The 45,371-nt window shown below is 43.8% G+C and carries 30 protein-coding genes and 1 tRNA gene; 20 read left to right on the top strand and 11 right to left on the bottom strand.

The annotated features are described in order from the left end of the window. From KAH81_06405 to KAH81_06385, 5 genes are all read right to left on the bottom strand, one after another. Positions 1-256 (bottom strand): ribonuclease (locus KAH81_06405; GenBank protein MCK5833286.1); only part of this gene is annotated, 256 nt, incomplete at its 3' end. Positions 257-571: 315 nt separating this feature from the next. Further along, positions 572-1,441, bottom strand: a complete 870-nt coding sequence (locus KAH81_06400; GenBank protein ID MCK5833285.1) for a hypothetical protein — start codon at positions 1,439-1,441, stop codon at positions 572-574. Positions 1,442-1,457: 16 nt separating this feature from the next. Next, complete coding sequence (locus KAH81_06395; GenBank protein ID MCK5833284.1) at positions 1,458-2,957, bottom strand: hypothetical protein; 1,500 nt, start codon at positions 2,955-2,957, stop codon at positions 1,458-1,460. Then, a complete protein-coding gene (gene kdsB / locus KAH81_06390) occupies positions 2,950-3,705 on the bottom strand; it encodes a 3-deoxy-manno-octulosonate cytidylyltransferase (GenBank protein MCK5833283.1) in 756 nt (251 codons plus the stop codon). The genes KAH81_06395 and kdsB overlap by 8 nt, the downstream gene beginning before the upstream one ends. A gap of 124 nt (positions 3,706-3,829) precedes the next feature. Further along, positions 3,830-4,396: a hypothetical protein gene (locus tag KAH81_06385; GenBank protein MCK5833282.1), complete on the bottom strand. Its 567-nt coding sequence runs from the start codon at positions 4,394-4,396 to the stop codon at positions 3,830-3,832. Positions 4,397-4,456: 60 nt separating this feature from the next. Between KAH81_06385 and ispE the strand changes: the two genes are divergently transcribed. The 16 genes from ispE to KAH81_06305 all read left to right on the top strand — a co-directional run bounded on the left by ispE (position 4,457) and on the right by KAH81_06305 (position 34,670). Then, positions 4,457-5,308, top strand: coding sequence for a 4-(cytidine 5'-diphospho)-2-C-methyl-D-erythritol kinase (gene ispE / locus KAH81_06380; GenBank protein MCK5833281.1), 852 nt, complete (start codon positions 4,457-4,459; stop codon positions 5,306-5,308). Positions 5,309-5,314: 6 nt separating this feature from the next. Beyond that, positions 5,315-5,386: transfer RNA gene (locus KAH81_06375), tRNA-Gln, on the top strand. Between the two features lie 26 nt (positions 5,387-5,412). Then, on the top strand, positions 5,413-6,402 hold the full coding sequence (locus tag KAH81_06370) for a ribose-phosphate diphosphokinase (GenBank protein MCK5833280.1): 990 nt from the start codon (positions 5,413-5,415) through the stop codon (positions 6,400-6,402). An 11-nt stretch (positions 6,403-6,413) separates the two neighbouring features. Then, positions 6,414-7,049 (top strand): 50S ribosomal protein L25, encoded by a 636-nt coding sequence (locus KAH81_06365; protein ID MCK5833279.1) that lies wholly within the window; start codon positions 6,414-6,416, stop codon positions 7,047-7,049. A gap of 14 nt (positions 7,050-7,063) precedes the next feature. Further along, on the top strand, positions 7,064-9,436 hold the full coding sequence (locus KAH81_06360; protein MCK5833278.1) for an SLBB domain-containing protein: 2,373 nt from the start codon (positions 7,064-7,066) through the stop codon (positions 9,434-9,436). A gap of 1 nt (position 9,437) precedes the next feature. Then, positions 9,438-10,472: a hypothetical protein gene (locus KAH81_06355; protein MCK5833277.1), complete on the top strand. Its 1,035-nt coding sequence runs from the start codon at positions 9,438-9,440 to the stop codon at positions 10,470-10,472. Next, on the top strand, positions 10,469-11,908 hold the full coding sequence (locus KAH81_06350) for an O-antigen ligase family protein (protein MCK5833276.1): 1,440 nt from the start codon (positions 10,469-10,471) through the stop codon (positions 11,906-11,908). The genes KAH81_06355 and KAH81_06350 overlap by 4 nt, the downstream gene beginning before the upstream one ends. After that, positions 11,898-13,430, top strand: a complete 1,533-nt coding sequence (locus tag KAH81_06345; protein ID MCK5833275.1) for an oligosaccharide flippase family protein — start codon at positions 11,898-11,900, stop codon at positions 13,428-13,430. Before KAH81_06350 ends, KAH81_06345 begins: the two co-directional genes overlap by 11 nt. A 257-nt stretch (positions 13,431-13,687) precedes the next feature. Then, a complete protein-coding gene (locus KAH81_06340) occupies positions 13,688-14,617 on the top strand; it encodes a glycosyltransferase family 4 protein (protein ID MCK5833274.1) in 930 nt (309 codons plus the stop codon). Continuing rightward, positions 14,607-15,470: a dTDP-4-dehydrorhamnose reductase gene (gene rfbD / locus KAH81_06335; protein MCK5833273.1), complete on the top strand. Its 864-nt coding sequence runs from the start codon at positions 14,607-14,609 to the stop codon at positions 15,468-15,470. The genes KAH81_06340 and rfbD overlap by 11 nt, the downstream gene beginning before the upstream one ends. Next, a complete protein-coding gene (locus KAH81_06330; protein MCK5833272.1) occupies positions 15,467-16,648 on the top strand; it encodes a glycosyltransferase in 1,182 nt (393 codons plus the stop codon). Before rfbD ends, KAH81_06330 begins: the two co-directional genes overlap by 4 nt. 94 nt (positions 16,649-16,742) lie before the next feature. Then, positions 16,743-18,260, top strand: a complete 1,518-nt coding sequence (locus tag KAH81_06325) for a hypothetical protein (protein ID MCK5833271.1) — start codon at positions 16,743-16,745, stop codon at positions 18,258-18,260. Positions 18,261-18,718: 458 nt separating this feature from the next. After that, positions 18,719-28,024, top strand: a complete 9,306-nt coding sequence (locus KAH81_06320; GenBank protein ID MCK5833270.1) for a T9SS type A sorting domain-containing protein — start codon at positions 18,719-18,721, stop codon at positions 28,022-28,024. Positions 28,025-28,159: 135 nt separating this feature from the next. After that, complete coding sequence (locus KAH81_06315) at positions 28,160-32,893, top strand: T9SS type A sorting domain-containing protein (GenBank protein MCK5833269.1); 4,734 nt, start codon at positions 28,160-28,162, stop codon at positions 32,891-32,893. A gap of 215 nt (positions 32,894-33,108) precedes the next feature. Continuing rightward, the gene (locus KAH81_06310; protein MCK5833268.1) at positions 33,109-34,281 is read left to right on the top strand and encodes a DUF4388 domain-containing protein; all 1,173 of its coding nucleotides are present in this window, start codon (positions 33,109-33,111) and stop codon (positions 34,279-34,281) included. A gap of 8 nt (positions 34,282-34,289) precedes the next feature. Next, positions 34,290-34,670, top strand: coding sequence for a hypothetical protein (locus KAH81_06305; GenBank protein MCK5833267.1), 381 nt, complete (start codon positions 34,290-34,292; stop codon positions 34,668-34,670). Positions 34,671-34,719: 49 nt separating this feature from the next. Here KAH81_06305 and KAH81_06300 read toward each other — a convergent pair whose 3' ends face one another. The 6 genes from KAH81_06300 to KAH81_06275 are packed head-to-tail and all read right to left on the bottom strand — an operon-like array spanning position 34,720 to position 41,609. Continuing rightward, on the bottom strand, positions 34,720-36,567 hold the full coding sequence (locus KAH81_06300; protein ID MCK5833266.1) for a HAMP domain-containing histidine kinase: 1,848 nt from the start codon (positions 36,565-36,567) through the stop codon (positions 34,720-34,722). Positions 36,568-36,602: 35 nt separating this feature from the next. Continuing rightward, the gene (locus KAH81_06295) at positions 36,603-37,055 is read right to left on the bottom strand and encodes a universal stress protein (protein MCK5833265.1); all 453 of its coding nucleotides are present in this window, start codon (positions 37,053-37,055) and stop codon (positions 36,603-36,605) included. A gap of 10 nt (positions 37,056-37,065) precedes the next feature. Then, positions 37,066-38,037 carry a T9SS type A sorting domain-containing protein gene (locus KAH81_06290; protein ID MCK5833264.1) on the bottom strand — a complete coding sequence of 324 codons (972 nt, stop codon included), beginning with the start codon at positions 38,035-38,037 and terminating at the stop codon, positions 37,066-37,068. A gap of 26 nt (positions 38,038-38,063) precedes the next feature. Further along, entirely contained in the window at positions 38,064-39,947 is a 1,884-nt protein-coding gene (locus KAH81_06285; GenBank protein MCK5833263.1) for a hypothetical protein, read from the bottom strand. Positions 39,948-39,957: 10 nt separating this feature from the next. Next, the gene (locus tag KAH81_06280; protein ID MCK5833262.1) at positions 39,958-40,746 is read right to left on the bottom strand and encodes a 4-hydroxy-tetrahydrodipicolinate reductase; all 789 of its coding nucleotides are present in this window, start codon (positions 40,744-40,746) and stop codon (positions 39,958-39,960) included. Next, the gene (locus KAH81_06275) at positions 40,743-41,609 is read right to left on the bottom strand and encodes a 4-hydroxy-tetrahydrodipicolinate synthase (GenBank protein MCK5833261.1); all 867 of its coding nucleotides are present in this window, start codon (positions 41,607-41,609) and stop codon (positions 40,743-40,745) included. Before KAH81_06275 ends, KAH81_06280 begins: the two co-directional genes overlap by 4 nt. Positions 41,610-41,741: 132 nt before the next feature. On the opposite strand from KAH81_06275, the gene KAH81_06270 reads away from it, so the two are divergent. The 4 genes from KAH81_06270 to KAH81_06255 all read left to right on the top strand — a co-directional run. Then, entirely contained in the window at positions 41,742-43,361 is a 1,620-nt protein-coding gene (locus KAH81_06270; protein MCK5833260.1) for an AAA family ATPase, read from the top strand. After that, a complete protein-coding gene (locus tag KAH81_06265; GenBank protein MCK5833259.1) occupies positions 43,358-43,972 on the top strand; it encodes a CDP-alcohol phosphatidyltransferase family protein in 615 nt (204 codons plus the stop codon). The genes KAH81_06270 and KAH81_06265 overlap by 4 nt, the downstream gene beginning before the upstream one ends. Before the next feature lies 1 nt (position 43,973). Continuing rightward, positions 43,974-44,636 (top strand): TrkA family potassium uptake protein, encoded by a 663-nt coding sequence (locus KAH81_06260; protein ID MCK5833258.1) that lies wholly within the window; start codon positions 43,974-43,976, stop codon positions 44,634-44,636. A gap of 157 nt (positions 44,637-44,793) precedes the next feature. Continuing rightward, the coding region (locus KAH81_06255; GenBank protein MCK5833257.1) for a hypothetical protein at positions 44,794-45,371 on the top strand (578 nt) is incomplete at its 3' end.

The following is a 45,371-nucleotide window of genomic DNA, read 5'->3' as shown; positions in this document are numbered from 1 at the left end:
CGATAAAGAGCCTTCCTCTACCTTTACCAAGGGAGATACCCTTGGTAAAAAGCTTGTCGCCAGCTATTTTATCCAGCTTACGGACGAATTCGCGTGCCTCGAAATTAATTAAGTTATTGCCTTTTTTAAACTTATCGATTTCTTCGAGAACAACAATAGGAATAACTACATCGTGTTCTTGGAAATTATATATGGCCGTATGGTCGTATAAAATAACATTTGTATCGATTACAAATATCTTCTTTTTGCGCGGCATTGCCACCTTTCTAAGTAATAAATCCAGTCCACCGGCATGAAAAATCTAACGTGTTATGATGCTAAAGTCAATAACAGATTAAATTATTATTTAATTAGGAGGTATGCAATGCGGGAAAAGTGAATGTCGTAATTTTTAGTGTTCACCTATAATCATTCTAGAAATATCCCTCTAGTAAATCCATCTCCCAAAAAGCTTCTTTACCCTTAACAGTAATGTAGTTGAAATCATGAAGATTCTTCTATTCAATTGTCGGAGAGGGATTGTGCTTGTGCTGGGGGTGCGTGATCTGTCAACTAATGAACCTTAAGCGTATCAGCGTATTGTCCGGTGTTTTTTGGTATTAAAAGGCAGTTTGAATACTCTATCTGGATGTTTATGTGCTAAGGCAAGGGCTATAATAAAAGACGATGTTCCCAACATCTCGATGCCTTCTTCTGCGAGGCATTCTGCGGTTGGAATGTGAGAGCCTAGTATTAATTGCTCTAGGGAAACCGCAGTTAAATAGCATGCGATAGCTAAAATGATGAAAACACGGGATTTTTTGCCGAGTCTATAGGATATAAAGAAGAAATATAATGCTACAAATAATATGACAGGAGCCAATAATACAGTCCATGAAACGAGGCCGCAAATTTCATTCGAGGATTGCCCTAAAGATAGCCTACGCGGAATGGATTCATGAATAGATGTTAATTCATCTATCGCCATCGCCCAAAACAACCCTCCGAATACATACCACCTGAATGGTTTGTTCTTTGTTACCTGGCTTCTCGAAATAGCTAAAAAACCCACGAGAAAGAGTAGGAAGGCGTGAAAATATGTCCCAATAGCATCCTCGCGGTTGAGGTCGAATATCGAACCCTGTTTTGCGAAAAGCTCCATGGCCAACGTGAAAAGCCCTAAAAAAAGGAGAGAATACCAAAACGAATGGGCTAGATAAGTGCGAGAGAATAATTTATCGGTTATGTTTAATGTGTCCGACCTAAAATTCTTCGATAGAAAAGAAAGTATTGCAGCAAAAATAATTATCCCACCGAAGATTGGGTTTGGGCGTTGAAGAGAATACGATATTCCAAAAACCTCACCACGGCATCCACCTGTAAGCTGCACGATAAAGGCAAGAATAAGCAAAATTACAGATACCCCAAAAAATAAACTCGTAGCTTTTGAATATCTTCTCAATTTTTGCCCCAATCACTTATATAGGATTCTCCGAATCCAATTTGACTTTTTCGAAGATTTCGATTAATTCATACGAATCGTTAAAAACAAAATCCGCCAAGTCTTTACGAACACCTATCATTATTCCATTTATGTCGCCGAAATCATAGTTTTTATAAATAGATGAAATTTGCGCATAACTTTGACCCTTAAGTGGCCAGTATATTATTGCTTCAGGGCGCTCTTCCTTAATAAGATTGATCGGAAGCCTTTTATCCGAAAGCGGCCTAGTAAGACCGACCATGTCGAGGACTTTAATGGTTGGCTTGGCGTAGAATCTAATGGCGCCAATCTCGCCGGCACATATAGTCGAATTTTCAGGAAGTTTTTTATTTAACCAAAGTGTTATAGCGGAGTAGGTTTTCTCGCGAGTGGCATAGGTTGTTTCTAGATAATCATCCATCCTTGAATTAGCAAAAAACAAAGTTGCGGTGATCCATATTATGAGTCCCACAGATACTACAACCTTACGAATTAAGCCGTTGGAGATAAAATTGGATAAAGTAACTACTCCCATAGCGCACAATAAAAATATACCCAATAATGGTGGAATGAAATACCAAACGAATAGGGTGGCATATGTTTTACCAGTTATGGTCCAGATTAAAATATAAAATAAAGAGAAAATTATGATGGGGGTAAATTTCGGCCTGCTTTTACTGCTTAGAGAGTATATTCCCAATCCTGAAAGAGGAAGAACAATCCAATGCAGTGAATGTGATGTTATTAATGGGTCGGCTATTCCCACGGCGATTTTGAAAAACTGAACAGCGATAGCAGAAGCACCTAAAACCCAGCTGGCATTTGGAAAAGCAGCCTTTCTCAAGACGCTTATTGGTAACGGAGTTCCGAAATAAGCTTGCGCAAATACAAAGTAAGATAATAGGATAAAAAAAGGAGCGATTAGAAATTTCCATGAAAATTTCTCTCGTTTTTTAACAATAATCCAAAGGAAAATAAAAGCAAAAAGCAAAACATTATCGAATCTAACCCAGATGGAGATTGCCGAGATAACGAGCGCCATATTTGGTTTATCCTCTGTTAAGAAGAGAAAAGCCAAAGCAATAGTAATTAAGGAAAGAGCTATTTCCATACCTCCATAACTCGATACTATAAACGGGAGTGATGTAGTCAGTAGAATGGAAGTAAAGGCTCCTATCCAGGGATTATTGAAAATAATTTTCCCAAGGCGGATTAATATTATTGCTAAAAATATCTCCGAGAGAAACGATAGAATGAACAATGCGACTACAGAATCGATATTTAGAGCTCGGAGGCCGGCGTTCAAAAAGGTCCATAAAGCAGTGGTAGCAGTAAAAATCCGCTCATCAGTATTGTGAACCATGCCCATGCCGGAGGCAAGATTCCGGGCGATATGTGCTGTGATAAAAGCATCGTCGAGGATTGGAGCAGGGAGAATCGCCCTAAATAAAATCACAACCAAGATCGCAATGATATATGGCAGGTATTTATTCAATATTCCCTCTTAAAATCACTTTTTCAGCGCGTTTTAAATCCGACTCTGTGTCAACGCCAATGAGATTTGTTGCTTCCGTTATTTCTACACAAGATATTTTCCATCCGTTTTCAATAGCTCTAAGTTGTTCAAGTTTTTCGATAGTTTCGAGTTTTGAGGGCTTCATTTTGGAGAATTCTATTAAAGCTGGCGTTTGAAATGCGTAGATACCTATGTGTTTGTAATATATTACTCTTCCCATGCCATCTCGGTCGAACGGTATTCTTGCTCTGCTGAAATATAAAGCGTCATTGTTTGAGTCTGTAATAACCTTAACTGTAGCCGGATCTTCGATTTCATCCATCCTTGCTGGGGTGATGATTGTTCCCATCGGTTTTCCGCTTTCAATGAATTTGGGCACGAATTGCTCGAGTATTCCCGGGGTTAATAAAGGCTCGTCCCCTTGAATATTAAGCACGACGCTCGGCCTACTTGAAGGAAGAGTAGAGATAATAACCTCCGCAATTCTGTCTGTTCCTGAGGCATGTTCGGGATTTGTCATTGTGTAATCTGCGCCAAAGGACTCGGAAGTTTTGGCTATTCTCTCATCATCGGTAGCGATTATAACTTTATTGAATAGGCCTGAATTCGTCGCGGCGCGCCATGCCCACCAAATAAGTGGTTTACCGGCGATTTCACGAAGAGGTTTACCTGGAAGTCTCTTCGAGGCATATCGGGCTGGTATTATGGCCCAAATATTGTAATTCATAATAACTCCTATTTCGCCACCGGACCGTCATGGTTTTTGCGGTTCAACCCTCCCCCGACCTTTCCATTCACCCGTGCTGGCCCCGATTTTCTTTTCATCCATAGACCAATAAGATACTTTTTTGTTATTCTAGGAACTCGATATCCTTTGGGACATTAATATTTTGCCCTTTATCTTTGATGGAGATATTTTCAAAGGTTATTTCGGTTATATATCCAAAGAGGTCAATCCATGTTATTTTTTTGGGGATGAACTGCTCATCCAGAGAGGCCGAGAAGGAGACGATATTCCCAGTTCCGTTTATGCCCGTTAAATTATAACCGATATCGGTTTTGGCCAATTTAAGCATGAAATTCATCTCGAGTTCGCTTATTAAAAGAGAGACATCGGCATATGCGAAACTTTCCATAGTGGAAACCATGCCCACATCCGAGCCGGTTGTATATGTATAAAGCCTTCCAGATTTAAATATTATGAGCTCTGATTTGGTTTTAAAAATGGCATCGGGTTTGCGAATAGCTATATTGCCGGTTTCGATGAGTGTGTCTATCGGGGAGATAGAGTTTTGCGTTATATCTGCCGAGAAGAGATTTCGGTTTTTCCATGCTTTGACGATAGCGCTTGTTGGGATATCGCTGGCGAAAGCTGAGGCGAAGAGGATAAGAAACAGAATAAAAAATTTATTTTTCATAATTACAATATAGATTACATTGAATTTATTAACAACACAATTTGAAAATGGTTTGAGCTAATGGCGCAAATAATTTTAGCACACGCGAAAATAAACCTATTTTTAAAGATACTTGGCGACCGACCCGATAAATTCACTGAAATAGTTAGCCTTATTCAAACTATTTCGCTTGCGGATGTTATCCGGGTAGAGAAATCCGATAGCGGCCTTTCGCTTACTTCAAATAATCCAACGCTCCCACTCGATAGTAGCAACACTGTTGCCAAAGCATGGGCTATTCTTTGTGCGGCATCAGGAAGAGAGCTTGGTGTGAAAATCGATATAGGGAAGAATATCCCTATTGAAAGTGGTCTTGGTGGTGGAAGTTCCGATGCTGCTGCATCCATGATCGGTATAGCTCGAGAATGGGGTCTTAAAATTGATAGGGAGCAATTTTTCGCTCTTGGAGCTGCGGTTGGCAGCGATGTCCCATTTTTCTTTGGTTCGGGGTCGAGCCTTATCGAGGGCAGGGGCGAAAAGGTAACCGATTTGGAAATTCCAACCGATTATGCCATTCTTCTAATAAAACCGAATTTTGGGATGTCAACTAAATTAGCTTACGAGAAGGCTAAAAAAGGCTTGACAGAAGGCGATAAGAAAATTAGTATTCATCATTTACATTCATCGGCGAGTATTTTGGATTTTGCCGATAAGGGTAATGCTCTCGAAGTCCCCTTTTTCGAATTACATCCGGGAGCAAAGGAAATAAAGAAAAGGCTTATCCGTTCCGGTGCCGGGTATGCGGCATTGTCTGGTAGCGGGAGCTGTTTTTTTGGCATATTTAAGGATATCAAGGCAGCGGAAAGCGCCAAAGAGAAATTTAGGGAATTTTGGTGCGAAGTGGCCTTGCCAGCTAAAAATTCTTTTTTGTGATTATATTGGGGTGTAGGCAAGTGGCAAGCCAACGGGTTTTGGTCCCGTCATTCGGAGGTTCGAGTCCTCCCACCCCAGAAAATTTACAATAAACAGGCGAAAAAATGGACAACCTAAAGCTTATAATTGGAAGATCGAATCCAAAACTCGGACATGATATTGCGAGGCAGCTCGGAATTTTGCCCTGTGAAACGTTTATTGGGAATTTCGCCGATGGCGAGATTCGTTTTAAGATCGGCGAGGATATTCGCGGCAAGGACGTTTTCATTATCCAGTCAACATTTCCAAATGCGGATAATCTTCTCGAGCTTCTTATTATGATCGATGCTGCCAGGCGTTCGAGTGCATCGAGAGTGACTGCGGTCATTCCATATTTTGGTTATGCCCGCCAGGACCGTAAGGACGAGCCGCGCGTTCCAATAACTAGCAAGCTTGTCGCTAACTTAATAGTGGGCGCAGGTGCCGACAGGGTTCTCACAATGGACCTTCATGCGGCTCAGATTCAAGGGTTTTTCGATATTCCCACCGATCAGCTAGTTTCCGATAATCTTTTCAAACATCACATCGAAACAGATGTTTTTGGAAGATTCGATTGCAATCCCCGAGAGGATTTTGTTATTGTTAGCCCCGATATCGGTGGAGTCAAAAGAGTGGAAAATATCGCTTCGAGATTAGATCTGCCCATTGCTGTTATTTATAAGAAAAGGAAGAAGATAACCAGAGAAGCTCAAGCAATGAAGATTGTCGGTGAGGTTATGGATAAACACATCATAATTCTCGACGATATTATCGATACAGCAGGAACGATGAAACAAGCCTGCCTCAAGCTCAAGGGCGAGGGTTGCGGGAAGATTTTTATTTGCTCCACTCACCCGCTTCTATCCGGTCCAGCCATGGAAAGGCTGGACTCTGCTGAAATAGAGGGCCTTACTATCACGAACACAATACCACTTGAGGCATCCAAGAATCGCGATTATATTAATATAATCGAAACAGGGCGATTCTTTGCGATGGCTATACACCATATCCATTTTGAAAAATCAGTGTCCGTTCTCCTATATGAGGACAATACCCTGGACCTCTGGGAGAATTAAAGGGAGAAAATATGAAGATATTGACACTCAAAGCAGAGCAGAGAGAAGAAATTGGAAAGAAGGGATTGAAAAGTATCAGGAACTCCGGCTTTGTTCCGGGGATAGTCTATGGTTCTTCATCAGAACCATTATATCTTAAATTCAACGAACACGATTTAAGGGTTTTTCTGCAAAAAACTAGAGAACGCGGAATAATCGAGCTTCAGGTAGGTGATGTGCAATCAAAACTGACCGTGCTCGCCGAGGTTCAATATCATCCGGTCTCTGAAAGGATTTTGCATATCGACTTTAAGGAAGTACCCAGAGACAAACCGGTCGAAACTAAAGTCCCTATTGAATATTCGGGCGAATCCGTTGGAGTTCATTCGGGTGGTCTTTTTATGCCTAGGCTTTATGAGCTGGACATTAAGACTCTTCCCGATAATGTCCCAGATTCGATCCATGTGGATATAACTGATCTCGATTTCGAACATGCTATTCACGTTAAAGACCTTGTCATGCCAGAAGGAATAGAGATTGTAAATGATAATTCTCAAACAGTAGCGACAGTCATTAAACCTCGTGGTCTAGAGGTAGAAGAAGTAGAGGGTGAAGAGGCCGAGGAAGGCGCTGAAACCGAGGAAGAAGCGGAAACCTCTGAAGAATAATTATTAAGGAGCTTATGGGTTTTAAGATTAAAAACCTAATATTGTTTTCGATATTAGTATCGGTTTCATTGTTTTCTCAATTGAGTTCCGATACTCAATGGATGAGCCCTGAGATACAACAACAATATGAAAAGTATCTCAAAGAGCAGCAAGCTCCAATGCTTAGCCAGCAAGTTCCATCTTATGAGACACCTCCGATCTACGATGGTACAGATACGCTCCGTTTTGAGCAAAAAGAAATTCGCGAGGAAGTCGTCGCTGAGAAAATTCCCGAGGATTTCTTTTTCGATAGGATAATTGTTGATGGAGATACAGTCCAGAGTATTCGGAAGGCTACTCCGAAAGATTTAAAACTTTTCGGGTCAGTTTTTTTCGACAATTTAAAAACAGCTACTATTACTGCCTCTCCTGTATCGAATGATTATATTTTAGGGATAGGCGATAATATTATCGTTAGCCTTTGGGGCAATGTCGATTTCGAATATAATCTGACTGTTGATAGGGAAGGCAAAATCTTTATTCCCCGTTCCGGAACCATTTCAGTTGCAGGATTGAATATGGATTCCGCTCGCAATGTTATAATAAAAGCCTTGGATAAGATTTATAGCGATTTCGAATTGGATATTACCCTTTCCAAGATGAGTGGTTCAACTGTTTTTGTTGTGGGTGAAGCTCGGTCTCCCGGAACCTATTCACTTCCTGGAATGGCTCATGTTATCGAAGCTTTAATGATTTCCGGCGGCCCAAATGAATTTGGTTCGTATCGGAATATCAAGGTTTATCGTTCGGGACGCCTTATATCTGTTTTCGACATGTATGATTTTTTTATTGAGGGCAAAAGTAAGGGCGGAATCCAACTCGCAAATGGAGATATCGTCCTTATTCCAAGACTTGGCCCCATTGTTAAGGTTAGAGGACAGGTTTCCCATCCTGCTATTTACGAGATCGAAGATTCGACTTCGCTTGGTGAAGTTCTTGAATTAGCCGGAGGTCCTTTGCCCACGGCTAATATTTCTTCGGCAATGGTAGATAGGATTAAGGGTAGTAACTATGGCATAGTCACTGTCGATTTTAGCGATAGTGTATGGTGTTCAAAGCCAGCTCTAGATGGGGATGACATTTCAGTTTTCTCTATTGAGGTATATCGTTATGATATTGTAACCGTGCAAGGACAGGTAGTCCAGCCTGGTGCTTATGGCTATTTTGATTCCATGCGCGTCTCTGATCTTCTTGAAGAAGGACACCAGCTTCTTCCAGATGCTTATCGAAATCGAGCTGATTTAGTCAGAATTCTTCCAGATAGGTCTAAATCCATTATACCTTTGAATTTGAGACGTATAATTGATGATCCGAATTGCCAAGACAATATCTATCTCCAAAATGAGGACCTAGTAGTTGTTTATAGCATTTGGGATGTAACCGATAGGGAATTTGTGTCCATCTATGGCGCCGTTCGAAGACCGGGCGAATTTGAATTGTATAAAAATATGCATATTTCGGATATTATCTTTGAGTCCGGAGGATTTACGCCAAGCGCTTTTATAGAAAAGGCTGAATTGGCCAGGGTTCGTCCAGGTGAACCCACGAAGGTTACCGATATTAATCTTGTTAAGGCACTTGAAAATCCTAAGGGACCAGAAGATATACTTCTTAGGCCTTATGACGTTGTTTTTATTCGTGATGTTCCCGGGTGGAAACTTCAGGATATTGTTACTATAGTTGGAGAAGTCGAATTTCCGGGTAAATATGCGCTTAGAAGCCAAAACGAGCGTTTATCGGATCTCATTTATCGCACTGGAAGCTTTACTGATGAAGCATTTATTAGCGGTGCAGTTTTTATTCGTCCTAGGCTGGCTGACGAAATCGAAAATCGCAATTTGCGTTCTATTGTCCAACAAACTCAGGAGGCTGTTCTTGATTCTGAGGGTAATATAGTCACATCACCATTTTTATTTATATACACACCCGAACAAATAGCTCGGATTATACTCGATATGGATAGGGTCGTAGCCGGTAGGTTGGATGAGGATATTCTTCTCGAGGATGGAGATTCTATCTATATTCCCAAAACCCCAACAGGTGTTAATGTTATTGGGATGGTTGCTTCTAATGGAACTATTCGTTGGGTTCATGGGAAACGACTTAATTATTATATCGACCGCGCAGGCGGAATCACCCGTAACGCTGATGTCAGCGGAATTCGTGTTGTTAAAGCCAATGGTAAGGTTATCAAGGCCTCACTCAGAACCGGCAATATCGAACCCGGAGATGCTATTATAGTTCCCCAAAGAATTAAGAAAAAGACCGATTGGATAAGCACTCTCGGTGAAACGGTGTCAATAATTAGCAGTTTGGCTACAACAATATATATTCTTCTTAAGTTATAAAATGGCCATGCATCAGGAAATTGGATCTCGTTTTTCACAGTATTCTAGGCTTTTGCTTCGTAGAAGAAGATTATTTTATTTGGTGGTTGTTTTACCACTGATATTCACTATCGTTTTCACGGAAATAGCCACACCAACCTTTGAAGCTCAAGGAAAACTTCTTCCTTCCTCTGATTCTTCGAATATGGGTGTTATAGGAATCCTCACTGGTTTCTTTGGTTCGCAAGGGACTCAATCACAAGATGGCGCGCCAAGTTCATTTTTATACGTAGATATTCTTCGCTCCAGAGCCGTTATAGATAAAGTTATAGAAGAAGAAGTCCGCTTTCAGGATGGACATAATAAATGGCGAGAAGGAAAACTTCGAGAATTGCTTGGATATAAGCGGGGTTCACTCGGTGTTGAAGATTTTCTTAATTCAAGTAACGCGAAGTCAGATCTTGAAAATGGTATTATAACCTTAAGAGTTCAAGCTAAAGATCCTTATTTGGCTGCTTTACTACTTAATACTTGGATAGAAAAACTCGATGAATTCAACAAACATGTGAGGATTACTCAAGCGGGTGAGAGTATTAAGTATTTAGAAAAGAGGCTCGTAGAAAGCAATGCCACTCTCCAGGCCGCAAGCGACTCACTTATTAACTTTCTCGAAGATAATAGGGGTTATCCTAACGCTAGCACTCCAAAGGTTGAAGCTTCTGTGCGCCGTCTAACGAATGATCGAGATATAAAGGAACAAGTTAATTCATTGCTCATTCAAGAGTATGAAATGGCGAATCTAACTAAGCAGAAAACGACGCCTGTTGTCTCGGTTTTAGATTATGCCAAACCACCAGACGAAAAAGCAGGCCCTAAAAGAATTCCGGTCTTTATGGCGTCTTTGATTTTTGCTTTGCTAATCCTTTTCTTAGCCCTCTCTATCCTCGAGGCTAAAGATCCAACACCTTCAGATCAATTTGTTTATCGCGATGAAGTTAAAGCGGCAATTAAGATGGATTGGAGAGACCTCAAAGGCATTTTTCGGAGGAAATGTTGAGAGATGACGTCACCGACGGTTCCGTCGGGACACTCCGTTGGGCATATTTCGGTGTGTTTATTTGGTCTCTCATGGGGGCTTTTTTAGCTGTCTGGTTTAACCCTAGAATTGCGCTTCCCTTTTTCGCATTAACCGCTTCACTGCTTCTGATTATACCCTTCGATGCGGTTCTATTTGGGACTGTTGTTTTTGCTTTGATCCACAATCCCTCATTTCAGAATCCACTTGAAATATATATTGGCGGCCTCAATGTTTGGTTTCTTGAAATAGCGATGGTTTTTGTTTTTGCGTCGTTATTTATCGAGATTTTAACTCGCAAAAGAAGAATAGAGATTTCACCGATGTTTATTGTCATCGGTGTATATTTTATTTCGATAGTAGCACAGACTATACGCGGTTATACGATGGGTTACGATATCAGCGAAGTGCGAACCTCATTTAGGAATGCCCTTTACCCCATCATGATATTACCTATTGGATGCTATTTTGGATCTGGGGGTTCGACAAAAAGGTTTATCAAAATGCTTTTTATCGGATGGGTGCTTGCTCTTTTCTTTTATTTTTTGCAGTATTTTGGGATATTCCTTATAAGTCGAACCTCGCTAACAGGCAGACTTGCTTGGGCTCCATTATCGAACATCATGCTTTTTTTCCCGTTAATTATTGTTTTAATAAACGAAAAAAAAATTTCATTTGGGGAAAATGCTTTTTATTGGATTATTTTACTGATATCATTTGCAGTGTTAATAACTTCCCAAACGAGGCTTCTTTATGTGGCTATCGCTGGGGAATTATTGATTATCATACCTCTTTTAGCTGTATTTAAACCAAAAGGGAAAAGAGCTATATTCGTTCTAAAAATCCTTCTGGGGCTCACTGCTATTGGTGTTCTTAGTATAATGTTTCTGAAGTTTGCCAAGGGCGACAGCTTTGATATTTTTCTAAAAAGTGTTACAAATAGAGCGTTATCTTTATTCGAATGGAGAAAAGACCTCTCTATCGCCTCGCGAAGATACCAAATATACGAATCCCTGAAAATGATTCAAAAAAACTGGATTTTTGGAAGGGGTATTGGTGTCGAATGGTATTCATTACTGCGGTTTGGACAATCGAGAATTGATGGATTATACTTCATGTTGATGGTCCATCAGGGCTTGGTGGGAATAGGGTTGTTTTTTACGATTTTTATTTTGTGGTTTCAGAGAAGCCTATTTTTGTTATTCCATCGCAATTTAATAAAAGATACTCTTGAAAAAAATTTTATTCTTGCTCAACCCGCATTTATCATTGCTATATTAGTTCATGGAATAGGCTCATCGGCGGCATATGTTTTACCCACAAATACAATTCTTATTTTCAGCTGTGCGATGATCACCGAAAAGATTTACTCTGGTGTTAAGGAAGTATCCATAGGAGTAAAAAGTCTTGATTCGTGACAAAATAAGGAAAATTAATCCAAGCCATGATGCCGATATAAAAAAGGCAGCTATTAGAAGCGGCAAAGCTATGGTTTATGGTAAGATATTGAATCAAGCCATAAGCTTTGGAGTTGTGTGGATTCAGGCGCACTACCTTCCGGTTTGGGCCTATGGTGTGTTTGGGCTTTTTATTGGAACAGTGACTTATGTCAATACTCTGAGCAACGCAGGAACAGGCGAAATCGCTCGTAGATTTATTCCTGAATTCACAGAAAAAGGGGAAATCGAGGCAATAGGTCGCACAGTTAGGGGTCTCGTTTTAATACGATTCATTTTTTGCGCTTTATTTCTTGGTATAATAGTTCTATTATTCGATTACCTAGGCCCTTTACTTAAAATTGCGGATTATAAATCTCTTTTTATATTCTATTCTTTTGGGATTATATTTACCCTTGAATGCTTTTTGTTGTTTGGAGTGTATTGGGCACTTCTACGCCAACCATTCTATATGATAATTTTTACCGTTCACAATCTATTTAGATTAGTCGCATTTTATTATGTGCTCAGTAGAGGTGGTGGTTTGGTTGGAGCACTGGCAGTAGATGCTATTAGTTACTTTTTTCTATTTATTGCCCTTTATCTGCCGTTTATAAATGAATTCGATATTAAGTCGTTTAGCTTTTCAAATCTTCCAATAAAGAGAATGTTTCGCTATGGAATTTATATGTATTCAAGTAATCTCGGTTTTATCTTTTTCAGCACATCTACCGATTTATATGTGATATCCGCCTTGCTGGACAAACATGAACTTGGACTATACGCTTTTGCAGCAACCCTTGGGCAAGCTATTATGAAATGGATGCCAGACAGGTTGATAGGATCTATTATCGAGACGGCGATTTATAGGGAATTCGCTCGAAAAGGCGACACGGAAAAACTCCAACTTTATTTTTCTAAAGTTTTAACTCTTCAAACCTTTTTTGTTGTGCCTACCGCGATATTTGTTGTGATTTTTGCTTCACCAATAATCGAGAATGTTTTTGATTCGAAATTCCTCCCATCTTCAGCTATTTGTGGTGGGTTAGCTGTCGTATTTGCTATTGCGGCTTTTAAATATCCGCTCACGCTCGTAGCGACTTCATTGGAGAAAACTCGTCTTTTATTTTTCTCTCAAACGGTTTTTGCAGTGTATAATCTTATTGCTGACATAGTTCTTATCCCAATTCTTGGATTATGGGGAGCTGTAATTGCAACGGGTTCTTCTTTTCTATTTATGATTATATCGATCTGGATAACACTAGGACGCTTGGTGAGGTTACCTGTAGAGGGGATAGCTCTATTTAAAATACTGGTGAATTCATCAATAATGGGAGTCTATCTTTATTATCTTAGCGATAAAATTTCATCAATATTCGGGTTGATTGCTGCAATTATATCGGCCGGTGTTATATATTTATTAATATCATATTTCAACTGCCCGGTCGATAAAGAGTTGCGTAAGAAATTACTCTCTTCATTATTTAAAAAGGGAAGCTCATGATAGAGCGTATAGCCATATTTAAACACGCTTCTATGATAGATGAGGTAAAGTCGGCTTTAAATATTCAAGGCAAATCGAATGTCCCAATTTTCGATTCTGAGATCTCATATACTCGGGAATTTATAGACATCCTCGGCAATCGGAACGGCCTTTTCATAGGAATTACCGAAAATGCCTGTGGTGAAGCAATATTTAATAACATATCCGCTTTGACTGTTCCTTGCGGTTCTTTTGAACAAACAGCACTTCCAATTAGAATGATTAAAAGAGCCCTAGCGGAAAGGAAGATAGTTAAGGCCCTCGACAGTTTTAATCCTCAAATACTTATTGGTGTAGGGGGATATAACGAGCAAAAACTATTTCAAAAATGGACGAAAAAACAAGGCGCGCTCTATATCCCAATTATTGTTGCTAAATGGCCTGTTCCAGATAATCCGGTGAGGAAAATAATCTGGAAAAGAGGGATATCCGCGATTACCGATCCAGATATACCTGTTATTTTTGCCAGAGGCGAATTCCTAAAGCATTATCTTGCTGAGGAATATAATATCCCTCCCGATAGAATAAAAGTTTACTGGCCTAAATATCCTCAAGAATTATTCACAAGAACTTATACCAGTCCTTTCGAAGAAAATAAATTTAATATCCTTTTCGCTGGCCGTTTTAGCCGTGAAAAAGGGGTTATGCTATTACCAGATATACTAAAATTATTGATAAAAGATCTACCCAAGACTAAATTAACTTTAATCGGCGATGGACAATTAAAGAATGAACTTAGAAAAAAATTACGGGAAGTTTCAGAAGAGGGAAAATCATGGCGAATTGTCGGATTCCTTCCTCAGAAAGAAATTATCAGCTATTATAAAAACTGTGATGCGCTTATCGTGCCGTCTTTATGCGAAGGATTCGGGAAAGTTGTTTATGAAGGACTTATGTGTGGTGCTTGGCCAGTTGCAAGTGACGTGGATAATATTGGCTATTTAATCCGTGATGGCATTGATGGCTCTTTGGTTTCTCAAATCGAGCCCAATGAATTTGTAAAAAAATTGATCGAAAGAAATACACAAGGAAGAAAAAAAAATATTAATAATCAATATTTTAAAAAAATGCAGAATGAATATCCTTCATTAACCGAAGCTCTGGATGAATTTCTTCTACATATAGAAATGGGGCATAATGACAAATAAATTAAAAATTTTAGCTACTGGTGCTAAAGGAATGATGGGTTGCGATGTTATCCCGATTCTCTCTGAAAAATGTGATGTTTTATCCACCGATATAGAGGAATTAGATATTTGCGATAATGAACAGGTTCGGAAAGCCATAAAGCGTTTTCGTCCAAATTGGGTGCTACATATGGCAGCTATGACTGATCTCGACCGTTGCGAAATCGAGCCAAAACTTGCTGAAAATGTCAATTCTAAAGGAACTGAAAATCTCGCACAAGCCTGTTTTGATTTTAATGTATCGATGATATATATTTCTACTTCGGGCGTTTTTTCAGGATTAAAGAAAAGTCCTTATATTGAAGATGATATTCCGCGTCCACAAAATGTCTATGGGAAGACCAAATATTCTGGCGAAAAAGCTGTCCGTGAAATTCTCGCTCCAGATAGATGGTTGATTCTCAGAGCAGGTTGGCTATTTGGTGGCGGCGCACAGGATAAGAAGTTTGTAGGCAAAATATATAAAATAGCCAAGCAAGAGGGCATGTTGTCTGCTGTAGAAGATATTTATGGTTCCCCAAATTATACAGTGGACATTGGGAATTTAATATTGTATTTTGTAAATAATAGAATCAATGGATTGTTCCATGTGGCTAACGAAGGTTGTGCGAATCGATTTAAGATAGCTGAAGAAATCGTCAGAGTTGCAGGTATCGATTGCATCGTCAAACCTGTTTCGTCGGAGTTCTTCAAAAATAGCGCCCAGAGGCCACCTATGGAAGCAATCGAAAACGTGAGATTAAGAGAAATAGGTTATAAGATGAGGCCATGGGAGGAGGCACTTGCCGAATATGTTAAACGGCTGATTCAATGAAGATTGCTATACTCGGCATAAGAGGAATTCCGGCACATTACGGCGGTTTCGAGACCAATGTGCAAATTACAGCTCGGGAATTGGTCAATCGGGGGCATAGTGTTGTCGTCTATTGTCGAGGTGGTAGAAATGGGCGCCCCAAAATATGGGAGGGTGTGAGGCTGCGTTATCTACCTTCAATCGAATCAAGAAACCTATCGACGATCAGCCATACTGCGATTTCCGTTTTTTCATGTATTTTCCACCGTTGTGATGTTGTTCATCTATATAATGTAGGGAATTCCTTCCTGATTCCGTTTCTGAAGATATTCGGGAAAAAGGTTATCGTCTCTGTCGATGGCGTAGAATGGCGAAGAAAAAAATTCGGCGTTATCGGAAGTACCTGGATGCATCTTTCCGAAAAACTCGCCACTTGGTTCGCTCATGCAATAGTCGTCGATTCATTAAAAGTCGGCGAATATTACAGAAATCAGTATAACGCTGAGACCGTATATATTCCTTACGGAAGCTACATTTCTGAATGCGAATGTCCCTCTGGTATTCTAGAAAAATTCGGTCTCGAAAAGGGAAAATATCTTCTTTTTGTTGGAAGATTTATCCCGGAGAAGGGGATAGATAAACTCCTCAGTGCGTATTCAAATATCCGGACCGATATGCCTTTGGTGATAGTAGGAGATAATCCATACGACTTTGAATATGTGAATAGATTGAAATCTCAAGCCCCACCAGGGACAGTATTTACCGGAGCGATCTATGGCGAGTCTATGGCGGAACTTTACGCGAATTCATACTTGTTTGTCAGTCCTAGCGAACTCGAAGGAACCAGCCCAGCACTTTTAGAGGCTATGGGTGCAGGTACATGCGTGATAGTGAATGGCATTCCTGAACAATTGGAAACAATATCTGATGCCGGGATTTATTATAAGGTAAATGACTTACGAGACCTTACCCGGAAGATTCAGAACCTCATAGATCACCCCAAAATACGGAACGAATTCGCTAAAAAAGCCAAAAAACGCGTCGAAAAATATTATAGGTGGGAAAGTGTTCTCGACTATTACGAGAATCTCCTCGCGAATACTGCGGGAGTGAAATTACCCTCCAGGCGTAAATCGGATAAACTCTCTCCAAAGGATGCAGTCCGGCGGGAGAAAACCGCTACATCGGATGCCATTTAGATCATTTCTTCATGAGTTTTAATCACTACTATAGTAATGTATAACAAAATGCATATTTTCAATGCGAAAATGAATTTGAGAGAGATATGATAAATTGAAAAAAGCTTCTTCAAGATTAATTTTCATTTCACTTGTATTTATTGCTATTGAAGGCATGCTCCTTGCCGATAGCGGAAGGATGATGGCGGACCCATGGCCTGTGCTCGATAGTTACCGAGAACTTGAACTTCGTGGATATATTTCTCTTCAACCTAATGTGTGGCCTCTTCGCTCCGGAAGGATGCTCGATGCTCTTCCTGAAAAACCCGCGGACATTGCATCGAAATTATGGATCGAAGAACTTAAGCATTGCCTATCGGTCGCTTTAATAAAAAATGACACTATTGGTATTATCTTTGAACCGGGGATAGATGGAATTCTTAATAATCCGCGTGATCCCGACGATAGATTTTATCCTAAAATGAGGCTTGGGGGAGGGATGGCCAAGGACCCGGTAGAGGGTTTTGTATCCTATGAAGTCAATCTTAGGTGGGCCAGAGAGGAGAATTTTCGTGGGAGGCAATGGTCAGGTTTCGCGGGAAGACCGGATCAGGTTTATCTTAGAGTTGATGGCGACGATTGGGGTGTTCAGTTCGGAAGAGATTATCTTGTGTGGGGGGAAGGATTGATTCTTGGAAATGCTCACGCTCCTTTTGACCGAATAGATTATCAAATAGACATTGGGCGATTCCGCTTTTCTGGATTCTCTGGCTGGCTCGATCCAATATATTGCAGAAGGGACTTTGGGGATACGCTGATCTGGGAGTTGTCCCAGAGATACCTTTCTGGCCATAGAATGGAATACCTTTCAAAGCACTTCAGTATCGCTCTTCACGAAATAATCCTTTATGGAGGTTTTGGGCGATCTTTTGAGGGAATATATACTGTTCCCTTATATTGGTTCCACGCTCAACAACTTAACCTTGGCCTCGATGATAATACTTTCGTGGGGGGTGATGTCCAGCTTCTTTTCCCGCCTGTAAGACTATCTTGTGAGTTTTTGGTCGATGATATTCAAGTCGAAGCAAAGACTCAGGGCGATGAAGAACCACCAGAGATAGCCATCGCCGCTCAGGCCGACTACGGATTAACCGTGTTCGATAAATGGCTTACTCTAAGCGCTAGATACGAAGGTGTTACAAACTGGACATATAATCAGATAAGATATTGGAACAAATATATTTATTTAAACGATCCCCTGGGTTCTTATCTCGGCAACGATGCCGATATTGGCTCATTTAAGCTCAAATTTATGGCTAATCCAAAGCTAATAATCGATATCGAGGCTTTTTATCTTCGTAAAGGCGAAGGCCGAATCGAGGCGATATGGTCTGAACCATGGATGGATATAGAAGGGGAATACACCGAACCATTTCCGAGCGGAATAGTTGAGAAGACCAGCGGACTTAAACTATGTTATGAAGGCAATTTTCGGCCATTTTTATTTTGTAATGTGGGCTTTGAATATGGTTGGGTGCAAAATTATTTGCATGAGCCGGAAAAAAAATCAGACTATTGGAAATTTGAATTTGGGCTAAGCGGTTCGTTGTATAAGGATATAAAAATAAAGTAAAGTTATGTATATCAATAAGATAATAGACATTTAAAAATAATTTTATGCTACTAAAAGCTAAAACCCTTTTTATATTAATAGGTTAGAGCTAAATATTTTTTTACTTTTTTTGTTTGACTTTGAATTTTAGCGCTATATATTTACTTAAAGTAAATATTTCGGCACAAAAAGAATTATTTTTGTCCGAAAGAGAAGATATTTTTGTATTTGGGAGGGGAAAGCCTAGAGGATTAAGAAAGGCTTATTGAGTTTTGGGTTATTAACGATTGTGGGAGGATAAAAAAGGCCTTGACAGTAGATGGTTCGGTGCTTATTTTTCGCGAAACCTGCCGGAACGTTGGCGGGGAATTTGTATTTTTGTAGCGGGCAAAACACGTGCTTAATCTGTTAAACGGCACGGTGCCTTTGTTTAGATAATTAAAATTAGGAGCAATTTTTCTTCAAAGTTAGGAGGCTTAGTGGAAAATTTTTCCGCAAGGAAGATGAGTGTAATGAAAACGATAGAAAATCAAACAAAACGAAGAAAGGAGAAGGGCGTAATGACTAAGAACAGCATTTGTATAGCCCTGCTGCTTGGCCTTTTGCTCTCCATAGGTGCGGTGTTCGCGCAAGGAAGCGGAAGCGATTGGCAGTATTGTAATGCTTTCAATGTAGTGTCCCCCGAGGGCACTCCCGGTGGTCCTGTGTATGGAACGGAGCTTCCGTCCTACTATACGACAGACTACTCAACCGTCTCCAGTTTTACTCCAGTGAGTCCTTGGAGGCGCGGGGCCTATGAAATAGACCCCGTTACCGGTTTAGAATCTCCAGTTAGGATGGGTCACGACAATGTGGTTCTCCGTCTGGACATGCTTTCCGGAACAGATGATAAAGAGATTCGCGGTATTACCCTCAATATTTGGGGTTCTCGCGATTTTGACCCGAACGAAGATCTTACGCCGATTTTGCCGCCTGACGCGGCGACTCAATTCGGTGTCGATCCCACCGAAGCAGATACTCTAACCGGTGTTCAGTTTTACATCGACAAGGGTGCTTCTGCCGGTTCCGATATCGATATTCTCGATAGAATAGATATTATGGGTATCGCTGAGCAGATCTTAACCGACACGGACACTCTTTATCTCGACCATTTCGATCCTACTCGTATAGATGTTCTCACTCCCGAGGATATGTGGACTATGGTCGCTACTTCCGGCGGCCCCTATACCGGTTGGAAAAAGTGGCGAGCCACTATCTACTTCCAAGATGGTATTGCTATTCCTTATGAAGGAACCTTCAACAGCGAGCGCTATGGCCTCGAATTCTACCGCATCTGGATTGCTCTCCAGATGGCCGGTTGCCACGATTGCTGTGATGAAACTGGTATGGATAGGTATCCTGGAGATGGTGGTATTGAGGGGATTTCAAATTCTGACTCCTTCTTCATCGAGATTGAAGAGCGCAATGACATCATCGTGTACCGCCGTCTTGGCGCTATCTTTGATCGCGTCGATATGACAGCTACGCTCACCGATGTCATTTGGGATAATCCATTCCCCGATCCAGCTGATGCAACTCGTTGGGCCCGTAGTGAAATGATCAAGGGTTGGGACGAGATTACGCCTTACATCGCCGATCTTTATCCGCGCGATGAGGTTTCCACCAACGATTTCGCAACCGATATTCTTTGCGACGAAGAGAACGATTCGATCTTCACCGCCGATAGCGTTCAGCCTATCGCGGTTGTCGCCTGGGACAGAGGAACCTGTGTCGATTCGGCCTTTATGGAGATTCGTTACATTAACGATACCTATTATGGTCTTCCGACACCGACGAACTTCCCCGGTCGCATCGACTCGATCTCTTGGCACAGCCCACTTGAATACGCATACGATGAATTCAATGGTGGCATATCCACAGGTTGGGAATGGAACATAAAGCACAGCCACCGCGATCCAGGCTCCTGGAGCTGGACAACTAGTGGTTGGTCTGGAATGAGCGATTCATGGTCCGAGGTTTGGGCTAATGAAGTTTGCGGTTCCGGTGCTTTTTGCGGAAAAGATACTTTCTGGGTTATGATCGGTGAAGATCGTAATGGAGATTGGATGCCTCCGTTCATCGATGGTGCTTATGTTCAGGTCACTTACCGAGTGTTCAGTAGAACGAACAACTTCCGTTATGACCGTCCCGGCGTTTTCTCGCCCGGCGTCATGAACGATACACTCTGGACATTCAAGGTTGACCTTTCCGGTCCGAATGCCGAATTGACTTGTCCTTCTGCTGAAGGTCACGATGGCGAAACTAGAGAGTTCAGCTCCAACCGCCGTAGTTACACTATAGAGGGTAACACGGTTTATTGGGCCTGGCTTGCAGATAGCCTTCCGACACTTCACATCGACTTAACCGACGATTATCAGGAAGTTCACGATACCGATAACCACGGCATTACCCGTTGGTCTGGTGCTTTCGGAGGTGCTGGTATGAACTGGCGCGACTTCGAGATTACATTTGCTATCGAACATTGCGATGGCGAATGGGATACTATCGTGGTCAACGAGAGCCATCTCGGTTATGGTGTTTGGGTGGACGAAGCCGATAACGGTTACGACGCCGAAATGATCATTAATTTCGAGGAACTCGCTGGTTATTATTCCGGTCTAGTTCCGTTTGAATCTGGCGATTTCGTTTGGGTGCTCCTCACCGAGCTCGTTGACGATCCCGACTACGGTCAGGGCAGCCAGGGTGGCGGAGTTGCGGATATTTATCCTTCGGATAGCTGGGGAACCTCCGGCGGAGCCGATGGTAACTACGGAACGCAAAGCACCACTCTTTATGGAGACGACCATATTCCCGTTATGTGGGAAGTCGTCGGTGTTGCTCCGGGTTACGTTTCTTACGAAGTTGACACGCTTGGCGTGCTTCATTTCGACCTCGAAGGCCCGACCGCTCCGGACACTTTCTTCTATCCTCCCAAGGAATGGGTTACTTCGGATAGTTTCCAGATTATTACTCTCAACGCATACGACCAAATTGGTTGCTATGAATGGGATATGAATGTGGATCTTCCGCTTTCCGATTCTGCCAGCATCTATAATCGTGTTTCCGGTATTTACTCCGGTAGCATCGATGAGGAAGCCCGCATCTGCATGAACCTCAAGGTTCGCGGTTGCGATGGCAGTTGGCATCCTTACTATCATGATCCCGCCTATGGCGGCAGTGTTCCAGACGGCCGTAATTTCTGCGTTGGCGAACCCGATGCTATTGCACTCGATGTTACCAAAAAGCACAACGAGTGGGGCGTCAGGATAACCTATGATCCTTATCGCAGAATGCCGACACAGGCTCACTTCCGTCCGGGTGATGAGGTTTGCGTCACTGTTTACGCTTGGGATAACGCTATTACAGAGTGCCAGAGCGAAGATGGCGAAGCTGGCCCTGTTACCGGCTGGGATGATGATAACGATCCTTGGCTCGGAACCTATGACCTTCTCTGCTCCGATGCAACTATCGGCCACACTGTGGATTACGAAGTGCCGAGCAGAAACGAAGGCTATGATAGACTCGATCCTGATTATTTGTATTACACAGTCAGCCATATAGCGCGCTGGACTTTCTATGTTGATTGCCACGCGCCGATATTCACCGAAGCTGACATGGGTGGTTTCTGTAATGATACCATGTATTTCAAATTCAGGGATGTTTCCGCCAATGTTCACGATATGTATTGCGACAACTGGGTCGCTAAAATCGGCGAAATGCATGGCGAAATGGTCGAGGGTTGCGATATAGTCTTCACCTTCACCGACACAATGACTCCGGGTGGGCCTTACACCGATGAGATTATTTTCCAAGATCTCAAATACGGTGAAGTTCATGTGGCTTATCATGAAATTCCCGGACGTGATTATCAATATTATCATGCGCAGCTCATCCCCGATCCGGATGATTCTCGCGGCGCTATACTGAAGCTCTACGGCGACGGCAGCGACGCCACTTGCAACTTCTTCCAGCCCCACGATATTGTGGATTGGGAGCTTTATGCTGGTGACAGTCCGGATGTTCCGTGGTATCCAGCTTCCGAGGTTTGCGTTTCTGGCGGTTGCTATCGCTGGTGGCACACCAACGATCCGTATAGCTCACCGACCAGTTCCTTTATGTCCTGGCGCTATGGCCGCCAAGATTACACTGATCTCAATGTCGATACACTCGGACCGACACACTGGCTCGACATATCCGACATGCACGATTGGTATAATCCAAATTGGGACATGATTCAGGATGGTAACTTCGTTATACAGTCCGAAACATGGCTGAATAGCGTGATGTGGTTCAACGATGGTGCTTATGATGCATATCAGACCGCTGGGGATTATAATTATCCGCCAGATCTTACCGGTATGTATGAGACCATGTTTGCCGCCTGGTCTGGTTACTACATCGACATGGTCCTCGATCGCGAAGATGGTGACGCGGAAGCCTATTCCGTAATGGAAGAGACAGACCCGTATATCGACTTCTACGCTAAGGACCTTAATTTCATAGTCGCAGAGATCTACACCTGCACCGACTCCATCATATGGGAGTGCCTTGCCGGTTCCGATCCGGACGAAGATACACTCACAGGCCGTGTTCCGCATGTTGTTCTCGAGCTGAGAGATGCTGAGGATGAACTTGTTTGGACAATCGATGAGTGGTATGACTGCGACTGCATCCCATGCTTCCTCCATTACTATCCGGAACGCACCGGTTGTGTGGATTGGGGCAGACTCCATGTTGGTCCTATTGATCAGGATAGCGTTTGGCTATATACGATCCGTAGAATCGATACTTTAGAGACAGAGCCAGAGCTTGTTACCGATACAATTATTGGTTACCAGCACGGCGATGTTATTGATGTTACCCTTACATTCAATGTTCGCGAGCCTAATGATTTCGGCGATGGCGACAACTACACGAAGCATGTCTTCGGCTGGATGTATGAAATCGATATGCAGGCTCCTGTTGCCGATTTCCTCAATCCGGATGGAACGACAGGCTACGAAGAGGTTAATTGCCACCTCGTCCACGACGAGAACAATGAAATCAGACTCAGACTCGAAGACATTTACGATGCTAATGTCGGTTGTGCTCCTGGTCTTACCATAGCTCCCAACTGGACGACAATTTGGCCGATTCCGGCTGTCGATCCATCCACGGACTATGTGAGATACTTCTTCGGCACTGCTGATGATGAAGATGCCGGTATGGTTTACAATCCAGGAACCGAGCCTTATTACTATTGGACCAGCGATGGTTACGAGATTCATAACTGTGCTCGTGAGACCATTGTTGCCCGTTCGATGGATATGGGCTTTACCGCTCAGATCTATCACGGTCTCGATCGTTCTGGCGCTGTGCCGACTCCGGTTACGTCATCTCTCACCAGAGACACGATCTTCATCGCCGATAGCATCTATGCTGAAGCCGTCATTCAGGACCGCCTCGGCAACTGCCAGCTCGTTACCAGTAAAAAGATGGGTCTCGATAACACGACTCCGAAGGTCAAGGGCTTTGCGCTTGCGACAATGGATGTTCCTGTTATTGGAACAGACTCTCTTGGAACGCCAATTTACGGCGATCCTACAGTCGAAAACTGGGACAGCGATCTCTTTAAGCTTCCTTGGGAAGTTCCAGATCAAGATAGTTTGGTTGGTATCTATAACTTCTCGGATGTCTGCACGGTTATCGTTCGCCTTTGGTTCAACGATAATATGGACATGCGCGAGGCAGATCACCTTTATGGCCACATCGTTCGCTTCCAGCCTCAGGGATGGACTCACTGGTTCCCAGTGCTTCCGTTTGAGACAGTTGCAGCCGGTGGTTCTGGCCTCCACTATCCGTTAGCTCAGTATTATGTTGATTATAGCGATGTCTCTGTAGATTATCCGTTCTCGCGTCCGGCCCCAGATGGCGATGAAGCCCCGATGATTCCGGGTTCTTCTGCAGCCTACGATGATGGTTGGAACAGCGATAGAGAGTGGATTGGCTATATGGTCCTTGCGGGTGCCGGCGCCATGGATGGAATCGGTAAACTCCGTGTTCAGGGCTTCGATGACAACGCAGCCAACTACATGATGGCTGTCGAATACCCGATCCGCATTGTAACTGGTATGCCTTGGGGTATCTCGCTCGAATGGCCTCGTGTCGATGAATACGATACAGAGCCAGTCGATCCTTGGAGCGGTTATCATGATGACATCGATAGACTCTCCGGTTGGAGTGTCACAGAGGGTGAACTCGAGGATTCCACTCGTTGCACCTTCGATGCCGATCCTCGCGAAAAGGAACTCACAGGCTACTGGGATAACACGCTAGCCGAAACCGATTCAGTTGTGTTCAAGTTGTGGTGGAGTACCGAGCCATTTGTGGCAGGAACGACGCTTACAACTGGCTACACCTATCATTGGGTTGAAGACAACATGTATTCGGATAACATATGGATCGAAGGCGATACTTCTTGGATCGCCATACCGACGGATGATATTGATATTCTTCACGAGTATTATGCCTCGCTCGGTGGAGCTCCTACGCTCTACTCCGATAACGAGATGTATCTCCATATAGTAATGGAGGCATACAGCAGATTCCGTCCAATCGATCCGTTCTTGACCACCAAGAAACTCAATGTTCTCATAGACAACAAACGCATTGATCCAGTCATGACTTACTTGGGTGGCGGCGAAGTCATTCACGGTGAACATACAGTTCTCCCGTATGGCTCCACTAAACTCAAGATATGCTGGAGCAATGATGATAATCAGAGACTCGAGCAAATCGATAAGATGACCATTTGGCTCCATAGCCTTATCGACGGAACCAACTACTCATTGTGGCCGGATTCCGCCACCGAGGATTATTTCGCGCCAGTCGGTGCATCTGCTCCTCTCTACTATGATCCATCTGATTCTATTATCTGTCTCGAATATGAGAATCCAGAAGGATTACCACCCGGAATGTGGACAGTTAGCTGGAAATCATTCGACGCTATTCACAATGTGATCGAGTATGGCGATAGTATCGAAGAATACTGGACCTACTACCACAGAGATTGTGAGTTCGACTTCTTTGATGAAGATACACTCACCATCCTTCGTCCTCCGTTCGTCGCTCGTGGCGCGGATCTCGAAGATGCTCTGATGTCTGTTTCCCAGAATTTCTCGGCTGTCGAGAACTCTGATGACATCTTCCCGTGGTGGCTCTCTGGCATGGAAAACGAATGGCCTGATTGGCCGACTTGGGGTTGGATCGACGCCGATGCTATCGGTTCCATCGATACACTTCCAGATTTCTACCGTGTAGAGGACTTCCACCCGATTATTCAAGTTACAACCTTTAATAACCCGGACTACACCTCCAGCGATCCGCTTATGCATCCATATACGGAAACCGGCGGTTACCCGGGTGACAGCCTGTATGTCCTCCTCGAGGTCATGCCGACTGATATTCATGTAGAATACATCGACCTTCATATCGCAGACTATTGGGGTGGCGATATTTCCGGCTCTAACCCGGAAATCATGGTCAGGCTCGATAGCACTGATATTTATATGGTTGGTGAAAGAAACTTCTGGGTCTATAAGTGGACAGTTGACGATCAAGATAACCGTTACGATGGTTTGGTCAAGATTGTTGCTACTGAACACACTTGGAGTGAAGTCAGCGAAGATTTCCACGATTGGGATCATGTTGGCTACATTCTCCTCGACACCTACGATCCTTCCTACTCCGTCGATATGCTTAGGGACGATTCCACGGTTCCGTTCCGTGCTGTCAACCCGATTGACTATCCAGGAGAGGAATACATCTGGGTCGTTAACGAGGGTAGATTCAACCTGATGTTCGATTGGGACGAGACGATGTTCGATCCAGCCGCTTCAGGTGACCCGGTTGCTTACTACAACTACAGCGAATATGTCTATACCAGAATGTGGGATATGATGAGACTTACGATCGACGGTATGCCGATTTATGGCATGTATGACGATCCTAATGACCATCTAGAGTCCAGGCTCTGGGATGACGATCGCGATGAATATGACATTCATAATAACTTCTGGCGTCAGCCGGATTATATGGCTCCCGCAAGTCCTTCGTCTTACGACGATGCAGCGGTTGCCTACACCTTCGATGATAAACTCGACTTCTTCAGTGATGACGTCTATGCCTATGAGTGGGATGTTGCTGGAGAGCCAGAGGGACTCGATGCGCAGGGTATCGCTCGCCTTCTCGTGAAGGGCCGCGACGCTGCTGGTAACATACTTGATTATGGCGAAGCTCTTGAAAGCGAAGCTATTGGCAAGTTTGTTCTCGTTGACATCGAAGATCCAATTATCGATGACGCCTTAATCGTCGCTACCGGCGAGACCTTCACGGGCTTCACCGGCGCGTTCGATGATAACTACCTTGGTGACAACTACACGGATATGGGTGGAAACGGTTATGTCTATATAATCGTTACCGATGGAGATGGCGCAATGCTAGGCGACACAATGTGGGTCGATCCAGCTGGTGCGGTTTCTTCCACTCCGTGGGTTGGCGTTTCTCCGGAACCAAGCGATCTAGTAAATGTTACAGCCTACGATTTGGCTGGCAATGCTACGACCGTCGGGATAACCGTTGTTCCTGAGGAACATTGCTGCACCTACACTCTCTGCACGGACTGGAACCTCATTGGCATCAGTGTTATGCCAGATCCGGTTCCGACCGTTGGAGATATGTTCCCGGGTATGACAGTATATCGCATGGTTGATGGCGATTACGTGGCAGTTCCGCCCGCCGACCTTCTGGTCGCAGGCGAGGGCCTCGCAATCTATCCTTCCATCGAGACTGAGGTCGAGATTTGCGGTGTTCCGGTCGAGTCCTTCTCCGTCGATCTGGTTCCTGGTTGGAACCTCATCGGTGCAACTTGGATTAACACCGACTTCGCAACTCCGCATACGACTCCTCCGGATGCTGTCGATGCTACGGAAACCAGAGTGTATGACTGCGGTGTTGACTATGTCACCACTAACACACTTACACATTGCCGCGGCCATCTTGTGATGGCTCTAGAAGAATGTGTTCTCGATGTTCCCGGAGATCCCGGACGCAAGGTTGTTTACACGATCAAAGATTCCAAGATCGAGCCTATCTTCACCGGAAGACTTGTTGCCGATAACGCGACAGTCACCTTTGGTGCTGCTAATGGAGCGACTTCGGACTTCGATCGCGCGATTGACCACTATGCGATCCCCGTTCGCCCGGGCACTGGCACAATCGAGCTCGCTAACGGCTTAGACACCGACTATCGTGCGGTTGACAATACCATTACATGGGATGTCACTGCCGATGCGGCGTTCACAGCCACCGTCGAACTCTCGACTTCTGAATGGACACTCTCTTATGAAGGTGCAACCGTCGTTGACGGCAGCGTGATCAATGTCACGCCGGGTACCCATAAGATGGTTGCCAACAGAGTCGCGATTCCGGAAGCGTTCGCTCTTTGCCAGAACCTCCCGAACCCGTTCAACGCGACAACAGTCATCAGCTACGAGATTCCTGTTAACAGCGAGGTTAGCCTCGAGGTTTACAGTGTTCTCGGCCAGAAGGTGACGACACTCGTGAGCGGTGAAGTTGAAGCCGGCTATAGATCGGTTGTCTGGGACGGAACAGACTCCGAAGGCAAGCCAGTTCCAACAGGTATTTACTTCTACAAGCTTGATGCTGGTAGCTTCAAGGCTACTGCAAAAATGGCTCTAATGAAGTAAAAACTTATTAAAAGATGGACGGTCCCTTCGAGGGGCCGTCCATCTCGAATTATTTTATTTTATTTTTTTGTCGGTTTATTGAACAAAATTGAAAGTAATTTTCGAAAAAACATTCTTAAGAAAGGGGTAAGCCATATGTTTAAAGGCAAGCTTGTATTTCTTTCCGCAACAATTATGTTGCTTGCGGGACTGGCCCTAGCCCAGAGTTGGTCCTATACGGTGGCGATTGAGCCCGAAGTTGGGGCATCTTACGATTTAACCTTCGGAGTCTCCGCTGGAGCTACCGATGATTATGATGCGTATCTTGATGTGCCGTATTTCACTCCGCCAGATGGCAGGGGCGCTTTTTTCCCGTTAGCCAGTGCTACGTATCCTAAGCTCTCGGCTGACATCCGCGGATTCGATTCTCCGCCCGATTATAAATATTGGATTATGCGTGTAGAGGGTTATTATGGCCTAGATGACAGATTAGCAACATGGGATACTACAACTATTCCTGATGTTGGTGTTTATTCTATCGCATCAAAGTCTATCATTGATGATATTGATGATATAGACGCAGGTGATTGGGTTGAAATATCAACCGTAGAGGAATTTGCGTTTGGACCCATCGAAGATGCGGTTGTTCGCTTTATGCCTGAAGCCATGCTCGACGATGAACCACCATACGTAACCGGTTTCAACCCACTAGACGGCGAAGCAGGAATCGGTCTCGATGATCCGATTCAATTCGACGTCAAAGATGATATCATCGGTGTGGATCCTACTTCTATAGTAGTGATGATTTGGAACGATACCGAGACAACTCCAGTCGATGTTTCCATGTCTGTAGTTTGGACGCCGATAGTAGGTGGATATCGAGCAAGTTTAGCTCCAGTTGACACTTCCGGTCTATGGCCTGAACTTACAATTATTAGCTACTCGGTAACAGCATGTGACCTATATGAGCCTGCAAATTGCATGGTAGAACCTGTAGAGGTCACATTCACTACTACTGAATACATCGAAGACGAAGATCCTCCACAGTTCTACAACTTCGATCCAGTGGAAAATGATACAACAGTAGATATCGATCGTTGCATATATGTTTCTATTCGTGACAACGAGCGCGGCGTAGATTCCAGCACTATTGTCCTTACGGTCAACGATGTTGTTATTCCTCGCGACGATTATACTGTTACTGAACTCGGCACCGGCCTCAATAGGTATTCTATTGATTATTGTCTTCCGGGCGGAATGGCTTATTCCACTTGGTATACTGTAGAGGTCGAAGCCGCTGATTTAGCTGATATTCCGAATGATGCCGACACCAACTGGATGTTCAGAACCAAGGCTCCCGGCGATCTTCCGGAATTTACATATCAACTTATCGCTCATTCCTTCGATGATGGAGATACTGCTTCTACGAACCTATGGATCGGTTTAGACACCGAAGGTTCAGAGTATTACGATGCAGGCATCGATGTTCCTCAGTTCTTGATTCCCGGCCGTGCTCGCGGTTATTTCCCGATCATGGACCCGACTCATCCCTCAATCACTGCCCTTTCGACCGATATTAAGGAAGCCGATTATGGCATCAAAGAGTGGATTGTCGATGTCTTTGAACCAGACGAGAATCTTGTTCTTGCATGGAATAACGACGCAATGCCTCTTTCCGGCGCCGGCGCTACCTTCGAGTTTGCTGTAGTTGAAAGAGGAATGTTCCCATCGAGTGGTGATTACACTCTTATGGAGCTTTATAGCACTGCCGAATTCGATGGTGATCAGCAGGTATTTATCCGTATGCTTCCGGGTGGCGGCGAAGATACCACTGCACCAGTAGTTCTTAACATCACTCACGAGGGTGACGGTGCCGATGTTACCGCTCCGCTTTGCTTCGATGTTGTTGATTTTGGTAGTGGCGTTGATATGTCTTCTTTCTCGCTAACTATCGGTGGTTTGGCTGTTGTAGATTATTCGATTTCCCCGATTTCCGGCGGATATCATATCTCCTACATTCCAGCATTGGGGTGGTCAGACCTCGCTTCTTATACTGTCGATCTTCATGTCGATGACAATGCACCGGTTCCAAATCACAGACACAAAATCTGGACGTTTAGAACAGGTTCAATTGCCTGTGGCCCAGAATTTACGCTCGACCTTACTTTCACCTATACCGGCGGTGTAGAAGCCATTATGTTTGGTATGGATGAAGAAGCCAGCGCAACTTTCGATCTTGGCACAGATGAAATACTTCCTCCGCCGAGCCCATCGGCCTCCGGTTATCATTTCGCGACTTCCGAGTCTGCACCATATGATCGCCTCGTTGCCGATGTTCGCAATAATTGCGAACTTGGAGGCCTCTGGAAAGTAGCTGCTGTTGCAGGAGATATGTCTGTGGCAGTAGAGTGGAACCCCAGCGCGCCGATCTTCAGCGATGATCGTGTTGATGTTTATTACAAAGTCCTGTCCGTTGTCGATCCGATGCCGGCGAGACCTTATAACGACTCTACATGGTCGGTTTTCAGCGATGAAACTTCTATTGTATATAATAGCAACACTCAATTCCTATGGGTCTCTGTAGATTATCCATCAGAAGTTATAGTTGAGAATTTCAACATCTCAGGCACGGTTAGCGTGTTTGGCGAAGACAACAACAGCGGCGTTCGCGTTGCGGTTACTGGTGGCTCGTGGGTCGAGACCGACTCTACCGGCGACTATGGCTTTACTGGCCTTCCGCTCGGATGTATCGAATTAACATACACTTACGGTCTCTGGACTCCGGTTGTAGACACAGTCTGCGGCACGGTTTCCGGCGAAACGGTTGTCAACGATGTTACCGTCTATCCGCCTTGCCAGATGGTTTATGGTGTTATTAGTGTTGACGGCATGGCCATGACCGGCGTTAATGTTCTCGTAATTTCAGCGAGCGAAGCTGATTCGTTCCAGATGAACACGCTTAGTGGTGGAGCTTATAACTTCCCATGCGTTCCTTCCGGGACCTATACATTGACGCTTAGCTACCCGGCATATCCGCTATGGGACACAACCTTCACGGTTACTTCCACGGATGTCGAGATCGACCATAACCTCATTCAGGTTCCGGTTGCGGTTTCCGGTATTGCGAGCCTCAGCGGCACGCCCACCGAAGCCATCGCGATTTATGTCGATGGCACAGCGGCTGGAGTTACCACAGATTCTCTTGGTGAATTCAGTGTCGATGTTCTCATCGGTCTTCACACTATATGTGCTCAGTATTCAGGTTATGTTGAGGCTTGCACCACGGTTAATGTTCCCCGCGAGGGCGTAACCGGTCTTAACCTCAATCTTTTACCGGCTTCAGTCAGCCTTCGCGTCGAAGTCGATCTTGCGCATGGAACTGATGAATCCGGTGCGACGGTTCAGCTTGTTGGTGTTGGAACGGAAACTACACCCTCGAGCGGCGTTGTGAACTTTGTTGACCTCGCTCACGGTTATTATTCAATCACCGTTTCCGCGCCGTATCACAAGACGGTCACGGTAGATAGCATCTACATGATCGCCGACGAGACGGTCGATGTTTCGCTTTGCTACCTCGAACCGGTTACAGCATTCAGTGCAACTGGTGAAACGGTTGTGCGCCCGACGACGGAAGCGCTCGCTATCGATCTCGTTTGGACCGAACCGGGAACGACATGCGCGTTTGCAGACACCTATTACGTCTATCGTTCGGAAATGCCGTTCACGGACGTTACGCTTCCGACGGTTAGCATTGTTGCGAAGGTAGCGGCTCCTGCCGTCGGATATTCCGACGACATGATCGATGACGGCACGGCCTACTACTACGATGTTGCAGTCAAATATGATGCCGAGTCTTTCTTCTCGCCACTCGTTGGCAACCAGGAAGCTACTTCGCAAACTATCGCCGATACATTCGACATTCTAGTTGTTGACTGGGACAACGGCGCGACGCCATGCGACGGCGGCACACGCGGCGTTGGCGAATGGTGGAACATAGCTCTTGCTAGCCCAACACTCAACCTCGATTTCAGCGTTACGATGACCGACGAAGATGCAACCGACCCATTGGCCGGTTACGATCTGGACGATTACATGTTGGTCGTGCTCGCTCTTGGAATCAATGACGCCGACAACACGACACTTCCGGCGGCGGCACTTGCCAAGCTCGAAGATTATCGTGCGACCGGTGGCAAGAAGATCATCGTCGAGGGACCGGACTTCGGTGCGGACTATGACGGCGAAGACTTCTTCGATAATATGAATCTTAATTTGGTCAACGACGGTTCGCCGGACTTCAATGTTGCATATTTCTGGGGCACTCCGGTGCTCTGGGGCAACCCGGCAATCCCCTATATGGCTGCAGAATACGATTCCGCAGGCGACGCCGACCATCTGGTCGATGTCCTTGCTACGACGAACATTGGTATTACGCCGCCAGTCGGCTTCGACCAGGATTCGATTCCGAGAATTTTCTTCTACAACGGCCCATCGCAGGCGATGGTCGGAGCGATCTACCTCGGTGGTATCGTCGATCCGGTAGTCACGCAGCTTCGTGCGGCCTCGGCTTATCTGTGGAAGCTCGGTATCGAGAATGATTATATCAAGCAGGTTGATAACAAGCGTCCGACCGACATGGCGATTCTTGGCGCCTATCCGAACCCGTTCAACCCGGTAACCACCGTGAAGTTCGATGTTTCGGAGGCCTCAAATGTAGGGCTATCCGTGTATGATATTACGGGTAAGCGCGTAGAGACCCTTGTTGATCTCGTTCTCAATCCGGGAACATACTCCACGACATGGGATGCCTCAGGTATGACCAGTGGTGTATATTTCATTCGTATGATCTCAGGTGGGAAAAATTCCACTACAAAGATCACTCTTATGAAGTAATCCGGCCTTAAAAAAGGAAATAAAGCCCTTCGCGAAAGCGAGGGGCTTTTTTTTGTCTTAATTTTTTTGTCAATTATTATTGAACTGGAAAATCTTAAAGGCAAATAGATAAAACATCGGCGCAAATATTTTTATAATATTAAGAATAAGACTTGACATTATTGGTTGTAAGGCAATATATTTAAAGGTTAATTAATTATAAAGGAAGGTTAAAAATGGGATTCGAAGGAAACCTTTCAAGTGTGAGCTTTGCCGATATATTACAACTACTCGGTATGGGTAAGAAAACAGGTACGCTTTTCATAGAAAAGGGGGAAAGCAAGAAAGATATATGCTTTAAAGAGGGCTCGATAATTTGGGCGACATCAAATAGCGATCTCGAACTGCTGGAAAATAGCCTTCTGAAACAAAAAAAGATTACAAGGGAAGATCTGATAAAAGCAAAAGAAGTTATGGAATTGACGAGCAAGAATCTTCCAAGCACGCTTGTGTTTCTCGGACTACTTACAAAAGAAGAAGTGGCCGAGATAATGATGAAGCATGTAGAAAATATAATTTATGAAGTGTTCAGCTGGGAAGATGGTGCATTTGTCTTTAAGGATAAGGAATTACCTAACTCAGAACATGTTATAAACGCACTTAATACAATGAGTATTCTCATGGAAGGAACGCGACGTATAGACGAATGGAACAGAATACGGAATACGCTTCCGCGCGAGAACACAATAATGAAAGTGATCCAGAATGGGATAGACCAGAAAGAGGAAGTTAGGTTAACACCGGTCGAGGTGAGAGCTCTTAGCCTTATAGATGGACAAAGATCGATAGAGGAAATTAAAGATAAATCACCATTCGATGATCTTGATACATCGCGAGCTATATATGGTCTTATGATTAGCGGATTGATAACGACGTCTGGGACAAAGGAAAGCATAAAAACTAAGATAAATGAACGAAAAAACGTCGTTAATATTATGATAAAGGTATATTCGGGTGCCTTCGAAATAATTAGAGACGAGCAAATTTCAAAAATTGGAAAAGCCGGCGAAAAATCGATGGTAGGGGCTTATAAGGATATTCTTAAGTCCCACTCTGTTTTAGAGAATATCACTGTTTCCCAAGATGGCAAGTTCGAATTTGTCAATTTTGTTACTTTGTCGTCGCGACTTCCTGAGGAGAGTAAGATTCATATAATGTCTTCAGGATTAGCAGGGCTTCTTGAAAAATGTCTTGGAAAAATGATATCTTCAGTAGGAACCAGACAAATGAAAAGCGGTCTTTCAAAAATAATTACACAAATTGGCCAAACACTCACAGATAACAAAGAAATCCTTAAAAAATATGGTATTTACGAAGACCTGTTCAGAGTCCTTCAGGTTAATAAATAGGAGTGGAAATGAGAAATAGCCTTACATCAATCATTATCATAGCGTTGCTTATACTTACATGTTCGCCACTTTTTGGGCAGATTGGGGAAAACGAGTTTGGTTCGGGCACAATTCCGGAAACTGTAGTAGATACACTTGCGCTTCTATTTCTGCTTTTCGGTTCTTATTTTGCTTGGGAACTATATAACATGATGAAAGGTGGGGAATTAGCAAGTAGCTGGGGATGGCTTTCAGGAGCGGCTATAATTTTTGCGGTCATAAAAATTATAGAGGTTGCCGGGCGCGCAGGATATTTCCCCGTTGCACCAATAATTATATCTATGGGTTATCTATTTGTTGCGTTTTTCTTATTTATGGGATTTTTCAAACAAAGAAAAACGCTTGGGTAAATACAATTTTGTATTGGAGCAAAAAAGGGGCGCTTTATGCGCCCCTTTTTTAGGCTTCTACATAGGAATTTACTATTGCGAGAAGGTGATGAAGCGGAAAAGATCCTTTTATTAATGAATCTAAACCCACTAAATCTTTCGGGATCGATTCTGTTGGATCGAAGAGGATTAGCTTTGAATTGCCCTTTGCTTCAACAAGCATACGAAGGCCATCAAGTTCGAGAAAACCGAAAGCTGCCATGACGAGAATGGCTTTTGGTTTTAGTTTTCTCAAAAGTTTAAGTGCTTCTCCAGTATTATCAGAAACCTCAATCTTAATGCCATATTTGATTAAACTCGCTTCGAGAAAGCCCAATGTGCGTTGATGAGATACAATAAGAAGGTCTATGGGTTGGTCTATTTTTTGAGCTGCTTTTTGATTAATTGTCGTTGAAGGAAGCGTAATAGTAAATTTGGTTCCCTTATGCAGAGTTGAATCGATGTCCAGTTTTCCTCCGTGATATTTTATTATTCCACGAGCGATGGTTAAACCGAGTCCGGCATGTGAGGTTGATTTCGTTGTAAAATAAGGCCTCGTTACATTAGGTATAATATCTTTTTGTATGCCTCTGCCGTCATCTTCGATAGTTATTTTCATATTAACGCCATCGAATTTTGTTCTCACTTTGATAGTGCCTGAAGTGTCGATAGCCTCGTAGGCGTTGGTGAAGATATTGATGAAACATTCTTCGAGTTCTGTTAAATTAGCCGAAACCAAACCGATTTCCGATAGGTCAAAATCCCAGTTAATTTCCTTGCGTCTTCGGTTAGCTCTAACTTTTGTCGCGGCATGATTGATTAGCTTTGTAAGATTGACATGTTCCATTGCTCCGGTTCGCTTGAACCACTCGACTGACCTCAGAGCCTCATAGATTTCCCTAGCATGAGTGAGTTGCTCTTCGAGCAAGAAAATATCTTCGGGAAGATTATTGGTTTTGGTTACCGAGTAAATAAGGCGGTTACGCTTTATCAAATTCTCGAAAGTTTCGAATAATTCTGAAACGAGCCCTTTTGTCTGAATATTTAAAAGATTCAGCTCTTCCGCTCTGCGTCCTTGAGTTTCATCTTTCGCCACTTTTACTATAAGATCTGTAAGATATTGTGCTTTTCGTGCATTGGCTGATGCCTCTTTTAATGCCTTAAGATATGAGAGTTCTCTGACAGCAGTCTTACTGGAAGACAAGAAGAGGTTATGAATGATGTCTGCTAGAACTTCTGGATCGAGTTTTGAAGACACGAACGCAGTTTTGTCGTCGATTCTAAAAGCTCCTTTACCAGAAAAATCGAAAGGCGCAAGAACAACTAAAGGTGGTCGAGGTTCAAATGGTTTATTTGGAATGGCACTTTCAATAAAATCGAGATCTGATAAAATTGCATCGAAATTATGGTTTTCCAAAGATTTTTTTAAAGGGGTAATCCCCTTTATTCGGGTCATTTTCCAGAAGTTTTTCCTTAAATAATGCGTGAGTGAATCGGCTAGAGTATCATCTATGATAGCAGCAAGCAAATTCTTACTTGGCTTAGTATCGAGAACTTCGCCCAGTCTTGCGATAATGTCCTCGATTGAGAAGGGAACAGGTAAAAGATGAATATTGTAATAATATGCAATAGAAAGGATTTTATTGCCAATTGGAGTCCATACGAATAACGGAATGGACTCATTTACTGAATAATCGGCTATAGCTTCGCAAAAATGGTCACCGAATTCTGGATCGATTATGAGAGCCGAAATACGTTCGCGGTCCGGTAATTCATTTACATCACGAACTTTGTGTAATATATATTTAGGCTTCAATTTCGATTTGATAGCTTCATATCTATTTTTGTCTAAATCGAAAGACCATATGTGTTTAGCCAATTTATTCTCCCCACTGGCGAATTACAATAAACTCATTATTTTACAACGACAACCGGCACTTTTGCTTCGCGAACGACCTTTTCCGAGGTAGAGCCAAGGATCATCTCCGAAATAAGACCTTTGCCCGTCGAACCAATGACTATGGCATCGACAGATTCTTTATCGGCGACACGGAGTATTTCATGAAATGGAATACCCTCGACGAGTCGTTCCTCAACTTTGAAACCAAGCTCTCCAAGATCAGATGTAATTTCTTTGAGTTGTTTGGCGGCTTTTTTTTTCATCGCCGAACGTATTTCGCCCACTATGTCGCCGAATCGAATAGAACTGAAACCTTCCATATCTGCCATTGTATTTATCTCGCGCGAGTCTATACAATGAACTAGAACGACAATCTTGGTTCCTGCTTCTTGAAGCTTTTTAACCACTCGGAGGGCGTGGTTTGATTTCTTGGAAAAGTCCGTTGGATATAATATTTTAGTGAACATAATCTCCTACTTATTTTATTAGCGTAATTTGTTTTTCAGCCGTAAGGCCGTTACCGCTAACTCGAATGAAGTAATTCCCGCTATTAAGCTCTTCGGAGGGATACCATCTAAGAGCAGTAATCCCTGAAGAAACGAAATTCTCCGCGATCGTTGAAATATGTCTTCCAGCGATATCATAGACCTCTATCGATAGCCCATTCCCAGCGCCGACAATAACAACAGTTGCTACTGAATTGAAAGGATTCGGATGGCAATAAACAGCGAGTCTATTTGGGAGCGTTGTTAATTCCTTAACGCCTGTCCATGGCAAGGAAATATTTGCGGCATTGATGCAACCTCCACCAACCGGAGCGATACCGCCCATTTCATTATCAAGCCAAGCGAATGGTTCGTTATAAGCTCCTGTGCTATCGAAATAGCTATTACCATTTAAATCCATCCAAACACGCACTGAATAAGCGCCAGCAGGGACGTCTTCTATGAGGTAATCGAGGGCACCTATTCGATGTGTTGAAGTCAATGTTGGGGGAAGGCCCAAAAGATATGGGTAATAATTATAAAGCCCAATCATCAGAGAATCTACGTCACCTTCGTATTCTGTAATCGAACCCCAAATGTTGCCGATTGTATCCAATGCTATATCAATACCGGCTATGCTTCCGCCTGAGAGTTGGAAGGGATTACTGGGATATTGCCCTGCAGGATCCCCGGGGTTGGGTGGTATTCTCGATGGGACTATTGCCATCGCATTGTAATTATATGCATCAACGATGCCTGCATCGGTGATTGTCCAATCATAATCCGGAGGGTAAGCCTCGGAGTAAAAGAGCATGGAATCATAAAGACTGACGAAATCGTGAAAAACGATAACGAAGGCTGTGTCCGTGGAAGGCGTGGTCATTTCGAGGGTACCAAAAACTGTCCCACAAAACGCTGCACCCGCAATTAAAGCGATACTCGATAGAACTAATAAAACCTTCATTTTTCCTCCTTTGATCTGAGTTTTAATTAATCATCTGCGTTGATCAATCCTTCACTATTGAGTAAAATAAAATATGCATATGAGGGCATAATCTTGGAACTAAAATTCCACCTATGTGAACCAGCTTCCCAATAATAAGCTATGCGAGGCGAACTCCATAGGTCTGATGGTGTTGTAGATATATCGCTCGTATCGATACCTCCAAAGTCCGATAATCCTCCTATGAATTCCCAGCTAGGGCCTGCCCAAGGAAGGTTGTATTCGTGAATTGGGATACCGCTTATGTTGTAAAAAGTATCTCTTGCACAAAGAACGAAATAACCTTTTCCCGGCTCGAGCATCTCGGCTTCCGACCACATGGCAGTATTTGCATCCCAGCCGTAGATTTCGCCACCCACTGCAAATGGGAAAATATCGTCTGCGCGAAGGCCCATCGAAGGTATAACCGGAAGACTGATCGCGTTCCAACCGGGATAGAGATGATAATAAGCATTATCTGTTGAATATTGGACTATTGCGCGAATAAAATACGTTGTGTCTGAAATTTCATTCCACATTCCCTCGGGCGATCTGTCCCAAGCAAAGCCCGGGGTTGTGGCATCCAATGACAATCCCACAGCGCCGCCCATCTCCAATCCGACCCAAAAATCGCCCTCTACAAAGGCACGATAACCGGAAACATTAATGTTGTTCCAGCCTTCGGAGAGTGCATATGGAGTATCTTCGCCAAGCGCCTCGCGCCCGGGTTCAAGGCCATCTGCTAAATATACCTTCGGGATACCATAACCGGGAGTATTCACCTGATATTGGATGCGAATGATCTTGCAACGAGTGTCAACATGGAATTTGTTAGCGAGAACAGCATCCTCGTAATGAACGCCTGCGTCGGGTGTTCCATCATCGACCATGAAGGTATCATAAAGCGTGGCAGCAGTTCCTGAATAAGGTGTTGCATAGACAGTATCGGGCATGGCGCTAACGCCACCATCAAAATCTGCTCGAATAGAATAATAATAAGTGCTGCCATCGATGACACCATGATCTGAATATGTAGTCAGCGATCCGGGAATCGTTGCATGAAACGATAAAGACAAAGGGTCGCTCCATGTGTTAGTTCGATATATCGAGTATGAAGTCGGGTAAGTTGCCGCATGGGGAGCCATGGCAATTGGGCTTCCATCGAATCTCTCGGGAATTGGCATTTCAGGAAGAAATTCCTCAGGCTCGGCAAATGGCACGAGCGGTGTAACGAGTTTACCCACAGTTCCGGTCAAGGTTGCCACCGAGTGATCCTCCAAATACACGACGACCACTCGGATTAAAAGGTCTCCGGAGGTTGGGAAATTTCCGCCATAATAGAAATCGGTGCGATAAGAGCGAACTGTTGCACCAATCGTGTCATCCACAGCGATGCCGAGTTCTGGGATAGTGTCTTGTTTATCGATTCCCAAATAAAAGTCTGAAAGACCGTCGAATACTATTCCCCTCGAAGATACATCTTTGTTGTTCCAACCTGTGCCGATAGTGTTGTCGGGTATGGGTGGAACAAGGTTGGCATATATATCTGGGAAGCCGAATTCGGAAACATCCCAAAAATGGTAACGGATTATTCTGTCACCACCGGCAGCGAAAAAATATGAGTTTATAGTTAAAATACTACAAGGTCCTGCGGGTGAAAAGCGCACCGAATAATACCCACTGTCAAGGTCTGCATAGCCGCCTCCACCTGTGAGGCCGGTATCATATGACAGTGTATCGTTTGTGTAAACCGGCGGCGCGGCATTCCAAGTCAAATCGATTCTACCTGAAAGCCCGCTATAGGCCTCCAAATCAGATGGCGTGGGCCAATCGACAGCAAGCGCCGATCCAATAAATAATACGATCAGCGAAAAGAAAATTAAATTACGCATATCCAACTCCTTAGGTGGGAATCAAGTCCTGCATTCCAAAAAATCCAATTTTGTCAAATACAAACGCGGCGGCCTGAAGCGCACCCGCGACGAATAAATCTCTATTAAGAGCGCAATGGTTTATAGTCAGCGATTCATAGGGTGTGGAAAAGATGACCTTATGTTCGCCGATCACTCCACCACCACGAACGGCATGTATCCCGAGCTCTCGATTAATTCTTTTTCCCGTATGGCCTTTTCTGCCATAGACGGCAATATCTTCGAGAATCTCCCCTCTCGCCTCGGCGATTTTTTCCCCCAAATTGAGCGCCGTTCCGCTGGGAGCATCGGCTTTATCCCGGTGGTGCATCTCGATTATCTCGATATCCGCTTCCGGTAGGGTATGTGCCAAAAAGGCTGACATGGAAGCTAATACAGAAATCCCCTTGCTGAAATTGGGCGAATAGAAAACCCCTATCGATTCACCCGATATTGTCATCTTATCGAGCAGTTCAGGGGTTAACCCGGTAGTGCCGCTGACTATTGCAGCTTTGTTTTCAAGCGCAATTTCCAATGCTCGATCGATTCCTTCCAATGTCGAAAAATCGATAATCACGTCAAATAGTGTGGATTCTTCGGAAATTTGAATCCCCAGTTTCCCAATCCCCGCCAAGATACCGCAATCGATGCCAATAAGCTCGTGTTCCATCGATTCGATAGCGGCCACTATTTCAAAACGTTCATCGCCATCGGCAAGTGCTATAAGCCTTCTGCCCATGCGCCCTGCTGCACCATTTATTGCAAGCTTTATCTTTTTCAAATTCTATAGTCCTCGAGTGTCTTCAATAGAATGCGCCTGTTGCTATCGGAAAGTGGCGCGAGTGGAGTGCGGCAATCCTCGCGCTTTATAATCCCTTCGGCCACCATAGCGGCCTTAAGTGGGACCGGATTACCTTCAATAAACAGCGCTTTCATAACCGGGAACATTTTAAGATGGATTCTTGCCGCCTTAGCCCAATCTCCATCGAGGGCTGAGTGAACCATTTCTCCGAAATCGAACGGAAAGAGATTCGCTGTTGTTGATATAACACCCTTTGCCCCGATAGAGAGCATTGGTAAGGTGAGCGAATCGTCTCCAGAAAGGACAGTCATTTCAGAACTGCCAAGGATACGGCTAACTGTATCTAAGGAGCCGCTGGCTTCTTTTATGGCAACAATATTTTCGATTTCCGCAAGATGTATAGCAGTTTGTGGTGCGATAGAGGTGCCCGTTCGCCCCGGGACATTATATAGAATAATTGGAAGCCCGACCTTAGCAATCTCGGTAAAATAGTTGATGAGTGCGCTCTGTGATGGTTTGTTTCCGAAAGGCGTAATAACAAGTGCACCATCCGCGCCAATTTCGAGAGCGGCTTCCGTTCTGGAAAGAGCTACCGAAGTCGATGAAGCGCCCGTTCCTAAAATTATTTTTATTCTTCCACCGACAATGCCCTTAATTATTTTATACACCTCGAGGCGTTCGGTATCAGTCAAAGTGAAACTTTCGCCGGTACATCCGGCCAAAACGATTCCATCGGTACCCGCCCGCAGATGAAGCTCCGCAAGAGTCTCGAGTAAGGCATAATCTATTTTACCACACACATCGAAGGGTGTGATAAGTGCAACAGTACATCCGTTAAACATTTATCCTCCTATTTGCATTAAAAAATAAGCCATGACACATTGAAAGTCAAGAGATTTAACACCATCCATAATCTCAATTAAATATGTCTGCTCTTGACAGATGGTTTATTGCGAATTAAATTTCTATAGTCTATGCTTAGGAAAATAAAAATAGAAAACCTTGCGGTTATAGATTACGCAGAATTCGAACTCGAAGAAGGTCTTTGTGTTCTCACAGGAGAAACCGGTTCCGGCAAAACCCTGATAGTAAATGCTATAGAGCTTCTCCTCGGAGCGCGAGCAGATGCTACCAAGGTCAGGACCGGGGAAAATGCGGCGCAGATCGAAGGTGTTTTCCAAAACGGTGTGAAAACTGTAATGGTAAAGCATAAAATAATATCGACCGGGCGGAGCTATGCGTGGGTCGATGACCACCCGGTGACTATCTCTGAACTCGCCGAGAGGACTGCTCATTTTGCAGATTTACTGGGACAACACGAAAACCAATCTCTTTTGGCTTGGACAACCCATATAGACCTACTGGATAGTTTCGCAGGTTTGCAGGTAATGTCTGAGGCTTATAAAAAAGAGTTTCACGCTCTCGATGAAATCAGAGCTCGTGTTTCGCATTTGAAAAATGAAATCGAGATTGCTCGGCAAAGGTCGAAGTTACGCGAATTCGAAATACGAGAGCTTACAGAGGCCAATCTAGATGTCGAGGAGTGGCAGGAGATTAAGTCTAAGTTGTTGCGGATAGATTACGTAGAGAAAATACTCGAGTGTGCCAATGTGGCGTTAAACTCCATCTCCGAAGGCGAAAACAACGCTATCGAGTTTATCGCGAATGCGGAAAAAGCAATTATGGATATTGCAAGTCTTGTTCCAGAGACGGTCGATATTAACCAGATGCTCGAAACCGCACAAACTGCCCTTACCGAGGCATCCCGTGAAATATCAGATATAGCCGATTCTGTAAATGTGGACCCCGAAGAGGCCGAGTTTCTTCGAGGAAGACAACTTCTAATAGAGCGACTCGAAAGGAAATACAACAAGGATATTCAGGGTCTTATACAATATCTTTCCGAAATCAAAGAGTCCGAAGAGGGGGTTGCTAAGCTTGAGGAAGAAGCTATGTCGAACGAGAAGGATATAGTTAACAGAAGAGGTAAACTTGTCGGAATGGCCGACTTGCTTCGAGAAGGCCGCGAGAAGGCTGCGCCGTTGCTCGCTCGGGAAATCCAAAAATCGCTTGCGCCGCTGGGGATGGAAAACGTCTGTTTCAAAATTAAATTCGATAGGAAAAAAGAAACGAATGGTCCGATAGTAATAAAAGGCGAGAGATTCGCGCTTTTCCCAACAGGCTCTGAATATGTGGAATTCCTCATATCACCGAATCAGGGCGAAGAACTCAAGCCCCTGGCCTCGATAGTCAGCGGAGGCGAGCTTTCAAGGATAATGCTTGCGATTAAAGCTCTTATAAAATCAAAGAATTTCGATGGTATTTCAGTTTTCGACGAGGTAGATACGGGTATAGGTGGAGATGTCGCAAATGCAGTCGGACTGGAACTTAAACGCCTTGCCCGGGATGGCCAGATACTGGTAATCACCCACCTTCCACAGATAGCAAGGCTCGCTGATCTTCACTTTAGAATAAGAAAATTTGAAGAAAATGGAAGGACAAAAGTTAAATTGGAGAGGCTATCCGAGGTAGCACGAAAAAACGAACTTAATAGGATGCACGGGGGAGAGGTGAATGTTTTAACTGAAGTATGAAAAAAAAGGTAAAAGACACAGAGTATTTTTCCAAGCGCTTTCATGGCAAAGATGAAAAAAACGTTTATTCAGACAGGGTTCTTACGATCCCAAATCTTATGACTCTTTCCCGAATAGTTGCCCTTCCTGTATTGCTTTGGTTTTTAAGCCACATGGAAATCTATGGGCCGATGCCCTCTATGATTATCGGTGTTTATATGCTACTCAGCGATGTTTTTGATGGTTTGCTGGCAAAGGCCCTAAAACAGATTTCCTTTGTCGGTGCATTGATGGATCCGGTGGTAGATAAACTGGTCATAAACTCGGTGGCTATAGTGTTGGCTTTCGAGGGATACGTGCCGGTGTGGGCCGTCGTTCCAATCTTCATTCGTGATCTTGGAATACTCGTATTTGGTTTGCGAATCTTGGTCGATTACGAGACCCTTGTGACACCAACGATTTTTGGCCGTGTAACGCCCCTTGCTTGGGTATGCACATTTGCTATATCTCTTATGGGTTTGGAAACAGCTAAGTGGATATTACTCGGAATATCGATTATACTTACTCTGATATCCGGAGGAATTTATTTTATCAGATATAGGGATTTATTAATCATAAAAAAACAGAGTTAATATGCGTCAATTTGCAGTTATAGGTCTTGGGAGTTTTGGTTCAACCGTTGCTACCGAACTGAGCAAAAAAGGCCTGCCCGTTTTAGCTATAGACAAAAATGGCACGAGGGTTGACGATATGCGAGAGCATGTTGCCCATGCCATTGTCGGCGATGCTTCCGATACGGCTTTTCTTGGAAGCATAGGAATTTCTGAGGTCGATGTTGCTCTCGTTGCTCTGGGTGATGATATCGAGGCTAGTGTTCTTGTAACTTTGAACCTCTCTGAGATAGAAATTCCAAAAATCATCGTTAAAGGAATCTCTCCGGAGCACGGCAGTATTTTGTGCGCCGTGGGGGCTCATCAAGTTCTCTATCCCGAGAAGGAAATGGCACAAAAATTAGCCCGTTATCTTGCTTCCCCGAATATTATTGACCATATACCTTTGGTCGAAGGTTATAATATAATCGAAATTGTCGCTCCGGATATTTTTGCTAATAAAACCATAATCGATTTAAATCTTCGTCGGGAATATGGAGTGGAGCTTCTTGCTATAAAACGCTCAGATCCGAAAACAACACCGTCTGTCGTGGTCGTCCCGGGGGCCGGAGAAATTATATATCCTGAAGACAAATTGGTTGTTCTCGGTGCGGTCGATAAAGTTGAGCAGTTACAGGAATTGTAGAGGAATGTTAGCTATTGTGTATTGGATTGTTGGGTCCCATTTTAGATGGGAATAGTGGGCAAAATGAAACTCCGTAACCCGTGATCCAAGACCTATAAACTTCTTTTAGAAGAGGTGCATTTTGAACTCGAAACATGGAAAAATATTATTTGCCTCGATGTTGGTCTTTTTTCTCTGGATGGCTTCGTGTCAGGGACCTGTTGGCGGTTACATGGTAAGTCTAACCCTAAACGGAGAACGCTTTGAATACCCGCAAGCACGCGTTTATGTGGATAAGGTTAATGTTTATCAGCATTTTGACGGATTAACAGGATATACTATTCTCGATCAGTCGGTTGAGGAATATTCACATCTTATGTTCACACTTGTAGCCGGTGAATGGGGCATGGAACCAGTATTTATTATGACTTGGCTTAGCGATGTTTATGAAGTCCCACAGATAGCAGGAAGAAACTACGCCGTGACTTCCCTAAAATTATACCCCGGGATCGAAAAGTATCAAGGCATTCCAAATGCTATTGATTATGTTGCCTCTTTTAATACTCAGACATGTTATGTCGTTGCTACATTGGCGAAGATTGAGCTCGAAGAATCCTGGGTAAATGGCATATTTAATGGAGTCTATATTGAGCAGGTAGGCGACAAATGGTGGCGCATGGAGATTAAGGATGGCCGTTTTGGCGCAGGATATGCTTTTGCTTCCAGTGGAGGGAGTGCTTCTGAAGAAACACTTCC

The organism is bacterium (assembly GCA_023145965.1).
Lineage (GTDB): Bacteria > UBP14 > UBA6098 > UBA6098 > UBA6098 > UBA6098.
Note: the sequence above shows the minus strand (reverse complement) of the source record. Positions and strands in the feature narration are given on the sequence as shown.

Coding starts and splice junctions, on each gene's coding strand:
- KAH81_06315 (MCK5833269.1), top strand. CDS start 28,160: ATGTTTAAAGGCAAGCTTGTATTTCTTTCCGCAACAATTATGTTGCTT.
- kdsB (MCK5833283.1), bottom strand. CDS start 3,705: ATGAATTACAATATTTGGGCCATAATACCAGCCCGATATGCCTCGAAG.
- ispE (MCK5833281.1), top strand. CDS start 4,457: ATGGCGCAAATAATTTTAGCACACGCGAAAATAAACCTATTTTTAAAG.
- KAH81_06365 (MCK5833279.1), top strand. CDS start 6,414: ATGAAGATATTGACACTCAAAGCAGAGCAGAGAGAAGAAATTGGAAAG.
- KAH81_06295 (MCK5833265.1), bottom strand. CDS start 37,055: ATGTTCACTAAAATATTATATCCAACGGACTTTTCCAAGAAATCAAAC.
- KAH81_06275 (MCK5833261.1), bottom strand. CDS start 41,609: ATGTTTAACGGATGTACTGTTGCACTTATCACACCCTTCGATGTGTGT.
- rfbD (MCK5833273.1), top strand. CDS start 14,607: ATGACAAATAAATTAAAAATTTTAGCTACTGGTGCTAAAGGAATGATG.
- KAH81_06285 (MCK5833263.1), bottom strand. CDS start 39,947: ATGCGTAATTTAATTTTCTTTTCGCTGATCGTATTATTTATTGGATCG.
- KAH81_06265 (MCK5833259.1), top strand. CDS start 43,358: ATGAAAAAAAAGGTAAAAGACACAGAGTATTTTTCCAAGCGCTTTCAT.
- KAH81_06360 (MCK5833278.1), top strand. CDS start 7,064: ATGGGTTTTAAGATTAAAAACCTAATATTGTTTTCGATATTAGTATCG.
- KAH81_06260 (MCK5833258.1), top strand. CDS start 43,974: ATGCGTCAATTTGCAGTTATAGGTCTTGGGAGTTTTGGTTCAACCGTT.
- KAH81_06305 (MCK5833267.1), top strand. CDS start 34,290: ATGAGAAATAGCCTTACATCAATCATTATCATAGCGTTGCTTATACTT.
- KAH81_06340 (MCK5833274.1), top strand. CDS start 13,688: ATGATTAAAAGAGCCCTAGCGGAAAGGAAGATAGTTAAGGCCCTCGAC.
- KAH81_06330 (MCK5833272.1), top strand. CDS start 15,467: ATGAAGATTGCTATACTCGGCATAAGAGGAATTCCGGCACATTACGGC.
- KAH81_06355 (MCK5833277.1), top strand. CDS start 9,438: ATGGCCATGCATCAGGAAATTGGATCTCGTTTTTCACAGTATTCTAGG.
- KAH81_06310 (MCK5833268.1), top strand. CDS start 33,109: ATGGGATTCGAAGGAAACCTTTCAAGTGTGAGCTTTGCCGATATATTA.
- KAH81_06270 (MCK5833260.1), top strand. CDS start 41,742: ATGCTTAGGAAAATAAAAATAGAAAACCTTGCGGTTATAGATTACGCA.
- KAH81_06290 (MCK5833264.1), bottom strand. CDS start 38,037: ATGAAGGTTTTATTAGTTCTATCGAGTATCGCTTTAATTGCGGGTGCA.
- KAH81_06370 (MCK5833280.1), top strand. CDS start 5,413: ATGGACAACCTAAAGCTTATAATTGGAAGATCGAATCCAAAACTCGGA.
- KAH81_06385 (MCK5833282.1), bottom strand. CDS start 4,396: ATGAAAAATAAATTTTTTATTCTGTTTCTTATCCTCTTCGCCTCAGCT.